Genomic DNA, 57671 nt, shown 5'->3' with positions numbered 1-57671 from the left:
ACCTCACCGAGGCCGTGAACACCATGTCCAGCCGGGTCTCCGCCCAGGTGCGCGACATCGCCGTCGTGACCACCGCCGTCGCCCGCGGCGACCTGAGCCGCAAGGTCACCGTCGACGCCGTCGGCGAGATGCTCGAGCTCAAGAACACCGTCAACACCATGGTCGACCAGCTCTCGGCCTTCGCCGAGGAGGTCACCCGGGTCGCCCGCGAGGTCGGCACCGAGGGCGAGCTGGGCGGCCAGGCGCGGGTGCGCGGCGTGTCGGGCGTCTGGAAGGACCTCACCGACAACGTCAACGTCATGGCCAGCAACCTGACCAGCCAGGTCCGCGGCATCGCCACCGTCGCCACGGCGGTCGCCCAGGGCGACCTGTCCAAGAAGATCACCGCGGACGCCCGCGGCGAGATCCTGCAGCTCAAGACGACCCTCAACACGATGGTCGACCAGCTCTCCCTGTTCGCCGACGAGGTCACCCGCGTGGCCCGCGAGGTCGGCACCGAGGGCCAGCTCGGCGGCCGCGCCGAGGTCAAGGGCGTGTCGGGCGTCTGGAAGGACCTCACCGACAACGTCAACTCGATGGCGAACAACCTGACCTACCAGGTGCGCAACATCGCCCAGGTCACCAAGGCCGTGGCCGGCGGCGACCTGTCCAAGAAGATCGACGTCGACGCCCAGGGCGAGATCCTCGAGCTCAAGTCCACGATCAACACCATGGTCGACCAGCTCTCCCTGGTCGCCTCCGAGGTGAGCCGCGTGGCCCGCGAGGTCGGCTCAGAGGGCCAGCTCGGCGGCCAGGCGCAGGTGCACGGCGTGTCCGGGGTCTGGAAGGACCTCACCGACAACGTCAACTTCATGGCCAACAACCTGACCTCGCAGGTGCGGCAGATCGCCGCCGTCTCCACCGCCGTCGTGCAGGGCAACCTGTCCAAGAAGATCACCGTCGACGCGCAGGGCGAGATCCTGCAGCTCAAGGACACCGTCAACACGATGGTCGACCAGCTCTCCCTGTTCGCCGACGAGGTCACCCGCGTGGCCCGCGAGGTCGGCACCATGGGGCAGCTCGGCGGCCAGGCCCGGGTGCGCGGCGTGTCGGGCGTCTGGAAGGACCTCACCGACAACGTCAACTCGATGGCCACCAACCTGACCTACCAGGTGCGCAACATCGGCGAGGTGACCACGGCGGTCGCCAGGGGCGACCTGTCCAAGAAGATCGACGTCGACGCCCAGGGCGAGATCCTCGTGCTGAAGACGACCATCAACCGCATGGTCGACCAGCTGTCGTCGTTCGCCTCCGAGGTCACCCGCGTGGCCCGCGAGGTCGCCTCCGAGGGCCAGCTCGGCGGCCAGGCCCGCGTCGAGGGCGTCGAGGGCACCTGGAAGCAGCTCACCCAGAGCGTGAACGAGCTGGCCAGCAGCCTGAGCACGCAGGTGCGCGCGATCGCCGAGGTCACCAGCGCGGTCGCCCGCGGCGACCTCACCCGCTCGATCACCGTCGAGGCGCAGGGCGAGCTGGCCGACCTGAAGGACAACATCAACACGATGGTGTCCAACCTGGTCGCCACCACCATGGCCAACCAGGAGCAAGACTGGCTCAAGAGCAACCTCGCCCGCGTCTCGCGCCTCATGCAGGGCCACCGCGACCTGATGGAGGTCGCCAAGCTCATCATGAGCGAGCTCACGCCGCTGGTGTCGGCCCGCTACGGGGCCTTCTACATGGTCGAGAGTCCCGCCGACGACGAGCTCCGGCTGATCGCCGGGTACGGCGTGCGCCCCGGGCGCAGCGTCAGGCAGAGCTTCAAGTTCGGGCAGGGCATCGTCGGCCAGGCGGCCGCGGAAGGCCGCCCCATCGTGCTGGACGACGTCCCCGCCGCCTACCTGACCATCGAGACCGGGCTCAGCAAATCCACGCCCGCGCAGATCGTCGTGCTGCCGGTCCTGTTCGAGAACCAGGTGCTCGGCGTGCTCGAACTGGCCTCTTTCAGCCGGTTCGGAGAGACGCATCTCGCCTTCCTCAACCAGCTCGTCGAGACCATCGGCGTGACCATGAACACCATCATCGCCAACTCCCGCACCGAAGGCCTGCTCACCGAGTCCCAGCGCCTCACGACCGAGCTGCGTGAGCGCTCCGACGAGCTGCAACGCCAGCAGGAGGAGCTGCGCCGGTCCAACGCCGAGCTGGAGGACAAGGCCGCGCTGCTCGCCAAGCAGAACCGCGCCATCGAGATCCAGAACTTCCAGATCGAGCAGGCCCGCCGCACCCTGGAGGAGCGCGCCGAGCAGCTCGCGGTGTCCTCGCGCTACAAGACCGAGTTCCTCGCGAACATGTCCCACGAGCTGCGCACCCCGCTGAACAGCCTCCTGGTGCTGGCCAAGCTGCTGTCGGAGAACGCCGAGGGCAACCTGACCGCCAAGCAGGTGGAGTTCGCCCGCACCATCCACGGCGCCGGCTCGGCGCTGCTCCAGCTCATCAACGACATCCTCGACCTGTCCAAGGTCGAGGCGGGCCGCATGGACATCCACCCGCAGCAGCTCTCGCTGCCCAAGCTGGTGGAGTACGTCGAGGCGGCGTTCGCGCCGCTCGCGCAGGACAAGGGCCTGTCGTTCGCCGTCGAGGTCGAACCGTCGGTGCCCGAAGAACTGCACACCGACGAGCAGCGGCTTCAGCAGGTGCTGCGCAACCTGCTGTCCAACGCCGTCAAGTTCACCCCCAAGGGCGAGGTGCGCCTGCACATCAGCCGCGCGGAGGGCGGCGTGCCCTACATCGACCGCACGCTGCGCGACAACGACGACATCCTGTCGTTCTCGGTGGTGGACACCGGCATCGGCATCGCGCCCGAGAAGCTTGAGATGATCTTCGAGGCGTTCCGCCAGGCCGACGGCACCACCAGCCGCAAGTACGGCGGCACCGGCCTCGGCCTGTCGATCTGCCGCGAGATCGCCCGCCTGCTCGGCGGTGAGATCCACGCGACCAGCGACCAGGGGCACGGCAGCACCTTCACGCTGCACCTGCCGATCAGGTACGGCGGGCCGCTCGACGGCAGCAACGGCGGCGCGGCGATCTCGCCCGGCGACCACCGGCACGAGCGCGGCCGCGCGACCGGCGCCGTCCCCGACCTGCCGCAGATGCCCGAGCTCGGGGACGACATGCGGCTCCCGCAGCTCACCGAGAGCATCGAAAGCCGCGTCTGGCAGGGCGACGACCCGCTGAACGGTGCGAAGATCCTCATCGTGGACGACGACATCAGGAACGTCTTCGCGCTGACGAGCGTGCTCGAACGGCACGGCTCCACCGTGGTGTACGCCGAGAACGGCATAGAGGGCATCGAGCAGCTCGAACGCAACGAGGACGTCGCGCTGGTGCTGATGGACATCATGATGCCCGAGATGGACGGCTGGGCGACCACGTCGGCCATCCGCCGCATGCCGCAGTTCGCCGACCTGCCGATCATCGCGCTCACCGCCAAGGTGATGCAGGGTGACAGAGAGAAGAGCATCGCCTCGGGAGCGTCCGACTACGTGCCCAAGCCGGTGGACGTCGACCGGCTCCTCGAACGCCTGCGGGGCTGGCTGACGCGCGGCCGGGTGCCGTCGGGCGACGGAAGAGAAGGACGCGCTTGATGCCGGAGAGAGCGAAGATCCTGCTGGTCGACGACCGTGAGGAGAACCTCATCGCGTTGGAGGCCATCTTGAGCTCACTCGACGTGGTCGCCGTGCGCGCGCGTTCCGGCGAGGAGGCCCTGAAGGCCCTGCTCAGCATCGAGTTCGCGCTCATCCTGCTCGACGTGCGCATGCCCGGCATGGACGGCTTCGAGACGGCCGCGCACATCAAGCGGCGCGAGCGCACCCGCAACATCCCGATCATCTTCCTGACCGTGGTCGACAGCGCCCCCGACTACGCCTTCCGCGGTTACGCCGCGGGCGCCGTCGACTACCTCACCAAGCCGTTCGATCCGTGGGTGCTGCGGGCCAAGGTGTCGGTGTTCGTCGAGCTGTACAACATGAACCGCAGGCTCGCCGAGCAGGCGGCCCTGCTGCGCGAGCGCCTGACCGTCGAGTTGCCCGACGGCGTGGGCGCCGAGGTCCTCCCCGAGCTGTCGCGGCGCCTCTCGGCCGTCGAAGAGGAGCTCGCCCGCATCGAAGAGCACGTGTCGCAGGCCAACGGCAGCACTTCGCTGGCCGCCCCGGTCAAGGACCTCTCAGCACGCGTCCTGCACCTGCGGGCCGGCTTCGACGCCCTCTCGTAGCCTCGCGACCCGGCCTCGACACCCTGTCGTAGTTTCGGGAGCCGGGTCGTAGTTTCGCGAGCCGGCCTCGACACCCTGTCGTAGCCTCGCGCCCGGCTTCGACGCCCTCGCAGAGGGCTGGGGCTCGACGGCGGCCGGCGGGCTGCCGGGGTCAGCGGCGGGCGCGTTCCAGAGCGTCCCAGAAGCCCCGGCGCAGGGCGTGGCGCACCTCGTCGTGGAGCAGGAAGTCGATGGGCAGCGAGGAGCCCTGGAGCAGCCGGGCCTCCAGGTCTGAGGGCATGCGCGGCTTGCGGGCCAGCACGGCCTCCAGCCACAGGGCGGGAGCGTCGCGGGCGACCGACTCGCCGAAGTCGTGCCCTTCCTTGTGCGCGGCCTTCACCGCGTCGGCCAGCGTGGTGGTGCCCGGCGAGCTCATCGCGGACACCGGCGCCGGCTGAGGGCCGGTGTACGGGCCGAGGTGGTGTCCGGGGTAGGACGGGCCGCCGGAGCCGCCCATGCTGTATTGACCCGGCACGGCCGGAGGCTGCGGTGGGACGGGCGCCGCCATCGGCCCGGTCGGCGGCCCGGAGGACGACTGCGCGGCGCGGGAGGGCCGGTGCGCGTCGGAGGCGTACCCGGAGCCGGAGTAGGCGGCGGGAAGCGCGGGCTGCGAGGGGCGCTGCCCCCCGGCCTGCGGCGAACCGGACCCGTGCGCGCCCGAACCGTGCGGCTGTGAGGAGTGGGAGCCGGTGCCGTGCGAGCCGGTCGCGTGGGCGCCGCCGACTCGGGCGCCGGACCCGGGCGAGCGGACCGGGAGGCCGCCCGCGGTGGTCGGGCCGCCGCCGGAACCCGGGGAAGCGGCGGACGTGCCCGGCGGCGTGGCGCCGGACGCGGAGCGGGACGACGGCGGCCCGTCCCCGCCGGAGGAGTGGGACGCGCCGGAGACGGGCTCCCCGGAACGGGCGGAGCCGGACGACAGGCCGCCGGGCGTGAGGCCTCCGGAGGACAGATCGCCGGGCGGAAGGCCCGCGGAACCGGAGGAGAGACCGCTCGCCCCTGAACCGCCGGAGCCGTGCGAGCCGGAGGAGCCGTGTGAGCCGGAGGAGCCGTGCGAGCCGGAGGAGGGGAGGACCGTCCGGTCGGTGATGGCGGGGAAGCCCATGGTGAGCCCGCCGCCGCCGGAAAGGTCACCGGACACCGGACCGCCGGAGGAGAGCCCGCCGCTTCCTGGGCCGCCGGACGACAGGCCCCCGGACGCGGATCCATCGGACAGACGGGAGCCCTGACCACGGGAGTCCCCCGGCTGCCCCGAAGCACGCGCCTCGTGACCCAGAGAGCCGGACCCGAGCGAGCCGGACCCGAGCGAGCCGGACCCGAGCGAGCCGGAGCCGGATGAGTTCGGCCCCAGGGCGCCCGGCCCGGCGGACGCGCCCTGCGGTTCGGCGCCGAGGGAGCCCTGCCCGGTGGCGGCGCGGTGGTCGGAACCGTGCTGCCCCTGCCCGGTCGAGGAAAGCGAGTATTCAGAGCCCGGAGAGCCCTGCCCGGCGGTGGTGCTCTGGTAGTCGGCACCGGCGGAACCCTGCCGACCGGAGCCGGACTGGTACTCGGAACCGGCCGAACCCTGCCCCCCCGAGCCGACCTGGTACTCGGAACCGGCGGAGCTCTGCCCCCCTGGGGGAACCTGATAGTCGGCACCGGCCGAGCCCTGCCGACCGGAGCCGGACTGGTACTCGGAACCGGCCGAACCCTGCCCGGCGGAGGTGCTCGGGTAGTCGGAGCCGGCGGAAGCCTGCCCCGCGGAGATGCCCTGGTAGTTCGCGTCGGGCGGCGCCTGCCCGGCGGGAGAGGCCTGGTGGGCGGCGCCGGCCGGCCCCTGCCCCGCCGCCGCGCCCGGGTAGTCGCCGCCGGAAGCGCCCTGCCCGGTGGAGGAGAGGTGGTAGTCGGCGCCCCGGGAGTCCTGACCGCCGCCCGAGCCGTGCGCGCCAGGCCCCACCAGGGAGCCGAGAGCGCTCTGGGCGCGGCCCCCCGCGCCGGACTGCCGATCGTAGGGCGCCGGCGCCGAGGAGCCGGAAGCGGGAGGGGCCTGGGAGCCGGCGCCGAGAGCGTGGGGCGCCGGGGCGGCAGAATCGGCCGCCGGTGACGGGCGGCCGTGGTGCTGGGCGCGGGAGTCACGGGCCCGCCCGTTGCCGATGGGCTGCGGGAGGCGATGGCCGTTGCCCAAGGAGGAGCCGGCGTCGGCAGGGCCCGCCACGTTGCCGGTGACCAGGTTGACGTAGGGCCGGAGGTGCCCGCCGCCGATCTCGATCAGGTCGTCGCACTCTTGCTGGAGCGTGCGCGACACCGCCCACCCGCCCTCGGCCGCGATGTGGATCACGGTGACGCGGATGCCGAGGTCCTGGGCGTCGCTGACCACCTGGGCAAGGTCTTCGTCGCCGCTCACCACGACGGCGTCGCAGATGGCGTTGTTGCGGGCCAGGGTCATCAGGTCGCGGTGGACCTGGGCGTCCACGCCCTCTCTGCGGCCCGGCCTGATGCGGGCCAGCCGCAGCTTGAGCCCGGGGATGTCGGCGAGCGCGTCGTGCTCGGGGGTGCGCCTGCCCTCGACCGTCGCCTCGTACCAGTAGCAGCGCAGCAACGGCAGGCCGGTGCGCTCGCGGGCGAGCGTGGACAGCAGGTCGAGCAGGCCAGGGTAGTCCCAGGCGACGGCTTCGCGATGGCGGGTCCCATGCACGGCCATCGCGCCGTCGGCCAGCAGATAGCCGGCGTCCACGAACAGCGCGCAGCGATCCACGCGACACCGCCCTTTCTACATGGCCCAGGTCCGGTGGCAGCCGAAGCCCGGCCCTATCTCAGGGTAATGAAGCCACTGATCGTGCGAGGGTGAATCCCGGCGATTCGGCCCGCGCCTGACCATATCGAGGAACGTTCATGCCAGACCGTATCAGTTTGCCTCCTATTACCGACCTGGGGTGATAAACGAGTGGCCCGCCGGTCGACGCGATTCGGGCCTCTCTAGGCTTGCCCCATGAGCGACCGTGAGAATCTACTGGAAGAGATCAAGAAAAAAGGCGTGGTGCACGGACGGGTCGTGCTCTCTTCGGGGCGCGAGGCCGATTGGTATGTGGATCTTCGGCGCATCACCCTGGACGGCGCCGCCGCCCCGCTGGTCGGCCGGGTGATGCTCGATCTCACCGACGATCTGGGGTACGACGCCGTCGGCGGGCTGACGCTCGGCGCCGACCCGGTGGCCGCGGCCATGCTGCACGCGGCGGCGGCGCGCGGGCGCGTCCTTGACGCCTTCGTCGTCCGCAAGGCCGGCAAGGCGCACGGCCTGCAGCGCCGCATCGAGGGGCCGGACGTCGCCGGACGCCGCGTACTGGCCGTGGAGGACACCTCGACCACCGGGGGGTCGGTTCTCACGGCGGTGGAGGCGCTGCGCGAGGCGGGAGCCGAGATCGTCGGCGTCGCGACCATCGTGGACCGGGGCGCGGCGGCGGCCATCGAAGCGGCCGGGCTGACCTACCGCACGGCGTACACGCTGACCGACCTCGGTCTCGACTAGACCGGCCTCCGCGGAACCGCCCGGCGGGGCGCCGCGGATGAAAGTTTCGCGTCAGAGCGCCGTGTCGCGCTCGATCTTGAGGGTCTGGCGCTCCCCCGGTTCGCCGGGGGAGCGCGGCTCGCCGTTCACTTCGACGTACACGGTGGAGGCGTCCCCGAGCACCACGGTCAGGGCCTGCTGGAAGTAGGCGGCCTGCTGGTCACGGCTCAGGTCGCGGTCTTCGACCACGTCGCCGCCGGTGATCCGGACGAACAGCGGGCACCGGTCGGCCCGGCACTCGACGAACACGGTGGGGACTTCGGCGCCGGCCGAGGGCGAAGGCGAGGAGAGCGCCGCGGGGGACGCGGACGAGGGAGCGGCCGCGGCCGTCTGACCTGCGCCGACGCCGGGCGTCGGCGCGGGCTCGGCGTCGGAGCTCAGCGAGCCTATGAGGGCGAGGACGCCCACCACGATCAGCGCGAGCAGCACCAGGACCGCCAGGCCCACGAGCAGCAGGCGGGCGATGCCCAACGGGTCCGACCTGTGGCGTCCCACATACCGGAGGGTAGCGCTTGTGAGGCCTCCGACGACCGCTAAGCAGGAGTTACTCGCCCACCGGGCGCGGCCGTGACCTGGGCGGCCTCACCTCGGCGGTGTCGGCGGACCACCGCACCGGGCGCCGGGCCGCGTCGTCACAGCGGCGGGCCGGCTCGTCACAGCGCGGGGCCGGCTCGTCACAGCGGCAGGGCCGGCCCGTCAAGCCGCAGGGCGGGGTCGTTACAGCGGCGGGGCCGGGTCGCGGTGATGGCGCCCGCGGGGCTCGACGGCCGCGTCGGTGGCCGTCCTGGCCTCCCGCCGGCCCTTGATGATCTCGCGGATGATCGGGATCACCGACAGGAGGACGATCAACGCGGCGCCCGGCAGGATGTAGCGGTCGACGTCCGGGACGGCGTTGCCGGCGAAGGTGCCGACGGCGTAGCCGATGAGCAGCATCGACTCGGTCCAAAGGACGCCGCCCACGACGTTCCACAGGAAGAACCGCCGCACCGGCATGCCGAGCATGCCGGCGACCGGGTTGAGGAACGTGCGGACGATCGGGATGAACCTCGCCAGCACCACGGCCTTGGACGGGCCGAACTTCGCGAAGTAATGCTCGGCCTTGTCGACGTACTCCTGCTTGAACAGGCGCGAGTCGGGCCGGGAGAACAGGCGGGGGCCGCTCTTGGCGCCGATGTAGTGCCCGAGCTGGGCGCCCGCGATCGCGCACAGCGGCGTGCAGATCAGCAGGACGGGCAGCGGGAACGGCGTGTCGAGGCCGAAGGAGGTGGCGACGGCCGTGGACGCCCCCATGCCGGCGACCACGAGGAGCGAGTCGCCGGGCAGGAAGAACCCGATGAGCAGGCCCGTCTCGGCGAAGATGATCGCCAGGATGCCGATGAGCCCGAAGGTGACGATCCACCATTGGGCGTCCAGAAGATTTGTGAGGTCCATCACCGATGAGGGTACCGCTGGCAGGCGGGTTCGGTGTGCGAGAGGGTAGACCTGAGGGCGAGGACGAACGATGGCGTGAAAGGCCGGCGCCGAGCGTCTAGCACGGCCCGCCGGTGGAAACAAGAGGACCCACGGGCGAAAACAAGGGCCGGGCTCCTCCTTCCTGGAACGCCGCCGCTTCGGAATACTTGCCCGGGGGTGCGTTCTAGCCCTCCACCAGCCGATTTCGTTCCTTCTAGGGAGATGACTTCCGATGCCTATCGCGACCCCAGAGGTCTACGCCGAGATGCTCGACCGGGCCAAGGCCAATGGTTTCGCATATCCGGCCATCAACGTGACGTCCTCGCAGACGCTGAACGCCGCGCTGCGCGGGTTCGCCGAGGCCGAGAGTGACGGCATCATCCAGGTGTCCACCGGAGGCGCCGAGTACCTCTCCGGCACGTCGGTGAAGGACATGGTGACCGGCTCGGTGGCGCTGGCCGAGTACGCCCGCGTCGTGGCCGCCAAGTACCCGGTGACCGTCGCCCTGCACACCGACCACTGCCAGAAGGAAAGGCTCGACGGCTTCGTACGGCCGCTTCTCGACATCTCGCTCGAGCGCATCGCGCAGGGCAAGGACCCGCTGTTCCAGTCGCACATGTGGGACGGCTCGGCCTGCCCGCTGGACGAGAACCTCCAGATCGCCCGCGAACTCCTCGAGAAGGCCAACGCGGCCAACATCGTCCTCGAGGCCGAGATCGGCGTGGTCGGCGGCGAGGAGGACGGCGTCGTCGGCGAGATGAACGAGAAGCTCTACAGCACGCCCGAGGACGCCCTGGCCACCGCCGAGGCGCTCGGTCTGGGCGACCGCGGCCGCTACATGCTGGCCGCCACCTTCGGCAACGTGCACGGCGTCTACAAGCCGGGTCACGTCAAGCTGCGCCCGAGCGTGCTGAAGGACATCCAGGACGCCGTCGGCGCCAAGTACAGCCAGGAGAAGCCGTTCTACCTGGTCTTCCACGGCGGCTCCGGCTCCTCGCTCGAAGAGATCCGCGAGGCGATCTCCTACGGCGTGGTGAAGATGAACATCGACACCGACACCCAGTACGCCTTCACCCGCCCGGTGGCCGACCACATGTTCAGGAAGTACGACGGCGTCCTGAAGGTCGACGGCGACGTGGGCAGCAAGAAGGAGTACGACCCCCGCTCGTGGGGCAAGGCGGCAGAGGCGGGCATGGCGGCGCGCGTGACGGAGGCCTGCGAGCACCTGCTGTCCGCCGGCACCAAGCTGTCCTGACGTAACGGCGATCTTCGAGGAGAAGCCGCTCTGATCGCGTGGAACGGGCAAGGTCGCAGGTCCTGCCCGTTCCATGGGAATTCCCTGAGAGAAATCGCAAAAAGAGATGATAGGGAGGCTGATGTAACAAATATGTCGTTAGCATGAGCTAAATGTTCATCTCCTACCGAGCGCGACCATATGTGTGCGGTGCCATCGGAAAGTGGGATGCACGCGTGGCGGACCGGCTGCTGTCGGCCTCGCCGCGGGGGCTCGACGAGGTGCACCGCTCCCCGTCCGCTGCCCTGTGGTCGACGGGCGAGCCCGAGAACTGGTCGTCCGGCCCGCGCTCCGGCTACCTGTGGTGGCCGCTGGCGGGCGGGCTCCCGCAGCCGCACTCGTGGCAGGACGCCGCCGAGCGCCGCATGGCCGCCGGGCTGGTCGTCGACCGCCAGGGCGCCGTCCTGCACACCGACGCCCTCGGCCTGAACGAGTTGCACGTCCGTCCCCTGGGGGACGCCCTCTACTTCTCCGCCCGCGTCGACCCGCTCGTCCGGCTGGACGACGCCCCGCTCCACATGGACTGGTCGGCCTGGGCGAACCTGCTGGTGATGATGACGCCGCTCGGGGACGAGACGCCGTTCCGCGAGATCAGGCGCCTGTCGCCCGCGACCGCCTGGCGTGCCTCCTCCGGCGCCGGGCGACCGGCCGTCGAGAGCTTCGAGCCCGCCTGGCTGGCCGCCGAACCGCACAAGCCGCCCGCCCCCGAGGACATGGTGGACCTGATCGCGCAGCGCATCCCGCACCGCGCGGGTCCGGTGGCGGTCGGGCTCAGCGGCGGCTGGGACTCGCGGCTGCTCGCCTCGCTCGCGGCCCGCCGGGCGGGCGCCCAGGTCGAGGCGTGGACCACCAGCACCGACGACGGCCTGGACCTCGACCTCTCCCATGCCCCCGCCGTGGCCGCCGCGCTCGGCGTGCCGCACCACACGGTGGTCCCCGGGCCGGAGTCCTGGCTGGAGGAGCACCGGCTGGTGTGGCGGCGCACGCAGTACCAGACCCTGCACCACGGGTGGGCCATGCCGTACGCGCGGGCCGTCCACCGCCTGCGGGGGCCGTTGATCGACGGTTGCCTCGGCGACGGCCTGCTGAGAAGGGGCGGCGACCGCCCCCGGGGATTCGCGGCGGGGGCCGCGGGCCGTGAGCAGGCGCGCGCCGCGGCCTGGAGATCGCTGTCCGGGCACTTCCCGCGGCACGCCGAGATCTGGGCGCCCGGGGTGGGCGACGCCCTCGCCGACCTGAGCCTTTCGGCCTTCCACCGGGTGACGCGACCGGCGGACGGGCACCATGCCATGCCGGTGCTCGCCCGCCTGCTCACCCGCTATCGCGGGATCTACAGCTCGCCGAACTGGCTGCTCGGGCCCGAGGCGGAGGTGTGGCTGCCGTTCGCCGGGCCCGACGTGGTCACCGCGGCGCTCAGCATCCCGCTCGCCGCGCGCGAGGACCACGCGTATTACCGGGCGATGCTCGGGTACGGAGCACCGGATGTGGCCGCGCTCCCCTCCACGAACGACCCCGGCGACCGGCCGGCCCCAGGTCCGCGGCGCACGACGAGCCCTGCCGCGCTCGCCGAACTGGCCGGGAGCGTCGCGGCGAGCGACGAGGCGCGGGCGCTGCTCGGCCCGCGATTACTCGCCGCCCTGAGCGACGCCGACCTGCTCGCCCGGCAGGCGCGCTGGTCCGGTCCGCTCTACGTCCTTCAGTGGGCGAGCATGCTCGCTCGCTGGCGCGGTGAGTACGGCTCCCGCGTCTCCTGGGAGCCCTTTACCTGACATTGCATATTCTGGGATCCCCTGCCTGATAAATCCAGAAAGGGAACTTATGCGGACATTATCCCCACGCCTCCTCCTGGTCATCAGCGCCGCCCTCGCGGGCGTCGTCATGATCACGCTGGTGCTGCTGTCCGCTGCGGGCGCCGTGGAACCCATCGTCGCGGTGGAACTAGCCCTGTCGGTCATGATCCTGGGCACGACCGCCGTGATCGTCGCCGGCGGGCGCAGAACCGACGGCAAGGCGCTGCGCATCGACGCGCGGACCAAGCGCCAGGACGCCGCGCTCGCCAGGACCGAGCAGAGTCTCACGCGGCTCACGGCCACGCTCGACGGGCTCACCGGCCGGCTGGAGGACGCCGCCCGCGACCAGTCCCGCACCGTGCTGGCCGCCCTCGGCGAGGACCGCATGGAGCTCGCCGCGCAGACGCAGCGGCTCGACCGGCTCTCCGCCGCGGTGTCCCGCGTCGAGACCGCCGTCCGGCAGAGCGCCGACGATCTTTCCGACCTGCACAAGCACCATGAGCGCCTCACCGGCGCCGCCGTCCACGCCGCGCGCGACCTCGGCGAAAGGCTCGACGAACTGGGCGGGACGCTGCGCCACGGGCAGGCCGACCTGGCACGGGCGGCCCGCCGCGACTACGCGCAGCTCGAAGCGCTGATCGACGTCCGGGCCCTGCTCGAACCGCGCGCGCCGCTCCCCCGGCTGCGCGGCTGGGCGGCCTCCCCCGACGTCCTGCGCCTGCTCATCGAGCGCGTCGCGGCGGACCACCCAAAGATCATCGTGGAGTGCGGGAGCGGGGCGTCCAGCGTCTGGCTCGGATACGCCGTCCAGCGATTCGGCGGCGGCCGGATCGTCGCCCTGGAGCACGACGAGCGGTTCGCCGAGGCCTCCAGGGACCTCGTCGCCGCCCACGGCCTGCAGGACGTGGTCGAGGTGCGCCACGCCCCGCTCACCCCCTGGACCGCGGGCGGCGAGACCTTCCCCTGGTACGACACCAGGGCCGTGGACGACCTCAACGGCGTCGGCCTGGTCTTCGTGGACGGGCCGCCCGGGGCCGTCGCCCCGCTCGCCCGCTATCCGGCGCTGCCGGTGCTGCTGCCGCGCTGCGCGGAGGGCGCCTGGTTCGTCATGGACGACACCGACCGCCCCGGCGAGCGGGAGGCGGCCGACCGCTGGCTCACCGAGCACCCGGAGCTGACCGGCTTCGCGTACCCGGCCGAGAAGGGCGCCATGATCCTCAGGCGGACCCCCCGATGACCTCCTTCCAGTGCCCGGACGCCGGCCTCCGGGGAGGCCGGGCATGACCGCCGCCCTCGCCTCGGCCGGGATGACCGCCGAGCTGACCCGGGGCGGCGGGAAGATCGCCGTGGCCGTCGCCGGAGTGGAGACCGCCGACCTCGACGGCCTGCTCCCCGGCGTGGCCTTCGAAGCGGCCGACGTGGACAGCATGGGCCCCGCGCCGTGGACCACCACCGAGCCCTCCGCCGTCCTGGTCGTCGCGCGCACGCCCACCGACCTGCGCCGGGCCGTGACGCTCAGCGGGGAGCTCCCCGCGGCCTCCATGGTCGGCGTGATCGTCGTGGAGTCGCCGCCATGGTGCGACGCCCCTGGTGTGCCGCTGTCGCCGGGACTCGGCCGCCGTTTCCTGCGGGACGTCGGCGTCTCCCGGTACGGCAGCACCGGCTGGCGGGTCAAGGCCCGCTTCTCCGAGCCGCGGCCCGCCGGGGAGGTCGCCGCGGCCGTCGCCAGGAGCTTCGGCGGCCACCACCTGAGCGGCTATCCACTGCCCATGGCGGGGCTGGCCGGTCCCGGCCTCGCCGACTGGCGGCCCGGCGACCCCAACGTGACCGTCGCCGACCGCCAGGGCCCCGTTCCCGAACGGTCGGGCGTGTCCACCGCCGACCTGGCCATCCGCGCCGTCCCGCCCGGGCCGCGGTGGATCGACGAGCGGGTGCCCGCCGTCGACCGCCGGCCCTCGGTCACCTGGGAGCGCATCGGCTCTCCCGGGGGGTACCAGGCGCTGGCCGGCGCGCAGTTCGCCCCGGAGGCCGTGCCGCCCGTGGACGAGCGCTCGGTCAACCCCCAGGGCTTCCTCAAGACCCCTACGCGGCCGGTCGCCGACCTCCTCCAGCGCGACGGACGCTGGGAGATCCGCCTGGAAGACCGGACGCTCACCCGCCTGCCCGCCTCGGGCGGCGTCACCGACGCCGACGTCGGCCGGCTGCGCCGCCTGCGCGGCGTCCGCGTCGCCTGGCGTCCGGCCCACACCGGCCCGATCGCCGCGGTCCGCGCCGTGACCGCCCTGGCCGCCGCCGGCGTCCCCCTGCTGTCGGACCCGCCTCCGGAGTGGGCCGCGCGGGCGCTCGGCCCTGAACTGGCCACGCGGCTGACCGCCGCGACCGAAGAGGATCTGGCCGACGACCTGCGCAGGGAGGAGCACAGCGTCCGGCTGCGCCGGACGGCCCTCACCCAGCACGGGACCATGGCGCGGTGGCGGGACCTCGCCGCCCGGTCGGGCATCGCCGTCCCGGCCCCGCCCGCGATCTCGGTCATCATGTGCACGAGGCGGGCGGCCCTGGTGCCCTTCGCCCTCGGGCAGATCCAGCGGCAGCGCGGGGTGGACCTGGAGGTCATCCTCACCCTGCACGGGGTGCCGGCCGGCACCCCGGAGGTCGCGCGGGCCGTCGCCGGCTTCGACCGTCCGATCACCGTCGTCGAGGCGGACGCGTCGGTGCCGTTCGGCGTCGTGCTCAACCAGGCGGCCCGCCACGCCGGCGGCTCGTTCCTGAGCAAGTGGGACGACGACGACTGGTACGGCCCCCATCACCTGGCCGACATGATGCTCGCCCAGTCCTATTCGGGAGCCGAGCTCGTGGGCGCCGCCTCGGAGTTCTTCTACCTGCAGCAGATCGACCTCACCATCCGGCGCGACTGGACCAGCGAGACGATGTCCAACCACGTGGCCGGCGGCACGTTCGTCGTGGCCCGCTCGGCGTTCGAGGCCCTCGGCGGCTTCCGCCCGGTGCCGCGCGCGGTGGACGTGCAGTTCTTCCAGGATCTGCTGCGGGCGGGCGGCGGCATCTACCGGACGCACGGCCTGGGATTCGTGGCCCGCAGGGCCGCGCGGGGCAGGCACACCTGGCAGGAGCCGATCGGCTACTTCCTGGCCAGGGCCAAGGAACAGTGGCGGGGATTCCGGCCGAGCCGACTGATGGAGTGGGAGCAGTGACGCAGCAGCCGACCGGGCACGCACGAGGGGCCCAGCCACGGATCCGGCACAACGACTACGGGACGCTCACGCCTCCGGAGCCCGGCGCGTGGACGCCCCGGCTGCCGGTCAGCGTGGTGATCGCCGCCTACGGCCACCAGGACAAGCTCGACCTGACCCTCGCCGCGCTGGCGGCGCAGAGCTACCCCCGGCACCTGACGGAGGTCGTGGTCGTCGACGACGGCACCTCCCCGGCGCTGCGCCTGCCGGAGATCAGGCCGGAGAACACCCGGCTGATCACCACCGAGCCCGGGGCGCGCGGACGCTCCGACGCCCGCAACGCCGGGCTCGCCGTCGCCGACGGGGACGTCGTCCACTGGCTCGACGCCGACATGGTGACCTTCCACGACGAGGTGGAGGCGCACATGCGCTGGCACCACCTCGCCCACTACCTGGTGGTCATGGGGTACGTGCGGTACGTCGACCACCGGCCCGGCGGGCCCGGCCCCGCCGAGGTGCACGCGGCCGTCAGCGCGGCGGCCACCGAGAAGCTCTTCGACGAGGCGGCGAGCGAGCCGCACAGCTGGATCGTCGACCTGGCCGAGCGGACCGACGGGCTCCGCACAGCCGGCGACGCCGCCTACCGCGTCCACGTGACCAACGCCGCGTCGGTGAACGCCCGCCTGCTGCGCGAGGCGGGCCCGCTCGACACCGGCCTGGTCCTCGGCGAGGACACCGAGCTCGGCTACCGGCTCGCACAGGCGGGCGCCGCGTTCGTCCTGGCGCCCGAGGCCCGCAGCCGCCACCTCGGCACGTCGATGATGATGCGCGACGGCGAGCAGGTCCGGCGCTACAACCAGGTCTTCGTTCCCGACCACATCCCGGTCATGCGGTGGCTGCGCACCCATCCCCGCCGCCAGTGGCTGGTGCCGTACGTGGAGGTCGTCGTCGAGGCGGAGGGCGCGACCTACGACGACCTGCGGGCGACCGTGGACGGCTTCCTCGCGAGCACGCTCAACGACATCCGGATCACCCTGGTCGGGCCGTGGGACGAGGCGCGGGAGGACCGGCGCAACCCGCTCGACAGCCCGCGCCTGGACCTGGTGATGGTGCGCGGGCTGTACCGCGGCGACCCGCGCGTGCGGTTCGCCGCGGAGACGCCCGGCACGGCGGCCCCCGTGCCTTACCGCATGTTCTGCCCCGCCGGGTGGGTGCCCGGCCCCGAGACGCTCCGGCGGCTCGTGCAGCAGGCGTCCGAGCAGGGATACGGGCTGGTCAGCGTGGCCCTCGACGAGGAAGACGAGGTGGTCACGGCCCGGCTGGAGCACACCGGCGCGTTCGCGAGGGCCGCCCTGGTGCGCGACGAGGCGGAGCCGCTGGACGCCGCGGTCGACGACGTGTCCGGCACGCGGTGGATGGACGGCAGGACGCTGGGCTTCCTCCCCGCGGCCGAGGCGCAGCCGCCCAAGCGGGGCAAGGTGGACGACCCCGCTCTCACCCGCGAGATCGCGAGGCTGCGCGCGGAGAACGCCCGCCTGACCGGCCGGCTCACCGCCATGACCGGGCAGGGCGCGGCCGCCGACGACGGCGGGGCGGACGGGAGCGCGAGCCGGGGGAAAGCCCCCCGGCCGCCGATCTCCGCGCGGCGCGGCGCCAGGGCCCTGCTCAGGCGCCTGCGCTGACCGCCATGCCGCGCGCGGCCGCGCGCGGCATGGGGCGCAGCGAGCCGCCGACGACGTCCCCGAACCGGCGCACCGTCACCCCCTGGGCCTCCAGCCAGCCGAAGAAGCCGTCGAGGACGTCCGGCCGCACGCCCCACTCGTCACAGCCGTCGCACACGTTGTGGAACTGGAAGGCGACCAGGCCGCCTCCGCGTTCCCGCGCCTGCCGCACGTACGACGTCAGGGCGTCGAGCGTCATCGACCGGCGCACCGCGGGCGTCGTGCGCAGCTCGTACGGGCCGGTCGCCCGCACGTCCTCCGCCCGCAGGCACTGCGTGCAGCGGTCGGCGGGGCCGGCCAGGCCGCCCGACCTGCGCGCGCTGTCGTACCCGCAGCCGCGGACGACGGCGATGGTCGTCCGGTCGTACATGCCGTAGGGGTAGGCGAACGAGCGGGGCCGAAACCCCATGGCCAGCAGAGCGCGCCGGTCGTCGCAGATCTGGTGGCGCTGGGCGGCCCTGCTCAGCGTGGGCAGCCGAGGGTGGGTGAGGGTGTGCCCGCCGATCTCGTTGCCCGCGCGCGCCAGCGCCTCCACCTGCGTGCGCGTGAGCCGCTTGGGACGGCCGAGGAAGCCACTGTTGATGTAGAACGTTCCCACGAGGTGGTGGGCGCGCAGCAGGTCCGCGGCGACCGTCTGGGTCGCCCAGGCGTCGTCGAAGGTCAGCGACACCACCGTCCGGCCGTGACCGGCGGACGCGCCGCCCTGGCCGCCGGGGGAAGTCGTCGTGCCCGCATCGTTCCCATGGCCGGGAACGGTCCCGCCGCAGGCCGTGACGACGGCCAGGACGGCGGCCGTCAGCGCCACGACCAGCAGGGAAGCGGCGCGCCGCGAGGCGGAAAGGGTCACGGCGGGTGCTCCTTCTCGGATCCTCGGGGCGGTGCCCGCCTCGGTGACCGGGCGGCGCCCGGGTTGATGATCGGACCGTGCCTGTGCTCGTGATCGGACCGTGCGCGCGTCGGCGATCGGGCTGTACGGGGGCGGCGATCGGGCTGTGATTGCGTCCGCAACCATTTCACCGTAGCCGACAATCAGCGGCTTCCCCACGTATCGCGGCAGGGGGCATGACCACGGAGGCCCGGCACAGGTAAGACTGTGCTCATGGAAACGCACGAGAACCTCATCGCCGGGCCACCGCCGACCCACCTGCCGGACAACCCGGAAGCCAGGGAAGCGCTGGAAGCCGGCGCCCAGGCCAGTGACGTCGCCGCGCGCTTCCCCGCCTACCCGGCGGCATGGGCGGCGCTGTCCGACGAGTACTTCGCCGCCGGACACGCCGTGACGTCCTACGCCTTCGCCCGCACCGGCTACCACCGAGGGCTGGACCAGCTGCGCAGGGCGGGGTGGAAGGGCCACGGCCCCATCCCCTGGGAGCACGAACCGAACCAGGGGTTCCTGCGCTGTCTCAACGCGCTCGCGCGAGCCGCCCAGGCGATCGGCGAGAAGGACGAGGCCGAGCGATGCGCCCAATTCCTCCGCGACAGCAGCCCGGCGGCGGTAAAGGCACTGAACTCCTAGAAAGTCCCCAGTAAGTCGCGCTTGGGCGGCATCAGCATGCTCGGGTAGTCTCTCAACGCAAGAGCCCCTGTCGCGCTTGCGCCAGGGGTTTCGTTTTTGGTGCGCGGGAGTTAACCATGCCGGCTGTCGTTCTCGTGGGCGCCCAATGGGGCGATGAGGGCAAGGGTAAGGCCACCGACCTGCTCGGCGGAGAGGTGGACTACGTCGTCCGCTATCAGGGCGGGAACAACGCCGGCCACACCGTGGTCATCGGCGACCAGAAGTACGCGCTGCACCTGCTGCCCACCGGAGTGCTCTCGCCGGAGGTCGTCCCGGTGATCGGCAACGGTGTCGTCATCGACCCCGGGGTGCTCCTGTCGGAGATCGACGGGCTCCGCGAGCGCGGCATCACGTGCGACCGGCTGCTGATCTCGGCCAGCGCGCACTTGATCATGCCCCACCACAAGGCACTGGACAAGGTCACCGAGCGCTACCTCGGCAAGGCCCGCATCGGCACCACCGGCCGCGGCATCGGCCCCGCCTACGGCGACAAGATCGCTCGTATGGGCGTCCGCGTCCAGGACCTGCTCGACCCCGGCATCCTCGGCAAGAAGATCGAGGTCGCCCTGAACGAGAAGAACCAGGTGCTGACCAAGGTCTACAACCGCAGGGGCATCGAGCCCGCGCGGGTCCTCGAGGAGTACCTCGGCTACGCCGAGCGGCTCAAGCCGCACATCGCCGACACCTCGCTGATCCTCAACAAGGCGCTGGACGAGGGCAAGGTCGTCCTACTCGAAGGCGGCCAGGGCAACCTGCTCGACATCGACCACGGCACCTACCCGTTCGTGACCTCATCCTCGCCGACCTCCGGCGGGGCGTGCATCGGCTCCGGCATCCCGCCGACCCGGCTGACCCGCGTGATCGGCATCCTCAAGGCCTACACCACGCGCGTCGGCTCCGGCCCGTTCCCGACCGAGCTCACCGACGAGATGGGCGACTGGCTGCGCACGACCGGCGGCGAGTACGGCGTCACCACCGGCCGCGACCGCCGCTGCGGCTGGTTCGACGCGATCATCGCCCGCTACGCCACGCGCATCAACGGCGTGACCGACTTCTTCCTCACCAAGCTGGACGTGCTGTCGGGCCTGGAGCGCATCCCGGTGTGCGTCGCCTACGAGGTGGACGGCGTGCGCCACGACGAGATCCCGATGACCCAGACCGACTTCCACCACGCCAAGCCCATCTACGAGGAGCTGCCGGGCTGGCAGGAGGACATCACCGAGGCCAAGTCGTTCGAGGACCTGCCGAAGAACGCGCAGGACTACGTGCGGGCGCTGGAGGAACTGAGCGGCGCCCCCATCTCCGCCATCGGCGTCGGCCCCGGCCGCACCCAGACCCTCTCCCTGCGCCCGTTGATCTGATCTCCGAGCCCCACGACCTGAGGACACCGCCGGGCGGCCCGCCCCGCCCGGCGGCGCCCCCGGCGCCTCCCGGGGCGCGCGGCGGCCCCGTCCGGAGCGCTTTCCCCGGCCCCGCCTGAAGAGGGCCGGGGCAAGCGGACGATAGGGTGCGCCATTGTGCAGGTTGAGATACACGGCCACCGGGGGGCACGGGGCCTGCGCCCGGAGAACACCCTCCCGGGTATGGCCTACACGCTGGGGCTGGGCGTCCACGCCATCGAGTTCGACGTCGCGCTGAGCGCCGACCGCCGGCTCGTGCTCACTCATGATCTGACGGTGTCACCGGTGACCAGCACGGACACCGGCCCGGCGATCCCCGGGGACCCCGAGTTCCCCTACGTCGGCAAGCCGATCCGCTCGCTGTCCCTGCAGCAGTTGCGCACGCTGGACGTTGGGGTGCGGCACCCGAAGTCCGCCTCAGACCCCTTCGCGCGCACGCAGGTCCCCATCCCCGGCACCCGCATGCCGACGCTGGGCGCCGTCCTCGCCCTGGTGGACGCCTACGGCGGCGACGACGTGCGGCTGAACGTCGAGCTGAAGTCCGACCCGACCAGGCCCGACCTGTCGGGCGACCCGCTCGAGCTCACCGAACTGGTGGTCGCCGAGCTCGACCGGCACGGCCGGCTGGGCGGCGCGGCGATCCTCAGCTTCGACTGGCGGGTGCTGCGCGCCGCCGAGAGCCTCATCGCCGCCCGCTACGCCCTGGTCGAGAAGGCGACGCTCACGCCCGAGTGGCTCACCGTCGACCACGTCGCCGACTTCGGCGGGGACGTCGCGGCGGCGGCCGCGTCGATCGGAGCCACCACCCTGTCCCCCGACCGCGTCCTGGTCGACGAGCGGCTGATGGCCGGGGCGGCGGCGGCCGGGCTGCCGGTCGTGGTCTGGACGGTCAACGACCCCGAGGAGGCCGGACGCATGATCGACCTCGGCGTGGCGGGGCTGGTCACCGACTACCCCGACCGGATGCGCGAGGTGTGGAGCCGGCGCGGCCTCCCTCTCCCCGAGCCCACCGCCGCCCTGCGCCCCACCCCCGCCTGACCCCCGCCGCCCCCGGCCTGCCTCCGCCCCCCGCCCCACCCTCCGGCCTGACCCGCGCCGCCCTGCGTCACCGCCCCCCGTCTGACCTCCGGCGCCCGCCCGGGTCGAGCGTCCGGCGTCCGGCTTTTCCCGCGCGTCCCAATATCAACTGCAGTGCCGGCGGGAGTATGGTGCGAGGAACTGAAGTGACAAAGGGCGCCCCGCGCAGCGAGGCGGGGACGTCCGCGGCCCGTACGATCCGATCTCACGGGAGGTCAGCGATGCAGGCGGAGATGTCGGCGTGGGCCGTCGAGCGTTTCGGCGAGCGCGCCGAGGCGGTGCGCGGCCGGCTCGCCGCGTCCCTGCTGGAGGCGGCGGGCAACGCGCAGGACGCCCAGAAGTCCTCCAGGAGCGACAAGCGGTACGCCTACGGGTCCACGCTGATGGCCCGGCGCTACGAGGCCCTCGTCGACGGGTTCAGGAACGAGCCGGGGTTCCAGGTGGTCCGGCCGCACGGCTCGCCGCACCACCTCGTCGTGCTCGACGGCAACCTGCTCCTGCCGTTCCGCTACGCCGATGACGACACCACGCCGATCAGCGAGGCCCGGGTCGGCGACGGCCGGGTGTCGGCGCTGGTCCGTGAGCTGTTCACCCGGTTCGGCCCCAAGACGCGCTACCACCAGGAGGTGCTGGACCTCGATGGGGACGACGAGGGCGAGGCCGCCGGGCTGCGCGAGCTGGCCGAGGCGCGCCCCCTGCTCGCGCGGCTTCCCGCCGACACGCGACTCATCCCCGTCGCCTACGCGGCGAACGCCCAGGCCAGCCTCCTGAAGCTTTACTGGGGCGAGGCAGAGCTGATCGACGACATGGGCCGCGTCCACTGGGTCCACTGCGAGCAGATCCCGCTGCTCACCGCCTTGCCGTGGGTCCCGCAGAGCGTCCCGGCCGCCGAGCCCGACCTGGCGTCGCGGTTCGACCAGATCGCCGAGCCCGGCCTTCCCCTCAGCAGCCGGCCCGAGACTGAACGCGCCAACGGCAGGCCGTTCCCCGCGGACGGCGAACACGGCGAACATGGCGAACATGGCGTCGAGCCTCCGTCCGCCGATGCCGCAGAGCGTGCCTGACCGGCGACCACAGCACCGGCCTGCCGCGACCAGCACTGGTCCGGCCCGGCCCGTGACCACCGCATCCTCACCATGACCACCACCCGGGCTCGGCCCGCGACCACACCGCATCCTCACCACGACGACGAACCGGCGAACCGACGACCGTGAGAACGACGATCAATGACCGTGAAGGCGGCCGGGGCCGGCGCCCGGCGAGACGGCGCGGCACCCCCGGCGGCGAACCGAGCCCGCAGGCCGTGGCCGACGGCTTCGACCAGGCCAGACTGACCCAGGCGCGACGGCTCGCCGGGATGACCAAGAAGGACCTCGCCGAGCGCGTCGGCGTGACCCCGGCGGCGATCGGCCAGTACGAGACCGGCATGACCCACCCGCGTCCCGACCACATCCCGCGCCTCGCCGACGCCCTCGACGTCCCCCCGGCGTTCTTCTTGTCGGGACGGCCGCACGGCAAGCTCGACGGCTCCACGGCGCACTTCCGCAGCCTGCGCTCCACCCGCGTGCACCAGCGGGCCAAGGCGGTCGCGTTCGTCGAACAGGTGTGGGAGCTCACCCACGCGCTGGAGAAGCGCGTCCGGCTTCCCCTGGTCGACCTGCCCGGGTTCTCCGCCGGCGAGGTGCACACGGGGATCGAGCCCTCTCGCGACCCGGCCGCCGCCGCTCGGGCCCTGCGCGGCCGGTGGTCGCTCGGCACCGGGCCGATCGGCCACCTCGTGCGCCACATGGAGGCGCACGGCATCGTCGTGGTGCTTCCCCCGCCCGACGAGGACGCCACCACGGTGGACGCGTTCTCCACCTCGCACCTGCCGCGGCCGATCGTCGTGCTGACGGCCAACCGCTTCGACGACATCCACCGCTATCGCTTCACCGCCGCCCACGAGCTCGGCCATCTCGTGCTGCACGGCGACACGGCGGCGGGCGACGTCCAGCAGGAACGCGAGGCCGACACCTTCGCCGCCGAGTTCCTCACCCCGCGCGACAGCATCATGCCCGAACTGCCCCGCCGTCTCGACCTGCGCAGGCTCGCCGAGCTGAAGAACACCTGGGGCGTCTCGGTCGACTCGCTGCTCTACCGCTGCCGCGAGGTGGGTCTGCTGTCGGACTCGTCGGCCGGGCGCGCCTACCAGCGGCTCGCCGTCCTGCGCGACCAGCCGGGCTTCGCCGGCGAGCCCATCACCGGCTACCCCGGTGAGCACCCCGCGCTGCTCCGCCAGGCGTTCGACCTGGCCGCGGCCGAGACCGGCCTCACCATGCCCGCGCTCGCCGCGCAGCTCGCCTGGCACCTCCCCCGTGTCCGCGAACTGCTCGGGATCCGCGACCAGCGCCCGGTACTTCGCATCGTCCCCTGAGCAGCGCCGGAGAGCCGCCCGGCCGGCTCGGGGGGACGGGCGGCGCAGGGGTCAGGGAGCGTTCGGCGGGCATCGGCGCGGTCTCCGGGGACGACGTGGCGGCGCTTGGCTCATCTCGCATTCCTGTCGGTGGCGGTCTCGTCGTCGGCCCAGAAGTCCATCAGCTCTTCGGCGGTGAGCTGGTGCGGCGGGCGCCGCGGCGGGGTGCGTCCCGTGCGGACGGCCCAGGTGGTCACCAGCAGCCCGAGAAGCTCTTCGTCCAGCCGGGTCTGCCTGGCCTTCGGCGTGGCGGCGCGCGCGGGCCTGGCGGCCGCGCGGGCGGTGCGGGTGATGGTGGCGAAAGACAGCATCGACTTCTCTCTTGGTGGGGTGAAGGGGTGCCGAACGCACGATGGACGACGCCTCGCGGGGCCACGACCGAACCGAACATCTCCGGATGCCCCCGGAGCTTATGGCTCAGCACCGACGTTTCCGGGGCGCCTTCCCGGCCGCGCGCACCCCGCCCCGCGCAAGCCGGCTCGCCGAGCTCGCGCGGAGCCGGGAGCGCGGGCGTTCCCGCTCGCCGGCGCCGACGGCCTAAGCTCGACCGGACGAGTAGAACGCGGGAGTCCGGCGCATCGGGCTGAGAGTGCGGCTGAGGCGGCCGCAGACCGCTCGAACCTGACCGGGTCATGCCGGCGTAGGGAGTTGTTCCATGGTGACGTCCGAGCCCACCGTCTCGGGGGAGCGTCCGCGGCCCTACAGCGAAGAGCTGTGGGAGGCCATCACGCCCACCTACAAGGCGATCCTCGACCACCCGTTCATCAGAGGGCTGGTGGACGGGACGCTGCCGCGCGCGGCCTTCCGGCACTTCGTCGTGCAGGACTCGCACTACTTGCGCGACTACGCCCGGGCGCTGGCCGTGTGCGCGGCCAGGGCGCCGGACGAGGACGACGTGCGGGCCTTCGCGAGCGACGCCGTGGGCGCCATCGCCGCCGAGCAGGAGATGCACGCCGCGTTCATGGCCGACCTCGGCGGTTCCGCCGGGCAGGCCGCCGACCTGCCGGTCGGGCCGGCCACCCGCGCCTACACCAGCTACCTGCTGGCCACCGTCTACGGCGGGTCGTTCCTGGACGGCCTGGCGGCCGTGCTCCCCTGCTACTGGATCTACGCCCGCGTGGGCGAGGCGCTGCTGGCCGAATCGTCACCCGACCCGCTGTACCGGCGGTGGATCGCCGCGTACGGAGACGAGGCCTTCCAGAGTGTGGTGCGGCGGGTGGTGTCGGTGGCCGACCGCGCCGGGGCGGAGGCGACCGGCGGCCAGCGCGCCCGCGCGCTGGAGCACTTCGTCACCACGGCACGCTACGAGTGGATGTTCTGGGACGCCGCCTGGCGCCAGGAGACCTGGCCCGTCTGAGCGCGGGAGCCGGTCGGGGGCGGCGCGTCCGGGCCTGAGCGGCCCGCGGCCGTCCTCGGACGGCCGGGCCGCGGTCAGAGCCAGCTGTTGCGGCGGAAGCCGCGATAGAGCACGGAGCAGATGACCAGCATGACGCCGATGACGAGGGGATAGCCCCAGGCGGCGTTCAGCTCGGGCATGTGGGTGAAGTTCATGCCGTAGATGCCGGCGATCATCGTGGGCACCGAGATGATGGCCACCCACGCGGAGATCTTGCGCATGTCCTCGTTCGCCAGGGCGTTGGACCTGGCCAGGGCCGCCTGCAGTATGGAGTTGCACAACTCGTTCGACGACTCGACCTGCTCGCAGACCCGTGAGAGGTGGTCGACGACGTCGCGGAAGTACTCGCGCATGTCGGAGGGGATCATGCGGCGCTGCGGCAGGGCGCCGAGCGGCGTCTGGAGCGGCGTCACCGCGCGCTTCATCTCGATCATCTCGCGCTTGAGCTGGTAGATGCGGCCGATGTCGCGGGAGCTGACATCGGCGAAGACGGCCGCCTCGACCTCTTCGAGCTCGGCCTGCATCTGGTCGGCGACCGAGAGGTACCTGTCGACGACGTGGTCGGCGATGGCGTGCAGCACGCCCGCGGGGCCGCGGGAGAGCAGCTTGGGCTTGTCCTCCAGGCGGCCGCGCACGTCCGCGAGCGGGCAGTGCTCGCCGTGGCGCACGGTGACCACGAAGTCGGGGCCGACGAACACCATGATCTCGCCGCTGGCGATGATCTCGCTGGAGGCGGTCAGCTCATCGTGCTCCAGATAGGCGATGGTCTTCAGCACGACGAACAGCGAGTCGCCGTAACGCTCGACCTTGGGCCGCTGGTGCGCCTTGATGGCGTCCTCCACGGCCAGCGGGTGCAGGCCGAAGACCTCGGCCAGCCACTCGACCTCGGGAGCCTCGGGCTCGTGCAGCCCGACCCAGACGTAGGCGCCACCGGTCTCGGAGGCGGCGTTGTGCTCGCGGACCAGGCCGACGGCCTCCGGGATGCCGGAGACGTGGACGCGCTTGCCGGCGATGTAGGCGCCGTACTGCACCAGTGAGTCACTCGGCGGAACGCAGCGGCCGTTCACCTGCTCGCGGCGCACCGCGCTGACCGGCATCGACGTGCGAAGCCGTACGTGAGTGGTGCGCGGGTGCAGGTTGATCCGCTGGAAAAGCGTGGACGAGCGCATGGCGGTCCCTTCCCGCCCGACATCGGGAACCCACGCGCGAAGAACGAGATGAAGCGACGAACGTCGCAGGGAAGAGCAGGCGTGTGGCTCTCAGTCGGACACCGGATTGGAGTGGTCGGGTCTGCGCACGATGTACGTGCGCGAGCACGTACTGCTGGGATCACCAGATGTCATCCCGATTCCACCTCCAATCTCTCGAGAGACGGCCCAAAGCCGCCCAAACGTACCACGGGCAGGCTTCAGCCCTCAGCTTACATCCCCGCGCGATCGCCCGATCATGTAGAAGTCGACAAAAGGCCGGGGTCCGGCCTGTGAACACCGGCCCTTCATCGTTCCCCGTCACGGCCCCATGGGCGCGACCTGCGGTGACGACCGCGGCGTCCGGTGACCCCAGAACTGGCCCGTAGACTCCCCACGTGCGCGTTCTTGTGATTGGTAGCGGCGGCCGCGAGCACGCCCTGTGCCGCACCCTGGGCCTGGACCCCGCGGTGTCCGACCTCCACTGTGCTCCGGGCAACGCGGGCATCGCCGCGGTGGCGGCGCTCCACCCGGTCGTGCCCACAGATCCCGAGCAGGTCGTGGCGCTGGCCCAGCGGCTGGGCGCCGAGCTCGTCGTCATCGGGCCGGAGGCGCCCTTGGTGGCGGGGGTGGCCGACGCCGTCCGCGCCGCGGGCATCCCCTGCTTCGGGCCGTCGAAGGAGGCCGCCCTCATCGAGGGCTCCAAGGCGTTCGCCAAGGACGTCATGGTGGCCGCCGGCGTGCCCACCGCGGGCGCCCGGGTGTGCACCACCCCCGAGGAGGCCGAGGCCGCCCTGGACGCGTACGGCGCGCCGTACGTCGTGAAGGACGACGGCCTGGCGGCCGGCAAGGGCGTCGTGGTGACCTCCGACCGTGCCGAGGCGCTCGCCCACGCGGCGGCCTGCGGGCGCGTCGTCGTCGAGGAGTACCTCGACGGCCCCGAGGTGTCGCTGTTCGCGTTGTGCGACGGCACGACCGCCGTCGCGCTCCAGCCCGCCCAGGACTTCAAACGCGCCTACGACGGCGACGCGGGCCCGAACACCGGCGGCATGGGCGCCTACACGCCGCTGACGTGGGCGCCCCCCGGCCTCACCGAGCAGGTCATGGCCGAGGTCGTCCTGCCGTCCATCGGCGAGCTCGCGCGGCGCGGCACCCCCTACACCGGGGTGCTGTACGCCGGGCTGGCCCTCACCCAGGCCGGGCCCAAGGTCATCGAGTTCAACGCCCGCTTCGGCGACCCCGAGACGCAGGTGGTGCTCGACCGCCTCGACACGCCGCTCGCCGGGCTGCTGCTCGCCTGCGCGACCGGCGCCCTCGCCTCGCACCCGGCGCCGCGCTTCCGCGACGGCGCGGCCGTCACCGTGGTCGTCGCCGCCGAGGGCTACCCCGCCGACCCGGTCAAGGGCGACCGCGTGGAAGGTCTCGACCCGGCCGTGAAGGACGCCTACGTCCTGCACGCCGGAACCGCGCTGGACTCCGAGGGGCGGGTCGTGTCGGCCGGCGGGCGGGTGCTCAATGTCGTCGGCACCGGCGCGGACGTCGCCGCGGCGCGCGCCGCCGCGTACGCCCAGGTGGAGCTGGTCACGCTGCGCGGCTCCCACCACCGGTCCGACATCGCGGCCCGCGCCTGACCCACAGATGATCGCAAAACGGTAGCGCCAGGGCGGCGGGTCGCGATAAGCCCAGGGGGACGGGCGAACCCTGGAGGAGCGTATGGCAGCCGACCCGGCCGTGCGATCGGGCGAGGCGTCCGGTGACGGACGAGACGCCCCTGACGGCCGAGCGCCCGACGGGGACGCCCATCGCGGCGACGCCGCGCACCCCGGCGACCCCGCGGACTCGGGCGGGCTCGCGGACTCGGGCGGACTCGCGGACTCGGGCGGACTCGCGGACTCGGGCGGACTCGCGGACATCACCGGGATGGGCGAGAAGGACGTGCTGCGCTGGCCCGGGGTGTGGCGGGTGCACATCGCCTCGCGCGGCCAGGAGATCCAGGCCGACGCCGGCCGGTGCCTGGCCGCCAGGCCTGCCGAGCCCGGCCTGCGGCTGCTGCACAAGGCCATCGAGCGCCACCTGCGGGCCGCCGCGAGATACGCGCAGGAGCGGCAGGGCTGGCGGCGCTGGCTGACCGGGCAGGCCATCGAGGCGGCCTGGTCCAACATCTACGGCGCCACCATCCTGCTCTACGGGCTGCTCCCGGCCGGCGAGCTGAACGCGCGCGCCCCCGAGGTGCTCGCCACCGGCCGCGCCTACCTGCCCGCCGACGACGCGCGGCTCGTCGGCCTCACCGCGCGCGTCGCCGCGGGTGACATCGGCGAGCACGACCGGTCGCTGCTGCAGGCGGTGCTCAGGGCGGCGTACAGCATGGCGTCGATCGAGAGCGGCCGGGTGCGCAGCTTCCGCAACCTGCTGCTCGGCGGGGTGGCCTTCCTCACGGTGATCGTCGCCGGGCTGGTGACCATCGGGGCGATCTGGCCCACGGCGATCCCCATGTGCGGCGGCGGGACCCTGCTCGCGGCCCTGGGGCCGCGCGGCATGGGCAGCCAGGCGTGCCCGACGGGCGCGGGAGCGCCCACCCACGGGGACGTCCCGCTCGTCGCGCTCGTCGGGATGCTCGGCGCGGCGCTCGCCACGGCCACCAGCCTGTCCACCCGCTCCGAGTTGTCCACCCGCTACTCCCTCGCGGTCGCCCAGAACCTGCTCAAGGCTCCAGCCGGTGTGGCGACCGCCATCGTGGGGCTGCTGATCCTCAACTCGGGCTTCGTCCCCGGCTTCGGCGGCCTCAGCTCTCAGACCTCGATCCTGGTGTGGGCCATGGTGTTCGGGTACGCCCAGCAGGTGGTGACGCGGTTCGTCGATCAGCGCGCCAACACCCTGCTGCACGCCGCTTCGCCGAACTTCTCGGCGAACGCGTCCGCACGCTGAATGATCAGCGCTTCACGGGGCAGCGGAGTGGCGTCAAAGTGGCCGGGCGAGCATCCCGTAAGAGCTACTGTGGGCGGATAACTTGCCGCCGTCCGCTCGACAGACGCGTCATTAACCAGATTCCGAGGAGCCCCTACATATGGTTCGATACCGCGTGCGCGGTGGCAACGCCCTGCGTGGAACCGCCTTCATCCAGGGAGCGAAGAACGCCGTGCTCCCGATGATCGGCGCGGCGCTGCTGGCCGCAGAGGGCCGCACGGTGCTGCGCAACGTGCCGATCATCGAAGACGTCCGGCGGGCGGTGGAGCTGGCCGAGGCCGTGGGGGCGAAGGTCGAGCTGCACGAGACCGAGCAGACGCTGGTCATCGACGCCTCACGTCTCACGAACCCGGTGCTGCCCGCCGAGATCGCGCGGCGGTTCCGCGGGTCGGTGCTCTTCGTCCCGGCTCTGCTCCACCGCCTGGGCGAGGCGGTCATCGAGGGTGTCGGCGGCTGCAACCTCGGCAGCCGCAACCTCGACTTCCACTACCTCGGGTACAAGCGGCTCGGCGCGGTCGTGGACGAGGGCGAGAGCGTCATCCACGTCAAGGCCGCGGGCCTCACCGGCGCCCCGCTCTACCTCGACACGCCCTCCCACACCGGCACAGAGAACCTCATCATGGCGGCGGCGCTCGCCAAGGGCACCACCGTCATCGAGAACGCGGCCCTTGAGCCCGAGGTCCTCGACGTCATCGACATGCTCACCAAGATGGGCGCCCGCATCAGCGGCGGCGGCACCGGCTTCATCACCGTCGAGGGCGTCGACGAGCTCACCGCCGTGGAGCACCGCGTCATGCCCGACAGGCTCGACGCCGGCGTGTTCGCGATGGCCGCGGCCATCACCGGCGGCGAGGTCAACCTGGTCGGCGCCTCCCTTCCGCACCTCGGCGTCGTGCGCTGGAAGCTGGAGCAGATGGGCGTCGAGTTCTCCACCGACGGCGCGGTGCTGAACGTGCGGCGCGACCGGCCGCTGCGCCCGATCAACGTCATCACCGACACCTACCCCGGGTTCGCGACCGACCTGCAGTCGCCGATCATGACGGTGGCCTGTCTGGCCGACGGGGCGAGCTACATCCACGAGCGCATCTTCGACGGCCGCTTCGCGCTGGCGGGCGAGCTGAACAAGATGGGCGCGAACATCGAGATCGAGGGCAGCCGCGCGGTCGTCCACGGCGCCACCCCGCTGACGGGCACCGAAGTCACGGCGCACGATCTGCGTTCCGGCATCGCGCTCGTGCTCGCGGGCCTGGCCGCCGACGGCGAGACCGTCGTCTCCCCCGGCTACCTCATCGACCGCGGGCACCACGACCTCGCGGCGCGTATGAAGGCCCTGGGTGGAGATGTGGTAAGAGAGATTTCCCCTACGACCTGACTCGGCCCGTAAACGGCCTCTGACCTGTCCTTATAGCCATCCGTGCCATGCCCGCTGGGCATGGGAGAGCTGCTTTCCGGCAAATCCGGGCGTGACATTAGTGCCTTGGCGAGCGATCGTTCCAAAGAGGACTAGACCGGATGGGAGACGAACCCGAGCCGGGAACGCCGCATGCCGCCTTTGAAACGGCCTGACCGGCGTCCCCGCGAGGCGGACTCGACCAGTGGAATTCGCGAGGAAGCCACGCCGGGCGCTCATCGGGCCGGACTCCCGGTCGACGGTGCCGCACGGCGTGGCCGCCTCCATCGAAGGTATGGCGGGATGGGACGAACATTGGTCGAAAGGGCCGAAGAAACTCCGCGAGGATCACGTGTGGGCGCATCAGGCCCAGACCTCACCATCGGGGTGGTGGGGCCTCACGACCTGGTCGAACGGGTGATGCTCATGGGCCATGCGGCGGCTCCGGTTCCGTGCCGGCTGGTCGCCGCGGCCTACCGGGACGAACAGGAGGCGGCCGACAAGGTGGTGCGGCTCGGCCCGGGGGTGGACGCCTGTCTGTTCGCCAGCCCCGTGCCGTACGAACTGGCCCGGCGGTCGGGCGTGCTCACGATTCCGGCGACGTTCGTCCAGCTCGGCGGGCCCGCGCTCACCGCGGCGCTGGCCAGGGCGGCGCTGGACGAACGCATCGACCCGCGCAGGGTCAGCATCGACCTGCTGAGCCGCTCCGACGTCGAGGAGGCCTACGCCGACCTCGGCATCCCCACGGGCGGGGTGCAGACGCGCGAGGAGCCGGGGGCGACCGGCACCGTCGCCGCCTATCACGAGCGGCTGGTCAGGCAGGGCACCACGACGGGCGCGCTGACCTGCCTGCCCGCGGTGGCCGACCGGCTGGCGGCCGCCGGGGTGCCCACCGTGCGGGTGCGGCCGACCTCCGCGGCGGTGCGCACCGCCCTGCACACGGCGGCGCTGCTCGGCGCCCACCACAGGCTGGAGGAATCGCAGCTCACCGTGGTGCTCATCGAGGTGCCGACGTTACGCGAGCCCGTACGGCGGGCGGCTCCGAGGTACTGGCGTGACGAACTCAGGCTGTCTCTGCACCGATTGCTGGTGCAGGAGGCCAATCGGATGAACGCCGCCGTATGGGCGATCGACGACCACAGTTATCTGGTGACGGCGACCCGCGGTTCCATGGCCGCGGCCACCGACGGTTTCCGGGTCCTGCCCTTCGCCGCGCGCATCCGCGACGAACTCGGGCTCGCGGTGGAGGTCGGCGTCGGCATGGGCCGCACGACCCATGACGCCGAGACGCACGCCAGGGCGGCGCTGGCCCGCTCGCAGGCCGGCAAGCAGCCGCAGGGCTTCGCGGTGGACCGCGAGGGCCGGACGCTCGTCCCCGCTCCGCGGATGCCTCCGCAGGCGCCGGGGCAGGGCCGGCCGAAGGGCGTGGAGGTCCTCGCGAGGCTGGCCGCCAAGCTGGAAGGCGGGGACACGATTGTGGACGCGGAGAGCGCCGGGCGGATGCTCGGGGTGACTCCCCGCACGGCTCGGCGGCTGTTGCGCACGTTGGTCGACGAGGGACTCGCGTGGCCGCTCCCGCCGAATCGCACCCCCCAGCCTGGCCGCCCGCGCCAGCTCTACCGTTTGATCGTGGAGAAGCTCGGCCCACGATGACCTCCGTGACGGGCCGCCCGTGTGGGGCGGGCGGCCTGTCGCGACGCACAACTCTGCCTGCGCGGAGTGACCGCGGCCTTGTCCACAGCCTGTGGATAACCGGCGCCCTCAAGGCAGCGGATTATTACATTTCCGCATCTGAACCCGGGAACAGCACATACGCTCCGGACGCAGAGTTTTCCACAGGCTGTGGAGAAACCCCGCCCAGAAGCGCGCTTCGGACATCCACTGAAGAGGCGCACGCTTTCCCTCCGATTCACACCGGCAGCCGGTCGCGGACGTCCGCCACGGCGCACACGGGAAAAGACCGAGGCACGGCCGGCCGGCCGATTGCGGGGCGGTCGCGCGCCGGAAAGGGCCGGGCGCATCTCACGGTCTGATACCCGCGTGAGATCTGTCGGAGTGGCTCGATATTGTCATGAGCCATGGGCCAGAACACTCGTGACATAAAGGTATGGGCGGCGCTCGCGGCGGTGTACGTCGTCTGGGGGTCGACCTACCTCGGCATCAGGCTCACGATCGAGACCATCCCGCCGTTGATGAGCGGAGGGCTGCGCTTCGTCGCGGCGGCGGTCATCCTCGGCGGCGTGCTGGCGCTGCGCAAGGGGCCGGGGGTGCTGCGCGTGAGCGGTCGGCAGCTGTTCGGCGCCGGGCTCGTCGGCCTGCTGCTGCTCACCAGCGGCAACGGCATGGTGGCGGTCGCCGAGCAGCACATCTCGACCGGCCTCGCGGCCCTCCTGGTCGCCTCGGTGCCCCTCTGGCTGGTGATCTTCCGCACGATGGCGCGTGACCGGCCCCATCTGCTCACGCTCAGCGGGGTGCTCATCGGCTTCTGCGGCGTGGCCGGGCTCTCGCTCACCGGCGGCGGGTCGTCCGACACCACGGGCATCGTGGTCGTGCTCATCGGGTCGCTGTCGTGGTCGCTCGGCTCCTTCCTGTCGGGCAGGATCCCCATGCCGGAGGACCCGTTCGTCGCCAGCACCATCGAGATGATCGTCGGCGGCGCCGGGCTGCTGATCGCGGGCACGGTCGCCGGCGAGCGGCTGCACCTCGGCCAGGTGAGCGGCGGCTCGTGGCTGGCGCTCGCCTACCTGGTGCTGGTCGGCTCGCTCGTCGGCTTCACCTCCTACATCTGGCTGCTCGGCAACGCGCCGATCTCACTGGTGTCGACCTACGCCTACGTCAACCCGGTCGTGGCGGTCGGCCTCGGCCTGGTGGTGCTCCAGGAGCAGGTCACCGGCCAGATGATCGCCGGAGGCCTGGTGATCGTGGTCGGTGTGGCGCTCGTGGTCTCCACAGAGCGCCACTCTCGCCGCCCGGCCCCCCTGGAGCACACCGGCACACCCGTTCTTGACCGCTAGGCCCGCAGGAAGGCCTCGGCGGCGGTGAGGAAGGTGTCGTTGGCCTCGCGGGAGCCGATGGAGACGCGGGCGCCGTCGCCGGCGTAGGGGCGGACGGCGACGCCGTCGACGGCGCACCGGTCGGCGAACTCCACGGTGCGGTCGCCGAGGCGCAGCCAGACGAAGTTGGCCTCGGTCGGCGGCACCTCCCACCCCTGGGCGAGCAGGGCCTCACGGACGCGCGTGCGCTCTTTGACGACCGTCTCGACGCGTTCGAGCAGTTCGTCCTCGGCGGCGAGCGAGGCGACCGCCGCGGCCTGGGCGATGCTGTTGACGGCGAAGGGGACCGTCGTCTTGCGGATGGCCGCGGCCACGGGCTCGTGCGCGATGAGATAACCGACGCGCAGGCCCGCCAGGCCGTACGCCTTGGAGAAGGTGCGCAGGACGGCCACGTTCGGCCGGTCGGCGTACAGAGTGACGCCGTCGGGGACGTCGGCGTCGCGGACGTACTCGCGGTAGGCCTCGTCGAGGACGACGAGCACGTCGCGCGGGACCTGGTCGAGGAAGGCCGTGAGCTCGGCGGCGCGGTTGACGGTGCCGGTCGGGTTGTTGGGGTTGCACACGAAGACCATGCGCGTCCTCGGGGTGATCGCCGCCGCCATCGCCGCGAGGTCGTGGGTCTCGGCGGCCAGGGGCACCCGCACGGAGACGGCTCCGGCGAGGTCGGCGAGCAGCGGATATGCCTCGAAGGACCGCCAGGCGTAGACGACCTCGGCGCCGGGGTCGCTCACGGCGGCGAAGAGCTGCTGGGCGACGGTCACCGAGCCCGCGCCCAGCGCGATGTGCTCGGGCGGCACGCCGAAGCGCTCGGCCAGGGCCTCGGTGAGCCGCACGCAGGCGGGGTCGGGATAGCGGTGGACCTCGGCCGCGGCTGCGGCGATCGACCGCAGCACCGAGGGCAGCGGGTCGTAGGGGGACTCGTTGGACGACAGCTTGAAGGAGCGGCCATCGGCGGAGACCACGGCCTTGCCCGGCCGGTATGCGGCCAGCTCATCGAGAATCGGACGGAAACGCGGCATGACCTCACCTTATGACGCGACGATCGTCCGGCGCCCCTCTGGCCCGCCATCTGTGGAAAACGACCGCCTGAGGGCCCTCCCTGTGGAAAGGACCGGCCGGGGAGCCTCAGCCGCCGAGGCGGAGCATGGGGGGGTGGAGCAGCTCGGCGCCGCCGCGGCGGTAGAGCATGGCCGGCCGGCCGCCGTCGCGCGTGGTCGTGCGCCCCGTGGACACCAGGAAGCCGTCGGCCTTGGTGACCTTGCGGTGGAAGTTGCGCGGATCGAGCGGACGGCCCCACACGATCTCGTACACCCGCCGCAGGTCGGCCACCGTGAACTCCGCGGGGCAGAAGGCCGCGCCCAGCGAGGTGTACTCGAGCTTGGCCCCGGCGCGCTCGATGCCGTCGAGCATGATGCGCCGATGGTCGAAGGCCATGACCTCCAGCGAGCTCACCGGCTGCCAGCTCATGTGGGCCTCGGTGGAGGCGGGCAGGTCGGGCGCGAGCCCGAGGTAGGCCACGCTGACCACCCGCTGGCGCGGGTCGCGGTCGGGGTAGCCGTAGGTGCGCAGCTGCTCAAGGTGCACGGGGGCGCCCGGCAGCCCGGCACGCTCGGCGAGGACGCGGGAGGCGGCGGCCGGCAGATCCTCTTCGAGCTGGATGAAGCCGCCTGAGAGCGCCCAGCGCCCTTCGTACGGCGGGCGGTCGCGCCGCCAGACGAGAGCGCTGAGCTGCTGGCAGCGCACGGTCAGCACGACGAGATCCACGCTGACGGGTATGCGCGGAACCATGGGACGCACGTTACACCGGGAAAGGAGGACCGAAGACCGTCATCTCCCTCGATTGAGGTAGACCGGGGCATTGGCCCGCCGCCCGTCCTGTGAGGTCACCTCCACGCGCACCCAGGCGTCCGCGGGGATCGAGGCCCAGTCGACGGGCACCCAGATCTTCCGGACGGCGCCCGGCAGGCCGGGGATCGGCGAGGGGTCGGACCACCCGGCGGTGGCCGCGTCCGTCTCGCGCGGCTCCTCTCCGCCGTACCAGCTCAGCGAGACCTTGGCGCCGGTCACGTTGTAGCCGCGGATCTCCACCCCGTCCTGGATGCCGCGTTTGGCGGGAATGGCCTGGATGGGGATGGGCCGGTTCCAGTCCTGGGCGACCTGCTCGGCGAGCGTCGGGCTCCCGCAGGTGAAGAAACTGCTCCACTTGTAGGAGATGATCTTCGAGACGTACGGCCCCACGAACGTGATCGCCGAGTCCAGTCGCTTCTTGTCGGTCGTCCCCCGCTTGCCGCCCGCCTCGCAGGCGCCGTCGCCCGCGGGCTCGAACGCCTCGACGTTGGCCCAGAGCTGGACGTCGTCCCCCTCGGCGCGCAGCTCCGCGAGGGCCTCGGCCATGGCGCGGTAGTAGTCCCGCGTGGCGCCGTAGTACGCCTTGCCGTAGGTGGTGCCGCCCACCACGGGCTTGAGCCGGTCGTCGACCTCCTGGCCCTTCAGGTTGGGCCAGAACAGGCCGACCTTGCCGGTGCCGCGGCTGTCCTGCGGGGCGACGATGCCGACGCCCGTACGCGCGAGCGCCTTGAACCCGGCCTTCACCTGAGCCGGGGTGGAGGTGAACTTCTTGGCCCTGCGCCCGTCCAGGTACGGGCTGACCATGATGGGCTTGCCGGGAAGCTCCTGCTGCACGATGTCGTGCTGTTCGGCGTAGACCTGCAGCGTCGGCACCACCGACGGGTCGGGCCAGTCTCTGATCTGCAGCTCGAACGGCTGGTAGACCCCACCGAGCGAGGCGCGGTCCTTGAAGCGGTCTCCGTAGTCCTGCAGGACGCGCCGGGTCAGCGTGGTCAGGGTGCCGATGTGCCGGGGGTCGGCCCTGGTGGGCTCCACGCGGTCGCGCGGCGCCACGGGCAGCGCGGGGAAGACCTTCATCGCGAAGCGGTCGGCCAGGTCGAGGATCTCGGTCAGGCTGTCCTTGGGCGCCCCGTCGACGAGGACCAGGTGGTAGCCGAGCCCCTTGGAGGTGAAGTCGCAGCTCGGGTTGTCCGACCCGTCGTCGGGCGTGAGCACCCGGTAGAACACCTCGTCCCCCAGGGTGATGGTGTGCTCCATCTGGGGACAGCGGAACAGGTCGGGGCCGAAGGCCTCGTCGGTCCGGTAGATGTAGGTCCAGGTGATGCGGTTGCCGGGGTTGGCGGCCTTGAGGGCGGACTCCGCGGCCTGCACGCAGGTGAGGCCGTTCTCCTGGCACTTCTCGAAGCGCGGGTCGGGGTTCTTGCCCTCGGCGTCCAGCACTCGCCCGTCGCCGTCCACGGCGCGCGCCTGCAGGCCGAAGCCGAGGCGGACGACGGTGTCCCCGCCGACGCTGTGGATGGCCTGGAGCTGGCTGCGCCAGGTGCAGTGGTCGGAGGTCGGGACGAGCCAGTACCCGGTGACGGCGTACGGGGTCGGGGTGGTGGTGTCGAACGTTCCACAGGGGTCGCTGAACACGCTCGTGGAGGGCGTGGGGCTCGCCGTCTTCGTCTTCTGCGCCGGGGTCGTCGCCGCGGTCTTCGAGCCGCCGGAGGAGTCCGGCAGAACCATGACGATCGCTGCGACAGCGGCCAGGAGGGCCGCACCCAGCAGCAGTGTGAGGCCGCGCACCTTCAGGAGATTACCGTCCTTAAGTTGTGGCGCTGATAAAGATTGTCCAGCGTCGCATCGGCGTCCCGGCGCGCCCGCGCGCGGGCCCGTCCCGCCCGGCGGGCGGCGTCCAGGGGCCTACTTCTTCACACCAGCCCAGGCCTCGAGCTGGGTCACGAACCTGCGTGCCGAGTTCGGCCAGTGATGGTTCGCCCGGGCGGCGGCGTACCCGCGCGCGCCGGCGGCCTTGCGCGCCTCGGGATCGTTGCGCAGGCGCAGGACCGCCCGCGCGACGGCCTGCGGGTCGCGCCAGGGCACGACCACGCCGCTCTGGTAACGCTCCACCAGCTCCACCGCCCTCGGCGACGGAGTGGTGATGACCGGGATGCCGTGCGCCATGTACTCGACGATCTTGGTGGGCATGGAGTGGCGGTAGTTGGGCTCGTCATGCAGCAGCGAGAGCCCGGCCAGCGCCCCGTCGAGCCGCTTGAGCGCCTCGTCGTTGGGCATAAAGTCACGCCATTCCAGCACACCGTCGGCGACGGCCTTGTTGAGCATCGGCCTGCTCTGCGGGTCGGCGTAGCCGATGAGCTCCACCGCGACGCGGTGCGGCTGCAGCAGCCGGCCCACCTCGACGGCCTCCCGCACGCCGCGGGCCTCCGACAGCCAGCCGAGGTACACCACCCGGTCGTCGGACGGCTCGCTGACGTGGTCGGGCACCCAGGTCTCGTTCGGCACGACCAGGTGCGCCTGACGGAACCGGCCCGCGTAGGCGGTCTCGGCAAGCAGCAGGTGCAGGTGGCGCTCGGCGGTGCCCTCCAGCATCCGCGCGAGGAAACGCGTCGGAGGCCGCAGGAAGGAGGGCAGCCACGGCTTCAGCGACAGCGTCGCCGGGGTGTCCTCGTGGACGTCCCAGACCACCGGCGGGCGCCGCCGCACGCCCGCGACCGCGAGCAGCAGCTCGGGGTCGTGGATGAGCGCCAGGTCGACCTGGCCCCGCAGGCTCTTGAAGAGCCTGCGCGCCGCCCGCACGGCCGCCAGGCGCTTACGCTCGGCGGCCCTCGGCAGATCGACCCCGGTGACCCACGACCGCGGCACGACGCCGCGTGCGGTGTAGGGCGCGGCATACGTGACCACATGACCGGCGTCCACGAGCGCGCGGATCTGCCGGTGCAGGATCCGGGCGTCCTCAGGGTGGTGGACCACCGTCATGACAAGCACGTGCACGCGCCGACCCTCCGCCCGTCAGAGCCGCTCGACGCGATCGCCCTCGGTGAGGACGCCCCGGGTGTCGAGAAGTAGATGCGCTCGTTCCTGGACCATGTCCAGATCGAATTCGGAGTGCTGCTGGAGGAGCACGGTCACGTCCGCCCTCTCCACCGCCTCCGCCAGATCGCTCTCGCGCGGCACCTCGACCCCGTCGACCGTCCACCGCTTGACGTGCGGGTCGGCGAAGACCAGTTCGGCGCCGAGGTCGCGGAACGCGCGGGCGACCGGCACCGCGGGCGTCTCGCGCTCGTCGGCGATGTCCGGCTTGTAGGTGACGCCCATCAGCAGCACGCGCGAGCCGTTCACCGGCTTCTTGGCACGGTTCAGCAGGCGCTGCACGCGGGCCACGACGTACGCCGGCATCCGCTCGTTGATCTCCTGCGCCAGCTCCACGAAGCGGAACGGGTAGCCGAGCTTGCGCACGGCGTGGGAGAGGTAGGAGGGGTCCACCGGGATGCAGTGCCCGCCGACGCCGGGGCCGGGGAGGAACTTCTGGAAGCCGAACGGCTTGGTGGCGGCCGCCTCGATCGACTCCCACAGGTTCACGCCGAGCTCGTCGCAGAAGATGGCCATCTCGTTGACCAGCGCGATGTTGACGTGCCTGTAGGTGTTCTCCAGCAGCTTGGCCATCTCGGCCTCGCGGGTGCCGCTGACCGTCACCACCTGCTCGACCAGCCGGCCGTAGAACGCCGCCGCGCGGTCGCGGCAGGCCTCGGTGTAGCCGCCGACGACCTTGGGCGTGTTGCGCAGGCCGAACTTGGGGTTGCCCGGGTCGATGCGCTCGGGCGAGAAGGCGAGGTGGAAGTCGACGCCCGCGGTGAGGCCGGAAGCCTCCTCCAGGATGGGGCGCACGACGTCGTCGGTGGTGCCGGGGTAGGTCGTCGACTCGAGGACGACGAGCGCGCCGCGCTGGAGGTAGCGCCCCACCGAGTCGACGGCGCCGCGCACGGCCGACAGGTCTGGACGGTGGTCCTCGTCGAGCGGGGTCGGCACGCAGATGACGATGGTGTCACTGCAGGCCAGGATCGACTGGTCCAGCGTGGCGGTGAACCCGTTCGTCAGCATCGAGTCCAGGTCGGCATCGCTCAGGTCGTCGATGTACGAGCGGCCGGAGGTCAGGGCGTCGACCTTGCGCTGGTCGATGTCCAGGCCGACGACCTGGAGGCCGACGCCTGTGGCCTCCTTGGCGAGAGGCATGCCCACGTACCCGAGGCCGATGACCGCGAGATCGTAACCGCTCACGTGGCGACCTGAGAGAGTCCCAAACAACACTGCATGGTGGGAAAGGCTATCTCAACTCCGCACAGATCACGTCTAATGCGATTGAACGGGTAACCAAGCGATGGTTTCACGAGGGTCATCTGGCGTCCATCACCCGGTGAGAGACTGGTAGATCGTCTTGTAGTTCTCGGCGATGCGGCTCCAGGTGCGCTTAGCGGCGACCTCCGCGCGACCGGCCTCGCCCATCTCGGCACGACGCGCGGGGTCCTCGCGCAGCCCGGCGAGCGCCTTGGCCAGCGCCCCTGGGTCGCCCGGCGGCACCAGCAGCCCGGCGCCGTCCGACCCGACCAGCTCTGACAGAGCGGGAAGGTCGCTCAGCACCACCGGCTTGCCCAGCGCCATCGCCTCCACCGGCTTCAGCGGGGTGACCAGGCGGCACACGCGGAGGTCCTCGCGCGGGCAGACGAAGATGTCGATGGCCGACTGGGCCTGGAGAGCCTCCTCGGGACCGACCCTGCCGGGCAGGATCGCCAGGTCGCCGAGGCCGAGCTTCTCGGCCTGGGCGAGCAGCGCGGGCCGTTCGGCGCCGTCGCCGACGATCAGCACCCGCACGGGGGTCCTGGCGTCGCGCAACTGCGCGGCGGCCGACAGCAGCGTGGAGAAGCCCTCGTAGCCGACGATGCTCGACACCGAGCCGACCACGATCTCGCCCGGCGCGATGCCGTACGCCGCGCGGAACGCCGCGCCGTCGTAGTCGGCGGTCAGCAGCGTGTCGTCCACGGCGTTGGGCGCCAGGAAGATCTTCTCCCGGGGGACGCCGCGCTCGACGATCTCGGCCGCCATCGTCTCGGCCAGCGTCACCACCGCGTTCGCCGAGCGCATGATGTGCGCCTCGCGCTCGCGCTGGAGCAGGTGGCGCTCGCTGCCGACCCGGGCCGGGTCGCGCGAGGCCCAGGTCTCTTCGAGGAAGCCCCGCACCTCGTACACCAGCGGCGTGCCGGTGCGCTCGCGCACGGCGAGCGCCACCGAGCCGTTGCGGTGGTCGGTCGCGGCGTGCAGCACCTGCGGGCGCAGCGTCCTGACCAGCTCGGTCACCTCGCCGGCGCCGCGGACCATGCGCCCGCGGCTCTCGAACGGCACCTCGCCGCTCGGCAGCAGGCGGTGGTAGGGGACCCCGTCGATCTCCTCGTACGGCTCGGCGTCGGCGTGGCCCTGGAGCATCGGCCAGCCCCAGCTCGTCACGACGTGCGGGTCGAGCCCCGCGGCGCGCTGGGCGGTCACGATGCGGTGGGTGCGGACGGTGTACCCGGCCTGCGTGTACGGCAGGGCGTTGGTCACGCAGTGGAGCACGCGGCCCGCGACGCGCTCGCCGACGATCACCTTGGACTTCGGCGGGATCGGGGCGGCGCCGATGGCGGCCTTCTCGCCCTCGTAGTAGGCGATGCGGCGGCGGATGAACGGCCAGCGCGCGTGCGGGCGCAGGACCTCGACGGCCTTGGTCATGCGGCCGAGCTCGAACTCGGCCTTGGCCGCCTCGAGCGGGCCGTCGGCCATCCGCCTGGCGATCTTGCGGGCGGTCACCCGGACGACGCGGGCCACCGGCCAGGCGACCCTGCCGACGGCCGGGCGCAGGCGTGGCGGCATGGCCTCCGCCGCGGCCTGCGCCACCCGCATCGGGTCGGATTTGACCCGGGTGACGAAAACCCTTGAGACGATGACCGGATGCTGGACGAAGCCCTTGAGGAAGCCGCGCAGGCCGGCGCGAGCCGACTTCGGGGAGACCTTCTCGGGCCGGCTGGCCTCGGAAACCACGCCGTGACCGTACCATAGGCAACGCTTGGTCCATCTGGACAACAGTTGACCCACTCCCGGCTGAAAGGCGAGGTCAATGAGGGACAATCCCCTCGTTCTGCACGTGCTGGGCGCGCGCCCGAACTTCGTCAAGGCGGCCCCGGTCGTGCGCGGCCTGGACGAGCTGGGGGTCCGGCAGGGCATCGTCCACACCGGGCAGCACTACGACGCGCTCATGTCCGACGTCTTCTTCGCCGACCTCGGCCTGCCCGAGCCCATCGCCAACCTCGGGGTGGGGTCCGGCAGCCACGCGCGCCAGACGGCGGCGCTGATGACCGGCCTCGAGGAGGTCGTCCTCACCCACCGGCCCGACCTGGTGGTGGTGTACGGCGACGTCAACTCCACGCTCGCGGCGATCCTGGTGTGCGCCAAGCTGCACATCCCCACCGCGCACGTCGAGGCGGGCCTGCGGTCGTTCGACCGCGAGATGCCCGAGGAGGTCAACCGGGTCGTCACCGACGCGCTCGCCGACATCCTGCTCGTCACGAGCCCCGACGGGCTGTCCCACCTGGCGAACGAGGGCGTCTCCCCCGCCAAGGCGCACCTGGTCGGCAACCCGATGATCGACAGTCTGTTCTCGGCGCTGCCCAAGCTCGACCCGGCGCCGCTGAAGGCCCGCCTCGGCCTGCCCGAGCGGTACGCCGTGGCCACCCTGCACCGCCCGGCGAACGTGGACGACCCCGAGTCGGCCCGCGAGCTGGTCGAGGCCGTGCTGGCGGTGGGCGAGCAGGTCCCGGTCGTGGTGCCGCTGCACCCGCGCGGGCGCGAGCGGCTGGCGCAGGCGGGCCTGGTCACCGGCGACGGCCTGGTCATCATCGACCCGCTGGGGTACGTCGAGTTCCTGTCGTTGGTGCGCGGCGCGGCGCTCGTGGTCACCGACTCCGGCGGCGTGCAGGAGGAGACCACCATGCTCGGCGTGCCCTGCCTGACCGTGCGGCCGAACACCGAGCGGCCCATCACGATCACCCATGGCACCAACCGCCTGGTCACCCCGGCGACCCTGCCCGCGGCGGCCTCCAAGGCGCTGGCGGACGGCGCGGCGACCCCGAGCGGAGAGCTGCCGCCGCTGTGGGACGGCAAGGCCGGGCCGCGCGTCGCCCGCGTCATCGAGGCGTGGCTGCGCGGCGACAACCTCTCGCCGGCCGCCCAGGGAGTCCCGCCGACGGCCTGACGCGGCGGCGCGGCGCTCGCGGGGTCACCGGTGTCCGGGCTCGGACACTTCCGGCCGAGGTGCGGTGATCTGGTCTTTTGTCGGAAATCGCCCGACTTCGCGCCGCCGACGCCGTAGCATCGAACATTCCCGGGCCTCGACGCACGCGCGCGGTGATCGAGAGCTCGAGGAGCCCCGCGCGGCTCGCGGAGCCGGGGGAACTCGCGGAGAACGAGGGAGCAAGTCCGACCATGGCCGATGACCAGAACAATCCGGATGAGCCGCGTTTCCAGCGTCTCGGCGCGGCGAACTGGCTGCCCGAGGAGCGCAAGGTCGTCGAGCGCTACGAAGACCGCATCCGCGAGCTGGAGCGGCGCCTGGCCACGGCCGAGGCCAAGGCCGAGTACGCCCAGTGGCAGCTGTCGGCCACCAAGGCGCAGCGCCCCTACCGCGTGAGCACCGCGCTCGCCGGCGCCAAGCGCCCGGCCAGGCTCGTACGGCTCCCGCGCGATCTGTCCGCCGCCATGAAGCCGAAGAAGGCGCCCAAACCGCCCGCGACGGTCACCGCGAGCGCCGCCGTCATCGACGCCGTGCTCGCGCACGCGCCCGAGGTCAAGATCCCCAACCTCGCCTGGCCGGAGGGGCCGGTCAACCGCCCGGACCTCAAGGTCGCGGTCATCCTGGACGACTTCTCCCGGATGGCGTTCAAGTACGAGTGGGACCAGATCGAGTTCGGGCTGAAGGACTGGCAGGAGGTCTTCGCCGACAAGCGTCCCGACGTGCTGTTCTGCGAGTCGGCCTGGCACGGCAACCAGGGGCGCTGGCGCTACCAGATGACCGGCACCAACGCCCCCAAGCAGGAGCTGCGCGACCTGGTCGCCTGGTGCCGCGAGCAGGGCATCCCCACGGTCTTCTGGAACAAGGAAGACCCGCCCAACTTCGACTTCTTCATCGACACCGCCAAGCTGTTCGACTTCGTGTACACGTGCGACGGCGACATGGTGCCGAAATACCGCGAGATATTGGGTCATGACCGGGTGGACGTGCTGCAGTTCGCCGCGCAGCCCCGCGTGCACAACCCCGTCCAGACCAAGCAGGGCCGGCCGTACGACGTCGTCTTCGCCGGCATGTACTTCCGCGACAAGCACCCCGAGCGGCGCGAGCAGATGGAGACCGTGATCGCTCCCACCAGGGAGCTCGGCCTGCACATCTTCGCCCGCAACGACAAGGCAGGCGACAAGTACGCCTGGCCCGAGGAGTACCGCCCGCACATCGTCGGCGAGCTGCCCTACGAGCAGATGCTGGCCGCGTACAAGATGTACAAGGTCTTCCTCAACGTGAACTCGGTGATCGACTCGCCGACCATGTGCGCCCGGCGGGTGTTCGAGCTCTCGGCGTGCTCCACCACCGTGCTCTCAGGCTGGTCGCGCGCCATCGAGGACACCTTCGGGCCGCTGATCCCGATCGCCCACACCCAGGAGGAGGCCTACAACCAGGCCCTCTACCTGATCAACAGCCCCGAGCTGCGCGCACGGCAGGCCCACCTGGCCATGCGCGAGGTCTTCGACAAGCACCTGTTCACCCACCGCGTCGACCAGATCCTCACCGCGCTCGGCCGCCCGGTCGTCCCCCGCACCAAGCACGTGTCGATCGTCCTGCCCACCAACCGCGCCGGCCAGCTCGAACACGCCATCGCGCAGGTCGCCCGCCAGCGCCACCGCGACCTGGAGCTGATCCTCGTCCTGCACGGGCTGGAGATCGACCCCGAGGTGGTGCGCGACAAGGCCCTCTCGGCCGGCGTCCCCGCCGTCAAGGTGCTCACCGCCCACCCCTCGCTCACGCTGGGCGAGGTGCTCAACCTCGGCATCGCCCAGGCCGACGGCGAGTACATCGCCAAGATGGACGACGACAACCTCTACGGCGTCCACTACCTGTCGGACCTGCTGCGCGCCTTCGACTACGCCGACGCCGAGATGGTCGGCAAGGGCGCTCACTACACCTACTTCCCCGCTACCAACACCACGGTCATGCGCCTGCCCGGCCTGGAGCACCGGTACGCCCACCTCGTGCAGGGCGCCACGATCCTCGCCAAGGCCGACCTGCTGCGCACCTACGCCTTCGAGGCGGTCAACGCGGGCGAGGACACCCGGCTGGTGCGCCGCTGCAAGGAGGAAGGCGTCCGCATCTACTCGGCGGACCGCTTCAACTTCGTCTACATGCGCGGCGCGGACGCCTCCGCCCACACCTGGAAGGCCCAGGACTACAAGCTCACCCGCAACGCCCAGTTCTGCTTCGCCGGCCACCCCGAAGCCCACGTCATGATCTGAGCGAAGCGGGACACGCCGTACCTCGAACGGCGGCGGCTGCTCCTCCTCTTCAATCGGCCGTCTTGTACAGGCGCCGGACGCTCTCTCGCAGTGCTTCGCCGGCCTGCGCGGAGGTCATCCGGCCTGCGGCCACCTCGTCCCCGGCCGCATGCCCTAGGGCCATCGTGGCCGCCAGCAGCCAGGTCGGCGAGAGAGCGGGGTCGAACTCTCCGGTGTCCTGGCCACGTCGGATCAGCCTCCGCAGCCGGTCGGTGATCGGGACGTGGCTCTCGTAGGACTTCTGCGGGTCACTCGTCGCCACCGACGGGTGCAGCAGTAGCGGATATCGCTCCAAGAGACGCCAACTGGTGTCGAGCCATCGCAAGAGAGCCGCGGTCGCCGGGCCGGCGTCGATGTCGGCGGCGTCGATCGCGGCGATCACGTGATCCGTGATCCGGCCGATCACCGCGCTCAGCAGCGCCTGCCGCGAGGGGTAGTGGGCGTAGACCGTCTGGCGGGCCACTCCCGCCGCGGCCGCGATCTCTTCCACACTCGCGTCGGGCCGCCGGCCCAGCACCCTTACCGCCGCCCCCAGCACGGCGGCGGCGCTGCGGTCGGCGTCGGACCGGCGGCGGCGCCTGGGCCTGTCGCCACTTATCTCGGACACGGTTGTCAAGGGTAACCTACCGCGCTATCTTGGACATGCCTGTCAGAGATAAGCGAGGGGCGCGCTCGCATCGCGCCGACCACACTTCCGGAGGCACGCATGGCCGGCACGCGCACAACGCCCGCGACCGATCTGGCCGGGTACCTGACCCGCTACCCCCACGAGATCGCATTCGGCGACGAGGAGCCGGAAACGGTCATGGATCGGTATCACACATCCGACTACGAGCTCGTCAACGACGGGATCGTCCTTGACCGCAAGCGGCTGCTCGACCACATCCGCCCCGCCCGCAAGCGGGCGACCGCCGTCCAGGTGGAGGTGGAGGTGGCGATCGTCGACGGCGACCGGGTCGCCGCGTGGTACCGGCTGATCGCGTCAATGCGCAAGGGGAGCGTCATCGCCACCGAGATCCACATGTTCGGCCGACTCGCCGATGACGGCCGGCTGCGCCGAGCGACCCAACTGACGCGCACGATCCCGGCCACGGATGATCAGGCCATTCGGCTGTGACTCGCATGAGCGAGTCACAGCCGAATGGGCGGCCCAGAAGCGCGAGGCCGCAGAACGGGACGCTCGCAGGCAGGACCGGCTCCTGATCGAGTACTCCGGTCGTTGACCGCACCCTTGTCGGATCCGGTCGCCGGTGAAACATTGGCTTGTATACGTAATCGGCAGTTTCCTATCGGAATGGTGCAGATTATGCGGGTCATCGGGGCGGGGTTCGGGCGTACGGGGACGCTGACGCTGAAGACGGCGCTGGAACGGCTGGGGCTCGGCCCCTGCCACCACATGACCGAGGTGTTCAACAATCCCGGGCAGATCCGGCGCTGGCTGGCCGTCGGGCGGGGAAGGACCTCCGACTGGGACTCCGTCCTCGCGGGCTACCGGTCGTGCGTGGACTGGCCGGCTTCCGCGTACTGGCGCGAACTGGCCGAGCACCACCCCGAGGCCAAGGTCGTCCTGACCGTGCGGGATCCGGAACGATGGCTCGAGAGCATGCGGGCCACCATCCTCAAGCAGCGTGAGCGTGGCTCCACGCTGCCCGGCAAGATGATCCTGCGGCTCTCCTCGCTGCTGGGCACCGACTTCGCCGCCTACAACGAGATGGTGCGGCTGGTCGTCACCGACCGCGTCTTCGACGGCCGGCTGAACGATCCCGCGCACATGATCAGGACTTTCCAGACGCACATCGAGGCGGTCAAGGCGACGATCCCGTCCGATCGGCTGCTCGTCTTCGAGGTATCCCAGGGATGGGAGCCGCTGTGCGGGTTCCTCGACGTGCCGGTGCCCGCCGAGCCCTTCCCCCGGGTCAACGACACCGCGGACTTCCAGTCTCACACGCGTTCCCGCGTCGCCCCGATGTTGCTTCGGCGGAGCTGACCTGCGGGTATCTGCGCGCCCCGTACATCCGGGCATCCTTGCAACTTTGACGCTGTCTTTCTTGTGTGCGTGTACGCCATTCGCCGTTCTTATGTGGTTATGGGGAATCTGAACGGTGATGACAGAGTTGCGTAGTTTCGGAACGTCCCTGCCGCCGGCACAGGGCGTCCGCTTCGACGCCCAGGTCCCACGCGCAAGGAGAGTTCCCCGACGTGACGACGGTAACGACGTCCAAAGGCATCGGTCTCAAGTCGGAGCGCGGTCCGGTACTCGCCGCCATCATGCTCTGCACGGGCCTGGTCGCACTCGACAGCACGATCATCGCGACGGCGGTGCCCTCGGTCGTCAGCGACCTCGGAGGGTTCGCCCAGTTCCCCTGGCTGTTCTCCATCTACCTGCTCACCCAGGCGGTCACCGTCCCGCTGTACGGGAAGTTCGCCGACATCTTCGGCCGCAAGCCGGTCATGTTCTTCGGCATCGCCGTGTTCCTCCTCGGTTCGGTGCTGTGCGGCGTGGCCTGGAACATGCCGGCGCTCATCTTCTTCCGCGCTCTGCAGGGGATCGGGGCCGGAGCCGTCCAGCCCATGAGCATCACGATGGTCGGCGACCTTTACTCCGTCGAGGAACGCGCCCGCGTTCAGGGTTACGTGGCCAGCGTGTGGGGCGTGGCGGCCGTGATCGGCCCCACGCTCGGCGGCCTGTTCTCCGAGTACATCTCCTGGCGCTGGATCTTCTTCATCAACCTGCCGCTCGGCGCGATCGCCGCCTGGATGCTCGCCCGCCGTTTCAAGGAGCGGGTCACGCGCAGCAGCCACAAGATCGACTACCTCGGGGCGACGCTGCTCACCGCGGGGTCCTCGCTGATCATTCTCGCACTGCTCGAAGGCGGGGTGGCCTGGAGCTGGGCATCGGCGCCCAGCCTGGGCATCTTCGCGGCCGGAGGAGTGCTGCTCGTCGCGTTCGTGCTGGTGGAGCGCCGGGCCGTCGAGCCCATCCTGCCGCTGTGGGTGTTCCGGCGCCGCGTCCTCGTCGGCGGCAACCTCGTCGGGCTCAGCGTCGGCGCCCTCATGATCGGCCTCACGTCCTACGTGCCGACCTTCGCCGAAGGCGTCCTCGGCACCGGCGCCCTGGTGGCGGGCTTCGCCCTGGCCGCGCTCACCATCGGCTGGCCGCTGGCGGCGACCTTCTCCGGCCGCGTCTACATGCGCATCGGCTTCCGCGACACGGCGCTCATCGGCGCCGCCGTGGTCCTCGCCGGAGCGGTGATGTGCGCCCTCCTCGGCCGGCACGCACAGGTCTGGCAGGTCGCGGCGGCGTGCTTCGTCGTCGGCGTCGGCCTCGGCCTGTCCTCCAGCCCCACGATGGTGGCCATCCAGTCGGTCGTCGGCTGGGACCGCCGCGGCGTCGTCACGGCCACGAACATGTTCAGCCGCTCCATCGGCAGCGCGGTCGGCGCGGCCGTCCTCGGCGCCATCTCCAACGCCACCCTGTCCGACCGCTTCACCCACCCGCCCGCCGCCCTGGCCGGCAAGCTGCCGAGCAGCCTCGACGCCACCAGCCTCGTGCTCGGCGCCCAGGGAGCCTCCACTCGGTCGGCGACCGCGACCTACGTCCGCGACGCCCTCTACGACGCCAGCCACCACGTCTTCCTGACCGTCCTGGCGGTGGCCGTCCTCAGCGTCGGCGCCTTCCTCCTCATGCCCCGCAAAACCGAACAACTGACCTTCGACTGACCTCGGCCTGGATCATCAAGGCAGGTCCTGGCCGAGGGGCCGAACTCGCTCCGTATCGCTGTGAGCTTCTTCTGGATGAGATGTTCGCGCCATATCTGGTGGCGGAGCTCAGGGCCGGAGGTTACGACGTGCTCGCCGCGGCAGAGTGCGACCCGGGGCCAGGCAATCGCAGTTTGCGTGAGTGCTTTGTGCTCGTAGCGACGGCTTCGGGCGGTTCGGTCACCACCAGTCATCGCTGACGCCGGGCAGCACCATTTTGTGCATGCGCGGGGCCGAGTAGTCGGCCAGGCGGCGGGACCGTCCAGTGGTGACGTCGACCGCGTAGGAGTAGCGGTGTTCCCGGTCACGGACGAAAGTCATGACCTCCGATCGGTTCAGCCAGATGGTGGTGCCGTCGATCGTGCCGGCTTTCGGCAGGCCGCGAACGGTCACCTTGCGCAGAGTCGCCCCCGTCTTGGCGTCCAGCAGGGTGAGCCTGCGTTCGTCGTACTCCGAGTGCTCGACGGCGACCACCGTACGGCCGTCCGGGGAAAGCTCGCCGAACAGGATGAACACTCCGTCGAAGCGCACCGGATCGCCTCCGCCCGTGACCGGCATCGTCCACAGGTCGGTCTTGCGGTACCGGATCAGCTCGACGGCGCCGTCCTTGATGCTGATCGGCTCGTACGTGCCGGGTATCGACACCGTCTTGCCGGTGTACATGTCGATCAGCAGGCCGGGCGCCTTGCTGCCTTCGCGCGGGTCGAAGGCCACGTACCGGCCGTCGTCCGACACCACGAGCATGGAGCCGATGTCGATGCTGTCCTCCTCCACCGTGACGGGGGAGGTCACCTCGGCGCCGCTCACCAGGTCACGGACCACATGCGCCTGAACGTCCCTGTCGTAGTAGGCGAGCATGCGCCCGTCTCGGCTGATCGCGACGGGCACCGACCGGTTCTTGCCGGTCGCGACGAGCGCCTGCGGCACTCTGTACGTCCTGCCGCTCTGGGTGACCACCCGCCACTCCACGGCGGCGCAGCCGATCTCGAACGTCTTCGCGTCAGGTTCGCAGGGGGTCTGGTAGGCGTATCCGATCGCCCCCACCTGACCGCCGGGCAGGTCGGGCATCGTGTCCACGCGCTGGGGTGTGGCCGTGTGGTCGGCTCGGGGCCAGGCGACCAACGCGCTCGCCGTCGCCGTCACCAGCGCCGCGGCCGCCGCGAGGGCGGCCACCGCGCGCGTGGTGCGCCGCCTGCGCCGGTGGATCGCGATGGCCGCGTCGGTCAGGTTCACCAGTGGAGCCTCCTTCGTGAGTTCTTCGAGCGCGTCGCGCAGCCTCGTCATGGGGCCACCTCCTCGATGCGCCGGTCCGTCAGCTCGGGCGCGAGCGTCCGCAGGCGCGCCAGAGCGTGATGGGTCTGGCTCTTGACGTTGCCGATCGAGCAGCCGAGCACGTCGGCCGTCTGCGCCTCGGTGAGGTCCTCCCAGAAGCGCAGCACGATCACGGCCCGCTGCTTGCGGGTCAGCTTGGCCAGCGCCTGGCGCAGGACGATCCGGTCGAGCGTGGCCGCCTCGTGGGACGTGCTCCGCCCGGGCGGGTCGGCGCTCGGCAACTCGGGACGGGGGCGGCGCCTCCAGGAGATGTACTGGTTGACCAAGGCCTTGCGCGTGTACGCCGCGGGGTTGCCGTCCTCGGACAGTTTCGGCCACTGCCCGACGACCCTGGCCAGCACGCTTTGCAGCAGGTCCTCGGCGAGATGGGCATCTCCCGTGAGCAGGTACGCGGTCCGCATCAGCGCTTGCTGACGGGCCGGCACGAACTCGCGGAAGCCGTCGTGACGGTCCACTGTGCCCTCCTTTCGCACGTACCCAACGCGACCCGCTGGACGAAAGGTTGCACCTGTGTCTCCGCCTTCCCCGCCTTCCAGTTGACCTCGATCGGGGTCACAAAGGCCGGCCTGACGGAGAGGCCGAATCTGCTCCGTATCGAGATGAGCACATTCTGTTCCGGAGTGTGACTACAATGTAGTCATGGCACCGACTCCACGGTCGATCAGGTTCGAGGAAGCCGTACTCGATAAGCTCGTGCGGTTCGTAACGGAGCATCCCGGTCTGTCGGTATCCGCCGCGGTAAACCTGCTCGTCGCCGAGGCACTGCGGATGGAAGAGCATCCCGGCATCATCTTCCGATCCGGGCCTTTCGGACGGCGCGCTGTGACGGTGAACGGCCCGGATGTCTGGGAGGTCGTCCAAGCGGTCAAGACGACTCGTGCGGCCGACACCGATGCGTCGGCCCAGGAGATCGTCGAGATGGTGAGCGAACACTCGGGCATCACGCCGCAGCAGGTCACAACCGCGATTCGCTACTGGTCGGCCTACCCCGAGGAGATAGACGAGCAGATCAAGGCCGCCGAGCATGCCGCCACGGCCGCGGAGGAGCGATGGCGCCGCGAACAGGGCCTGCTGGCCTCGTGAGCGCACGGCTTCTTCTAGACGAGATGTTCGCGCCATATCTGGCGGCGGAACTCAGGGCCAGGGGTTACGACGTGGTCGCCGTGGCAGAGTGTGACACGGGGCCGGGCACTCCGGATGACGGCGTGATCGAAATGGCCATCGGTCAAGATCGCTGCATTCTCACCGAGAACATCCGCGACTTCGAGATCCTACGAGTCCAACGGCTCACGCAGGGACGGCCGTGTGCGGGCCTGCTCTACAGCGCTGCTCACCGGTTCCCCCGCACCAAGTCGGCGATGGGCCGACTTGTCGACGCGCTGGAGGAACGGCTCTCATCTGGCCGCCTGCCTTCACCGGACCGAATCGACTGGCTGCCGTAAGAAGCGGCGCCGGCAGTTCGCCACCGTCCGTCCCTCGGCAGGGGCCACGGCTGCCGATTACGATGAGAGGACGGCATCACCCGTGACAGGGGGGATACAGACATGGCGATCTCTCTCGATCACACCATCGTCCCCGCGCGGGACAAGCGGGCCTCGGCCGCTTTTCTGGCCGGCATTCTCGGACTGCCCGTCGGTGAACCGGTGGGCCCGTTCATCCCCGTGCGGGTCGGGGAGCTGACCACGCTCGACTTCGCCGACGTCGACTTCGCCACCAGGGGCGTCGGCGAGATCTCCCCGCACCACTACGCCTTCGCGGTCAGCGAGGCCGAGTTCGACGAGGTCTTCGGCAGGATCATGGACGCGGGCCTTGACTTCTACGCCGAGCCCCACGAGCCCAAGCGCCACGGAGAGATCAACACCTGGCGCGGCGGGCGCGCGGTCTACTTCGACGACCCCGACGGCCACATCATGGAGGTGATGACGGCGCCCTCCGCCTGACCCGCCGGCGGGTCAGGCGGGCGCGGTCGGGGGGTAGTGCTTCCCCACTTCGGCCAGGAGTTCGTCGAAGGAGCGGTCGAGTCCCACCGTGCCGACGCTCAACCCTTCGTACTTGCGGGCGGCCATCGCCGCCAGAGGGCGGAAGACGCCCCGCGGCAGATGACGCCGCCAGGCCGCGGGCTCCATATGCATGATCATGAATCGGACGCGCTGGTTCTGGAGCACGGAGATCTGCTCGATGTCGGTCCACGGGATCGGCCCGGCGGACACCCGCCAATCGTGGACGCCTTGGGGCCCGACCCGGATGACCACCGGATCGGCCATGACGAAGAACCATGCCCACCCGGCGGTGAACACCGAGAACATGACCGCTCCCAGCCACCCGAGGCCGACCGTGAGGAAGCTCGGCTCGATGGACAACCAGTCGAACGCCATCGCCGCGCACACGCCCACCATGGCCATGCCGAGCAGCATCATGAAGAACATCTTGGGTCGGGAACGCCGCCATTCCACGACCCCGGTCTCGCCGGATTCCATGATCGTCACCCCATGTCGCGCAAGATCCCCCGATCCCGTCACCCGCTCAACGTCGATTCGCCGCCGGAAGTTCTCCTCCTGACCTTCCCCAGGCCGCCGGCCGTCCCAGCACCTTCCCTCCCGCCCGTGCCGTCCTCACCGCCGACCACCTGCTCGCCGACTCCGCGAGCGCGACGACGAGCCACGACGCGTCCGCTCACCAGTACGACCAGACCGCCTTCGCCGGCACGGCGATGTACTGAGTTCTTCCCTTCTCCCCTTCTCCGAGATCGTGCGTCTCATCGTCCGGTCGTGTCCGCCCGACCGGCCTCTTGGGCACGGGAAGCGCCGGGGGCTGTGCGCGTCCGGCGCCAGGCGGCCCAGACGGTCTTTCCTGTCCCGGTCTCGTCCGCCGTGTGGACGACGCCCCAGCGGTCCGCGAGCGCCTCCACGATGGCCAGCCCTCGGCCGTGGATCGCCTCCGGGCTGAGGTGGAGGCGGCGCGGGTCCTCGGGACCGTGGTCGGTGACCCGCACGCAGAGTTCCTCCTCGGTCGCCCACACGGAGAGCCGGACCGGCGGCCTTCCGTGCACGACGGCGTTGCCGAGCAGCTCGCCGACCACCAGAACGATGTCGTCGGTGACCTCCTCCGGCACGGCCCAACCGCGACACGTGCCTCGCACCATGCTCCGCGCCCCGCCGATGACCGCCGCGTCACACGGCAGATCCCAGCACACGGTCCGCAGCCCGTCCGACATGGCACTCATGGCGACTCCTTGCCGGAGATGAAGGGATGGAACCGGATGGACGTCGTCCCCCTCGTCCTTGGGATCCCGTCGATGCCTCCCGCTCATCTCTGCTCCGGAGAACGGCTCGTGTACTGGTGCGGGTGTACGTGGCGGCACACCGGGCGGGCATCAAGAGCCCTTGTAGACTTCCCCATGGGATCGGACCTCCGCTGTCCGTCTCTAGAGGTCCGCCGGGTGTTCGCAGCATCCGGCGGACTCCGTCGCCTGTAGTCGGCAATCTCTGTCATTCGGTTCCCACGCGCGGCAACTCCATGGCAACCTTGCGTCATCATGCACTAACAGAATGTCACCTGCAATAGTGCGTACGAAAAAAGGCGAGCGGAGTAAAGCATGGGCAGGCACGACAGGAGCGTCCACGGTTCGAGTCCAACCCTGCGGGCGCGGCGCCTGGCGACTGAGCTGATCAGACATCGTGAAGCCGCAGGGCTGAGCCGGGAAGAGGCCGCGCGCCGACTCGAATGGTCGCCGTCGACGATCTTCCGGATCGAGACCGGGCGTTCCAAGCCTCAGCCCCGAAGCGTCCGCGAGTTGCTCACGCTTTACGACGTGGCGGGTTCTGAGCGCGACGGTCTCATCCAGCTCGCTCGCGAAGCACGCGAACGAGGTTGGTGGCACTCGTTCCGGGATGTCCTCCCCGACCCGTACGAGGTGTACATAGGGCTCGAAGCGGGCGCTGCTTCCCTGCACAACTTTGAACCCGTGACCATTCCAGGCCTGCTCCAGACCGCCGACTACGCCAGGGCCGTCACCAAAGGCGGGGCACAGGAACTCGGGAAGGAGGAGATAAAGCGACTTGTCGAAGTCCGGCTCACCCGCCAAAACGTCCTCGCCAAGGAAGACCGCCCTCGCCTATGGGTCGTGATAGACGAGGCGGCCGTTCGCCGGATGGTCGGTGGGGCACAGGTCATGCGCGCGCAGTTGCGGCACCTCGTCACAGTGGCCGACGAAGGCAAAACCACCCTGCAGGTCGTTCCGTTCGGCGCCGGAGCGCACGCCGGCACATCGGGTTCGTTCGTCATTTTGGGTCTGCCAGAGCCGGCCGACGCCCAGGTCGTCTATGTGGAAACGCTGACCGGTGATTTCTACCTGGAAGAACGAAATGACGTTTCAGCCTATACAATCGCTTTTGAAAGGCTTCGTGCTACCGCACTCTCGCCGGACGATTCGATCGGTCTGGTGAAACGGGCAGCCGACGACCTGGTCTAGACACCCCAAGGAGTCGCGGGATGGATTCCCCCCGTCTGACCTGGCGCAAGAGCGCTTACAGCGGGCAGACCGGCAACTGTGTCGAGGTGGCGAGTCTTCCGGGTGGGGGGCGGGCTGTGCGGGACAGCAAGGTTCCCGAGGGGGCGGTGCTGGTCTGCGCCCCTCGGGAGTGGCGGGCGTTTCTTCAGGGCCTGAAGGGCGACGGCCTCTCCCGCTGAGTCCGCTTCCGCATCGGATTACGGCCGGTAAGGACGTTGATGAACCGCTTGAGCGACCGGTCAGGCGGCCGCCTGGTTCTGGGTGATCTGCTCTTTGAGGGGGGCGAGGGCCGAGGCGATGGTGCCGATGGTCTCGGCGGAGACCCCGCAGGCTTCCAGGGCTCCGGCCAGGTGGCCGACCACCGTGTCGAAGTCCTGTGCGGAGATGCCGAGGCTCGCATGCGCCTCGCCCATCGGCTTGCCGCGGTACTCCTGGGGGCCGCCGAGCGCCGCGGTGACGAAGCTCCGCTGGTGCGCCTTGAGCCTGCCCATGTCGACGTCCTGGAAATAGCCCGCGAGCGACGGGTCGGCGACGACGCGGACGTAGAACTCGTCGACGACCGCCGCGACCGCGCTCGCGCCCCCGACCTGATCGTAGATCGACGCCATGAGGTCTCCTTACATCAACGGTGTACTCCACCATTGATGTGAGGATGGCCATTCGCCGTTGCGCACGGGAAACAGGGAGACCGGCGGTTCTGTAGCCGGTGTATCACCGAGAAGACCTCCCCGTAACGAGCGTCGGGAAGCGGCTGTCGAGGGGCGGCCCGCCGGAGGCGGTCAGCCGGGGAGTCGGGCGACGCCGCCGATGATGGTGGGCTTGCTGAGGTCGATCTCGGCGTCTCCCTCGAACTCGGGCCGCCAGGAGGAGACCGGCACCAGGCCGGGCGGGAGGAGCTCCATGCCGTCGAAGTAGCGCATGATCTCCGCGTGGTCCCGCGGCTTGACCGAGCCGGTCGCGGTCCTGGTGTACAGGGCGCGGACCTGCTGATCGGTACGGCTGCCGACCTCGCCGGTGTATCCGTGCGAGATCGCCAGGTGGCTGCCGGGAGCCATGCGCCCTCGGAACTCGCCGACGATCGCCGCCGCCTTGTCGTCGTCCGGCACGAAGTGCAATATCGCGAGCATCAGCACGGCCACAGGCTGGGAGAGGTCGAGGTGCCGCGTGACGTCGGGATCGTCGAGGATGCGCTCGGGCGTGTTCACGTCGCCCCGCACCACGATGGTGCCGGAGCTGTCGGCGAGCAGCGCGCGAGCGTGCGCCAGCACGATGGGGTCGTTGTCGACGTAGACGACCTTCGCGTCCCCCGCCGCCTCCCTGGCGACCTGGTGGACGTTGCGCTGGGTGGGGAGCCCGGCGCCGATGTCGAGGAACTGCCGGATCCCCGACCCCGCCAGGAGGCGCACGGCCCGGCCGAGGAACTCGCGGTTGGCCTGGGCGAGTCGGCGGATGTTCGGCACGAGCGCGATCATCTTCTCGGCCGCCTCGCGGTCGGACGCGAAGTTGTCCTTCCCGCCGAGGTAGTAGTCGTACATCCGGGCGACGCTCGGAATCGACGGGTCGATGCCCGGAACCAATGGGTCGTTGACCGTCATTTCCCCGCCTTCCGTCTCGTGGCGATCTTACGTCGGGCCACGGCTTCCTGGCCCGCGACTCGTGAAACGGCGTCATCCTCCGGGCGAAGGGCGGGGAGTCGTGCGGCGGCCGGCGGCACAGATAGGGCACGCTGGTGCCATGGAGCTGTTTCCGCAGATCCCCCTGGCCCAGTGGCAGGACACCAAGGCGACGCTGCACCGCTTCGCCCAGGTGGTGGGCAAGATCAGGCTGGCCGCCGGCGTGCGGCGCAACCATTGGTGGAACGCCCCGTTCCACCTCACCGGACGCGGTCTGACCACCCGCCCGATGGGACAGACCGGTGGCAACCCCGTCTTCACCATCGACTTCGACTTCGTCGCCCATCGGCTGGAGATCACGCGGCTCGACGGCAAGGCGATCTCGTTCCCTCTGTACGGGCGGTCGGTGGCGTCCTTCTACGGGGACACTATGCGGGCGCTGGCCGACCTCGAGATCGACGTGCGCATCGACGTCCCCCGGCCGTTCGACCTGCCCGACGCCGATCGGCCGTTCGCGGAGGACACCGAGCACGCGGCCTATGAACCCGCCCTGGTGACCCGCTACTGGCAGGTCCTCAGCCAGGTGAACCTGCTGCTGGAGGAGTTCGCCGCCGGCTTCTCCGGCAAGATCAGTCCGGTTCACCACTTCTGGCACACCTTCGACATCGCCTGCACCAGGTTCTCCGACCGGCTCGTCGAGCCGTCTCCCGACGCCGACCCGGTGACCCGCGAGGCGTACTCGCGGGAGGTGATCAGTTCGGGGTTCTGGTTCGGGGACGACACCTTCCCCGAACCGGCCTTCTACTCCTACACCGCCCCGGAGCCCGAGGGGCTCTCAAACGAACGCCTGCTGCCCCCGGTGGCGAGGTGGACCGAGCGGGGCGGCGGTCATCTCGCGGTGCTGCGCTACGCCGACGCCCGCGCCGACACCGACCCGCACGCCGCCGTGCTCGCCTTCTTCGAGAGCGCCTACCGGGCCGGAGCCCGGCGCGCCGGCTGGGACATCGCCCGCCTGGCCTGCCCCGGCGGCGTCACCGACCCCCTGCTGCGCCCGACGCCGTAGGCCGGCCTTGGTCATGATTCCCTGCGCCTGCTCGTGACGGGTGCGTGAAGCAGGCGCAGGGGGTGGTGCTGTGGCGGCCGGGAACCGGGGAGGGTCAGGGAGCGGTTCCCGGGGCCGGGTGGTCGGATCCGGTCACGCTCCGGCGTTCTGCGCGTTTCGTTCGGCGGTCTGGCGGATCTG

Annotated in this window: 50 protein-coding genes and 1 riboswitch (2 of these 51 cut by a window edge); of the genes, 30 read left to right on the top strand and 20 right to left on the bottom strand. The window is 71.1% G+C overall.

Annotated features, from left to right (window positions below):
* On the top strand, positions 1–3617 hold the 3' portion of the coding sequence (locus ACFO60_RS24440) for a HAMP domain-containing protein (protein ID WP_380843833.1). It extends 568 nt beyond the left edge of the window; 3617 of the gene's 4185 nt are visible here — the last part of the coding sequence; the start codon falls outside the window, past its left edge; it ends in the stop codon at positions 3615–3617.
* Complete coding sequence (locus ACFO60_RS24435) at positions 3617–4243, top strand: response regulator (RefSeq protein WP_380843831.1); 627 nt, start codon at positions 3617–3619, stop codon at positions 4241–4243. The genes ACFO60_RS24440 and ACFO60_RS24435 overlap by 1 nt, the downstream gene beginning before the upstream one ends.
* 151 nt (positions 4244–4394) lie before the next feature.
* Here the strand turns inward: ACFO60_RS24435 and ACFO60_RS24430 are convergent, their stop codons facing one another.
* Positions 4395–7013 (bottom strand): NYN domain-containing protein, encoded by a 2619-nt coding sequence (locus ACFO60_RS24430; protein WP_380843829.1) that lies wholly within the window; start codon positions 7011–7013, stop codon positions 4395–4397.
* Between the two features lie 234 nt (positions 7014–7247).
* Here ACFO60_RS24430 and pyrE point away from each other — a divergent pair, with 234 nt between their 5' ends.
* Positions 7248–7784 (top strand): orotate phosphoribosyltransferase, encoded by a 537-nt coding sequence (gene pyrE, locus ACFO60_RS24425; RefSeq protein WP_380843827.1) that lies wholly within the window; start codon positions 7248–7250, stop codon positions 7782–7784.
* 51 nt (positions 7785–7835) lie between these two features.
* Here the strand turns inward: pyrE and ACFO60_RS24420 are convergent, their stop codons facing one another.
* Both ACFO60_RS24420 and ACFO60_RS24415 read right to left on the bottom strand, forming a co-directional pair.
* Positions 7836–8318 (bottom strand): hypothetical protein, encoded by a 483-nt coding sequence (locus ACFO60_RS24420; RefSeq protein WP_380843825.1) that lies wholly within the window; start codon positions 8316–8318, stop codon positions 7836–7838.
* Positions 8319–8540: 222 nt separating this feature from the next.
* Complete coding sequence (locus ACFO60_RS24415; protein WP_380843823.1) at positions 8541–9254, bottom strand: DedA family protein; 714 nt, start codon at positions 9252–9254, stop codon at positions 8541–8543.
* Positions 9255–9507: 253 nt separating this feature from the next.
* Here ACFO60_RS24415 and fbaA point away from each other — a divergent pair, with 253 nt between their 5' ends.
* From fbaA to ACFO60_RS24390, 5 genes are all read left to right on the top strand, one after another.
* A complete protein-coding gene (gene fbaA, locus ACFO60_RS24410; RefSeq protein WP_380843821.1) occupies positions 9508–10530 on the top strand; it encodes a class II fructose-bisphosphate aldolase in 1023 nt (340 codons plus the stop codon).
* A gap of 215 nt (positions 10531–10745) precedes the next feature.
* Entirely contained in the window at positions 10746–12338 is a 1593-nt protein-coding gene (locus ACFO60_RS24405; RefSeq protein WP_380843819.1) for an asparagine synthase-related protein, read from the top strand.
* A 49-nt stretch (positions 12339–12387) separates the two neighbouring features.
* Positions 12388–13596: a class I SAM-dependent methyltransferase gene (locus tag ACFO60_RS24400; RefSeq protein WP_380843817.1), complete on the top strand. Its 1209-nt coding sequence runs from the start codon at positions 12388–12390 to the stop codon at positions 13594–13596.
* Between the two features lie 43 nt (positions 13597–13639).
* Positions 13640–15568, top strand: a complete 1929-nt coding sequence (locus ACFO60_RS24395) for a glycosyltransferase (RefSeq protein WP_380843815.1) — start codon at positions 13640–13642, stop codon at positions 15566–15568.
* The gene (locus ACFO60_RS24390) at positions 15565–17229 is read left to right on the top strand and encodes a glycosyltransferase family 2 protein (protein ID WP_380843813.1); all 1665 of its coding nucleotides are present in this window, start codon (positions 15565–15567) and stop codon (positions 17227–17229) included. The genes ACFO60_RS24395 and ACFO60_RS24390 overlap by 4 nt, the downstream gene beginning before the upstream one ends.
* Here ACFO60_RS24390 and ACFO60_RS24385 read toward each other — a convergent pair.
* Positions 17213–18115 (bottom strand): polysaccharide deacetylase family protein, encoded by a 903-nt coding sequence (locus ACFO60_RS24385; protein WP_380843812.1) that lies wholly within the window; start codon positions 18113–18115, stop codon positions 17213–17215. The genes ACFO60_RS24390 and ACFO60_RS24385 overlap by 17 nt on opposite strands.
* A gap of 252 nt (positions 18116–18367) precedes the next feature.
* On the opposite strand from ACFO60_RS24385, the gene ACFO60_RS24380 reads away from it, so the two are divergent.
* From ACFO60_RS24380 to ACFO60_RS24360, 5 genes are all read left to right on the top strand, one after another.
* On the top strand, positions 18368–18784 hold the full coding sequence (locus ACFO60_RS24380) for a DUF3151 domain-containing protein (RefSeq protein ID WP_380843810.1): 417 nt from the start codon (positions 18368–18370) through the stop codon (positions 18782–18784).
* A 116-nt stretch (positions 18785–18900) separates the two neighbouring features.
* Positions 18901–20184 carry an adenylosuccinate synthase gene (locus ACFO60_RS24375; RefSeq protein ID WP_380843808.1) on the top strand — a complete coding sequence of 428 codons (1284 nt, stop codon included), beginning with the start codon at positions 18901–18903 and terminating at the stop codon, positions 20182–20184.
* A 156-nt stretch (positions 20185–20340) separates the two neighbouring features.
* Entirely contained in the window at positions 20341–21261 is a 921-nt protein-coding gene (locus ACFO60_RS24370) for a glycerophosphodiester phosphodiesterase family protein (protein ID WP_380843806.1), read from the top strand.
* Positions 21262–21521: 260 nt separating this feature from the next.
* The gene (locus ACFO60_RS24365) at positions 21522–22364 is read left to right on the top strand and encodes a hypothetical protein (RefSeq protein WP_380843804.1); all 843 of its coding nucleotides are present in this window, start codon (positions 21522–21524) and stop codon (positions 22362–22364) included.
* Positions 22365–22510: 146 nt separating this feature from the next.
* Complete coding sequence (locus tag ACFO60_RS24360; protein ID WP_380843802.1) at positions 22511–23713, top strand: helix-turn-helix domain-containing protein; 1203 nt, start codon at positions 22511–22513, stop codon at positions 23711–23713.
* A 110-nt stretch (positions 23714–23823) separates the two neighbouring features.
* Here ACFO60_RS24360 and ACFO60_RS24355 read toward each other — a convergent pair whose 3' ends face one another.
* The gene (locus ACFO60_RS24355) at positions 23824–24063 is read right to left on the bottom strand and encodes a hypothetical protein (RefSeq protein ID WP_380843800.1); all 240 of its coding nucleotides are present in this window, start codon (positions 24061–24063) and stop codon (positions 23824–23826) included.
* A gap of 241 nt (positions 24064–24304) precedes the next feature.
* Positions 24305–24416: riboswitch (TPP riboswitch) on the top strand.
* Between ACFO60_RS24355 and tenA the strand changes: the two genes are divergently transcribed.
* Entirely contained in the window at positions 24408–25109 is a 702-nt protein-coding gene (gene tenA / locus ACFO60_RS24350) for a thiaminase II (RefSeq protein ID WP_380843798.1), read from the top strand. It overlaps the preceding riboswitch by 9 nt.
* Positions 25110–25183: 74 nt before the next feature.
* Here tenA and corA read toward each other — a convergent pair whose 3' ends face one another.
* On the bottom strand, positions 25184–26317 hold the full coding sequence (gene corA / locus ACFO60_RS24345; RefSeq protein ID WP_380843796.1) for a magnesium/cobalt transporter CorA: 1134 nt from the start codon (positions 26315–26317) through the stop codon (positions 25184–25186).
* A 416-nt stretch (positions 26318–26733) separates the two neighbouring features.
* On the opposite strand from corA, the gene purD reads away from it, so the two are divergent.
* From purD to ACFO60_RS24320, 5 genes are all read left to right on the top strand, one after another.
* Positions 26734–27966 (top strand): phosphoribosylamine--glycine ligase, encoded by a 1233-nt coding sequence (gene purD / locus ACFO60_RS24340; RefSeq protein WP_380843794.1) that lies wholly within the window; start codon positions 26734–26736, stop codon positions 27964–27966.
* Between the two features lie 82 nt (positions 27967–28048).
* Positions 28049–29260, top strand: a complete 1212-nt coding sequence (locus ACFO60_RS24335) for a hypothetical protein (protein WP_380843792.1) — start codon at positions 28049–28051, stop codon at positions 29258–29260.
* A gap of 139 nt (positions 29261–29399) precedes the next feature.
* Positions 29400–30671, top strand: a complete 1272-nt coding sequence (gene murA / locus ACFO60_RS24330; protein ID WP_380843790.1) for a UDP-N-acetylglucosamine 1-carboxyvinyltransferase — start codon at positions 29400–29402, stop codon at positions 30669–30671.
* A 423-nt stretch (positions 30672–31094) separates the two neighbouring features.
* The gene (locus tag ACFO60_RS24325) at positions 31095–32342 is read left to right on the top strand and encodes a transcriptional regulator (protein WP_380843939.1); all 1248 of its coding nucleotides are present in this window, start codon (positions 31095–31097) and stop codon (positions 32340–32342) included.
* A gap of 425 nt (positions 32343–32767) precedes the next feature.
* On the top strand, positions 32768–33703 hold the full coding sequence (locus tag ACFO60_RS24320) for an EamA family transporter (protein WP_380843788.1): 936 nt from the start codon (positions 32768–32770) through the stop codon (positions 33701–33703).
* Here ACFO60_RS24320 and hisC read toward each other — a convergent pair.
* From hisC to ACFO60_RS24290, 6 genes are all read right to left on the bottom strand, one after another.
* Positions 33700–34761, bottom strand: coding sequence for a histidinol-phosphate transaminase (hisC, locus tag ACFO60_RS24315; protein ID WP_380843786.1), 1062 nt, complete (start codon positions 34759–34761; stop codon positions 33700–33702). The two genes, ACFO60_RS24320 and hisC, sit on opposite strands and share 4 nt — an antisense overlap.
* A 106-nt stretch (positions 34762–34867) precedes the next feature.
* Positions 34868–35530 carry an NUDIX hydrolase gene (locus ACFO60_RS24310; RefSeq protein WP_380843784.1) on the bottom strand — a complete coding sequence of 221 codons (663 nt, stop codon included), beginning with the start codon at positions 35528–35530 and terminating at the stop codon, positions 34868–34870.
* Positions 35531–35569: 39 nt separating this feature from the next.
* On the bottom strand, positions 35570–37378 hold the full coding sequence (locus ACFO60_RS24305; protein WP_380843782.1) for a DUF4434 domain-containing protein: 1809 nt from the start codon (positions 37376–37378) through the stop codon (positions 35570–35572).
* Between the two features lie 117 nt (positions 37379–37495).
* Positions 37496–38584 (bottom strand): glycosyltransferase, encoded by a 1089-nt coding sequence (locus ACFO60_RS24300; RefSeq protein ID WP_380843780.1) that lies wholly within the window; start codon positions 38582–38584, stop codon positions 37496–37498.
* A gap of 18 nt (positions 38585–38602) precedes the next feature.
* Complete coding sequence (locus tag ACFO60_RS24295) at positions 38603–39868, bottom strand: nucleotide sugar dehydrogenase (RefSeq protein ID WP_380843778.1); 1266 nt, start codon at positions 39866–39868, stop codon at positions 38603–38605.
* 129 nt (positions 39869–39997) lie between these two features.
* On the bottom strand, positions 39998–41659 hold the full coding sequence (locus ACFO60_RS24290) for a glycosyltransferase family 4 protein (RefSeq protein WP_380843776.1): 1662 nt from the start codon (positions 41657–41659) through the stop codon (positions 39998–40000).
* Positions 41660–41735: 76 nt separating this feature from the next.
* Here ACFO60_RS24290 and wecB point away from each other — a divergent pair, with 76 nt between their 5' ends.
* Both wecB and ACFO60_RS24280 read left to right on the top strand, forming a co-directional pair.
* On the top strand, positions 41736–42869 hold the full coding sequence (gene wecB / locus ACFO60_RS24285; protein WP_380843774.1) for a non-hydrolyzing UDP-N-acetylglucosamine 2-epimerase: 1134 nt from the start codon (positions 41736–41738) through the stop codon (positions 42867–42869).
* Positions 42870–43099: 230 nt separating this feature from the next.
* Positions 43100–45175: a glycosyltransferase family protein gene (locus ACFO60_RS24280; protein ID WP_380843772.1), complete on the top strand. Its 2076-nt coding sequence runs from the start codon at positions 43100–43102 to the stop codon at positions 45173–45175.
* Between the two features lie 49 nt (positions 45176–45224).
* Here ACFO60_RS24280 and ACFO60_RS24275 read toward each other — a convergent pair whose 3' ends face one another.
* Positions 45225–45821 carry a TetR/AcrR family transcriptional regulator gene (locus ACFO60_RS24275; protein WP_380843770.1) on the bottom strand — a complete coding sequence of 199 codons (597 nt, stop codon included), beginning with the start codon at positions 45819–45821 and terminating at the stop codon, positions 45225–45227.
* 99 nt (positions 45822–45920) lie between these two features.
* Here ACFO60_RS24275 and ACFO60_RS24270 point away from each other — a divergent pair, with 99 nt between their 5' ends.
* The 3 genes from ACFO60_RS24270 (at position 45921) to ACFO60_RS24260 (ending at position 48934) form a co-directional block, all read left to right on the top strand.
* On the top strand, positions 45921–46331 hold the full coding sequence (locus ACFO60_RS24270; RefSeq protein WP_380843768.1) for a nuclear transport factor 2 family protein: 411 nt from the start codon (positions 45921–45923) through the stop codon (positions 46329–46331).
* Positions 46332–46520: 189 nt separating this feature from the next.
* Complete coding sequence (locus ACFO60_RS24265; protein ID WP_380843766.1) at positions 46521–47201, top strand: sulfotransferase family protein; 681 nt, start codon at positions 46521–46523, stop codon at positions 47199–47201.
* 212 nt (positions 47202–47413) lie between these two features.
* The gene (locus ACFO60_RS24260) at positions 47414–48934 is read left to right on the top strand and encodes an MDR family MFS transporter (RefSeq protein WP_380843764.1); all 1521 of its coding nucleotides are present in this window, start codon (positions 47414–47416) and stop codon (positions 48932–48934) included.
* A gap of 219 nt (positions 48935–49153) precedes the next feature.
* On the opposite strand, the gene ACFO60_RS24255 is transcribed toward ACFO60_RS24260, so the two are convergent.
* A complete protein-coding gene (locus tag ACFO60_RS24255; protein ID WP_380843762.1) occupies positions 49154–50257 on the bottom strand; it encodes a TolB-like translocation protein in 1104 nt (367 codons plus the stop codon).
* Positions 50254–50760: a SigE family RNA polymerase sigma factor gene (locus tag ACFO60_RS24250; protein ID WP_380843761.1), complete on the bottom strand. Its 507-nt coding sequence runs from the start codon at positions 50758–50760 to the stop codon at positions 50254–50256. Before ACFO60_RS24250 ends, ACFO60_RS24255 begins: the two co-directional genes overlap by 4 nt.
* A gap of 184 nt (positions 50761–50944) precedes the next feature.
* Between ACFO60_RS24250 and ACFO60_RS24245 the strand changes: the two genes are divergently transcribed.
* The 3 genes from ACFO60_RS24245 to ACFO60_RS24235 all read left to right on the top strand — a co-directional run bounded on the left by ACFO60_RS24245 (position 50945) and on the right by ACFO60_RS24235 (position 52245).
* A complete protein-coding gene (locus tag ACFO60_RS24245; protein ID WP_380843759.1) occupies positions 50945–51388 on the top strand; it encodes a hypothetical protein in 444 nt (147 codons plus the stop codon).
* A complete protein-coding gene (locus ACFO60_RS24240) occupies positions 51385–51747 on the top strand; it encodes a DUF5615 family PIN-like protein (RefSeq protein ID WP_380843757.1) in 363 nt (120 codons plus the stop codon). Before ACFO60_RS24245 ends, ACFO60_RS24240 begins: the two co-directional genes overlap by 4 nt.
* Before the next feature lie 102 nt (positions 51748–51849).
* Positions 51850–52245, top strand: coding sequence for a VOC family protein (locus tag ACFO60_RS24235; RefSeq protein WP_380843755.1), 396 nt, complete (start codon positions 51850–51852; stop codon positions 52243–52245).
* A gap of 12 nt (positions 52246–52257) precedes the next feature.
* On the opposite strand, the gene ACFO60_RS24230 is transcribed toward ACFO60_RS24235, so the two are convergent.
* Both ACFO60_RS24230 and ACFO60_RS24225 read right to left on the bottom strand, forming a co-directional pair.
* Positions 52258–52782, bottom strand: coding sequence for an STM3941 family protein (locus ACFO60_RS24230; RefSeq protein ID WP_380843753.1), 525 nt, complete (start codon positions 52780–52782; stop codon positions 52258–52260).
* Between the two features lie 278 nt (positions 52783–53060).
* Complete coding sequence (locus ACFO60_RS24225; RefSeq protein WP_380843751.1) at positions 53061–53528, bottom strand: ATP-binding protein; 468 nt, start codon at positions 53526–53528, stop codon at positions 53061–53063.
* A 372-nt stretch (positions 53529–53900) separates the two neighbouring features.
* On the opposite strand from ACFO60_RS24225, the gene ACFO60_RS24220 reads away from it, so the two are divergent.
* Complete coding sequence (locus tag ACFO60_RS24220) at positions 53901–54776, top strand: helix-turn-helix domain-containing protein (RefSeq protein ID WP_380843749.1); 876 nt, start codon at positions 53901–53903, stop codon at positions 54774–54776.
* Between the two features lie 20 nt (positions 54777–54796).
* Complete coding sequence (locus tag ACFO60_RS24215) at positions 54797–54994, top strand: DUF397 domain-containing protein (protein WP_380843747.1); 198 nt, start codon at positions 54797–54799, stop codon at positions 54992–54994.
* Between the two features lie 60 nt (positions 54995–55054).
* Here ACFO60_RS24215 and ACFO60_RS24210 read toward each other — a convergent pair whose 3' ends face one another.
* Both ACFO60_RS24210 and ACFO60_RS24205 read right to left on the bottom strand, forming a co-directional pair.
* The gene (locus tag ACFO60_RS24210; RefSeq protein WP_380843745.1) at positions 55055–55423 is read right to left on the bottom strand and encodes a group I truncated hemoglobin; all 369 of its coding nucleotides are present in this window, start codon (positions 55421–55423) and stop codon (positions 55055–55057) included.
* A gap of 171 nt (positions 55424–55594) precedes the next feature.
* Entirely contained in the window at positions 55595–56410 is an 816-nt protein-coding gene (locus tag ACFO60_RS24205) for an SAM-dependent methyltransferase (protein ID WP_380843743.1), read from the bottom strand.
* A gap of 139 nt (positions 56411–56549) precedes the next feature.
* Between ACFO60_RS24205 and ACFO60_RS24200 the strand changes: the two genes are divergently transcribed.
* Positions 56550–57491: a DUF5996 family protein gene (locus ACFO60_RS24200; protein WP_380843741.1), complete on the top strand. Its 942-nt coding sequence runs from the start codon at positions 56550–56552 to the stop codon at positions 57489–57491.
* A 132-nt stretch (positions 57492–57623) separates the two neighbouring features.
* Here the strand turns inward: ACFO60_RS24200 and ACFO60_RS24195 are convergent, their stop codons facing one another.
* Positions 57624–57671, bottom strand: the 3' end of a protein-coding gene (locus ACFO60_RS24195) for a phospholipase (RefSeq protein WP_380843739.1). The gene runs 474 nt beyond the window's last position; only the last 48 of its 522 coding nucleotides appear in the window; its start codon lies off the right edge, out of view; the stop codon is at positions 57624–57626.

This window comes from Sphaerisporangium dianthi (genome assembly GCF_042654065.1).
GTDB lineage: Bacteria > Actinomycetota > Actinomycetes > Streptosporangiales > Streptosporangiaceae > Sphaerisporangium > Sphaerisporangium dianthi.
This window is presented reverse-complemented; position numbering and strand designations above follow the sequence as displayed.

Coding starts and splice junctions, on each gene's coding strand:
- ACFO60_RS24270 (WP_380843768.1), top strand. CDS start 45,921: ATGGCCGGCACGCGCACAACGCCCGCGACCGATCTGGCCGGGTACCTG.
- ACFO60_RS24265 (WP_380843766.1), top strand. CDS start 46,521: ATGCGGGTCATCGGGGCGGGGTTCGGGCGTACGGGGACGCTGACGCTG.
- ACFO60_RS24215 (WP_380843747.1), top strand. CDS start 54,797: ATGGATTCCCCCCGTCTGACCTGGCGCAAGAGCGCTTACAGCGGGCAG.
- ACFO60_RS24355 (WP_380843800.1), bottom strand. CDS start 24,063: ATGCTGTCTTTCGCCACCATCACCCGCACCGCCCGCGCGGCCGCCAGG.
- ACFO60_RS24255 (WP_380843762.1), bottom strand. CDS start 50,257: ATGACGAGGCTGCGCGACGCGCTCGAAGAACTCACGAAGGAGGCTCCA.
- ACFO60_RS24380 (WP_380843810.1), top strand. CDS start 18,368: ATGGAAACGCACGAGAACCTCATCGCCGGGCCACCGCCGACCCACCTG.
- ACFO60_RS24310 (WP_380843784.1), bottom strand. CDS start 35,530: ATGGTTCCGCGCATACCCGTCAGCGTGGATCTCGTCGTGCTGACCGTG.
- ACFO60_RS24210 (WP_380843745.1), bottom strand. CDS start 55,423: ATGGCGTCGATCTACGATCAGGTCGGGGGCGCGAGCGCGGTCGCGGCG.
- hisC (WP_380843786.1), bottom strand. CDS start 34,761: ATGCCGCGTTTCCGTCCGATTCTCGATGAGCTGGCCGCATACCGGCCG.
- fbaA (WP_380843821.1), top strand. CDS start 9,508: ATGCCTATCGCGACCCCAGAGGTCTACGCCGAGATGCTCGACCGGGCC.
- ACFO60_RS24230 (WP_380843753.1), bottom strand. CDS start 52,782: ATGGAATCCGGCGAGACCGGGGTCGTGGAATGGCGGCGTTCCCGACCC.
- ACFO60_RS24245 (WP_380843759.1), top strand. CDS start 50,945: ATGGCACCGACTCCACGGTCGATCAGGTTCGAGGAAGCCGTACTCGAT.
- ACFO60_RS24395 (WP_380843815.1), top strand. CDS start 13,640: ATGACCGCCGCCCTCGCCTCGGCCGGGATGACCGCCGAGCTGACCCGG.
- ACFO60_RS24400 (WP_380843817.1), top strand. CDS start 12,388: ATGCGGACATTATCCCCACGCCTCCTCCTGGTCATCAGCGCCGCCCTC.
- ACFO60_RS24280 (WP_380843772.1), top strand. CDS start 43,100: ATGGCCGATGACCAGAACAATCCGGATGAGCCGCGTTTCCAGCGTCTC.
- wecB (WP_380843774.1), top strand. CDS start 41,736: ATGAGGGACAATCCCCTCGTTCTGCACGTGCTGGGCGCGCGCCCGAAC.
- ACFO60_RS24320 (WP_380843788.1), top strand. CDS start 32,768: ATGGGCCAGAACACTCGTGACATAAAGGTATGGGCGGCGCTCGCGGCG.
- ACFO60_RS24435 (WP_380843831.1), top strand. CDS start 3,617: ATGCCGGAGAGAGCGAAGATCCTGCTGGTCGACGACCGTGAGGAGAAC.
- ACFO60_RS24225 (WP_380843751.1), bottom strand. CDS start 53,528: ATGAGTGCCATGTCGGACGGGCTGCGGACCGTGTGCTGGGATCTGCCG.
- ACFO60_RS24200 (WP_380843741.1), top strand. CDS start 56,550: ATGGAGCTGTTTCCGCAGATCCCCCTGGCCCAGTGGCAGGACACCAAG.
- pyrE (WP_380843827.1), top strand. CDS start 7,248: ATGAGCGACCGTGAGAATCTACTGGAAGAGATCAAGAAAAAAGGCGTG.
- ACFO60_RS24415 (WP_380843823.1), bottom strand. CDS start 9,254: ATGGACCTCACAAATCTTCTGGACGCCCAATGGTGGATCGTCACCTTC.
- ACFO60_RS24335 (WP_380843792.1), top strand. CDS start 28,049: ATGGCAGCCGACCCGGCCGTGCGATCGGGCGAGGCGTCCGGTGACGGA.
- ACFO60_RS24365 (WP_380843804.1), top strand. CDS start 21,522: ATGCAGGCGGAGATGTCGGCGTGGGCCGTCGAGCGTTTCGGCGAGCGC.
- ACFO60_RS24205 (WP_380843743.1), bottom strand. CDS start 56,410: ATGACGGTCAACGACCCATTGGTTCCGGGCATCGACCCGTCGATTCCG.
- ACFO60_RS24235 (WP_380843755.1), top strand. CDS start 51,850: ATGGCGATCTCTCTCGATCACACCATCGTCCCCGCGCGGGACAAGCGG.
- ACFO60_RS24220 (WP_380843749.1), top strand. CDS start 53,901: ATGGGCAGGCACGACAGGAGCGTCCACGGTTCGAGTCCAACCCTGCGG.
- corA (WP_380843796.1), bottom strand. CDS start 26,317: ATGCGCTCGTCCACGCTTTTCCAGCGGATCAACCTGCACCCGCGCACC.
- tenA (WP_380843798.1), top strand. CDS start 24,408: ATGGTGACGTCCGAGCCCACCGTCTCGGGGGAGCGTCCGCGGCCCTAC.
- ACFO60_RS24375 (WP_380843808.1), top strand. CDS start 18,901: ATGCCGGCTGTCGTTCTCGTGGGCGCCCAATGGGGCGATGAGGGCAAG.
- murA (WP_380843790.1), top strand. CDS start 29,400: ATGGTTCGATACCGCGTGCGCGGTGGCAACGCCCTGCGTGGAACCGCC.